58 protein-coding genes (1 of these 58 running past the window's edge) are annotated in these 56405 nt (G+C 62.8%); 37 read left to right on the top strand and 21 right to left on the bottom strand.

Going from position 1 to position 56405, the window contains the following annotated elements:
• The 16 genes from A3AY_RS35410 to nuoG form a co-directional block, all read left to right on the top strand.
• The coding region (locus A3AY_RS35410; protein ID WP_040668855.1) for an IS66 family transposase at window positions 1–431 on the top strand (431 nt) is incomplete at its 5' end.
• On the top strand, window positions 431–736 hold the full coding sequence (locus A3AY_RS40585; protein WP_018326619.1) for a hypothetical protein: 306 nt from the start codon (window positions 431–433) through the stop codon (window positions 734–736). The genes A3AY_RS35410 and A3AY_RS40585, both read left to right, overlap by 1 nt.
• Window positions 737–970: 234 nt before the next feature.
• Window positions 971–1471, top strand: coding sequence for an NADH-quinone oxidoreductase subunit J family protein (locus tag A3AY_RS0115775; protein ID WP_018326620.1), 501 nt, complete (start codon window positions 971–973; stop codon window positions 1469–1471).
• Window positions 1471–1773: an NADH-quinone oxidoreductase subunit NuoK gene (gene nuoK, locus A3AY_RS0115780; protein WP_018326621.1), complete on the top strand. Its 303-nt coding sequence runs from the start codon at window positions 1471–1473 to the stop codon at window positions 1771–1773. The genes A3AY_RS0115775 and nuoK overlap by 1 nt, the downstream gene beginning before the upstream one ends.
• Before the next feature lie 4 nt (window positions 1774–1777).
• On the top strand, window positions 1778–3271 hold the full coding sequence (locus A3AY_RS0115785; protein WP_018326622.1) for a monovalent cation/H+ antiporter subunit D family protein: 1494 nt from the start codon (window positions 1778–1780) through the stop codon (window positions 3269–3271).
• Window positions 3268–3522 (top strand): hypothetical protein, encoded by a 255-nt coding sequence (locus A3AY_RS0115790; RefSeq protein ID WP_018326623.1) that lies wholly within the window; start codon window positions 3268–3270, stop codon window positions 3520–3522. Before A3AY_RS0115785 ends, A3AY_RS0115790 begins: the two co-directional genes overlap by 4 nt.
• Entirely contained in the window at window positions 3515–5275 is a 1761-nt protein-coding gene (locus tag A3AY_RS0115795; protein ID WP_018326624.1) for a Na(+)/H(+) antiporter subunit D, read from the top strand. The genes A3AY_RS0115790 and A3AY_RS0115795 overlap by 8 nt, the downstream gene beginning before the upstream one ends.
• 8 nt (window positions 5276–5283) lie before the next feature.
• Entirely contained in the window at window positions 5284–6759 is a 1476-nt protein-coding gene (locus A3AY_RS0115800) for an NADH-quinone oxidoreductase subunit M (protein ID WP_018326625.1), read from the top strand.
• Window positions 6756–8195 (top strand): NADH-quinone oxidoreductase subunit N, encoded by a 1440-nt coding sequence (locus A3AY_RS0115805; protein ID WP_018326626.1) that lies wholly within the window; start codon window positions 6756–6758, stop codon window positions 8193–8195. Before A3AY_RS0115800 ends, A3AY_RS0115805 begins: the two co-directional genes overlap by 4 nt.
• Window positions 8196–8347: 152 nt before the next feature.
• A complete protein-coding gene (locus A3AY_RS0115810; RefSeq protein ID WP_018326627.1) occupies window positions 8348–8713 on the top strand; it encodes an NADH-quinone oxidoreductase subunit A in 366 nt (121 codons plus the stop codon).
• Window positions 8701–9204: a NuoB/complex I 20 kDa subunit family protein gene (locus A3AY_RS0115815; protein ID WP_018326628.1), complete on the top strand. Its 504-nt coding sequence runs from the start codon at window positions 8701–8703 to the stop codon at window positions 9202–9204. Before A3AY_RS0115810 ends, A3AY_RS0115815 begins: the two co-directional genes overlap by 13 nt.
• Window positions 9201–9764, top strand: a complete 564-nt coding sequence (locus A3AY_RS0115820) for an NADH-quinone oxidoreductase subunit C (protein WP_018326629.1) — start codon at window positions 9201–9203, stop codon at window positions 9762–9764. The genes A3AY_RS0115815 and A3AY_RS0115820 overlap by 4 nt, the downstream gene beginning before the upstream one ends.
• Window position 9765: 1 nt before the next feature.
• Window positions 9766–10980, top strand: coding sequence for an NADH dehydrogenase (quinone) subunit D (nuoD, locus tag A3AY_RS0115825; protein WP_018326630.1), 1215 nt, complete (start codon window positions 9766–9768; stop codon window positions 10978–10980).
• Between the two features lie 16 nt (window positions 10981–10996).
• Complete coding sequence (nuoE, locus tag A3AY_RS0115830; RefSeq protein ID WP_018326631.1) at window positions 10997–11509, top strand: NADH-quinone oxidoreductase subunit NuoE; 513 nt, start codon at window positions 10997–10999, stop codon at window positions 11507–11509.
• A 4-nt stretch (window positions 11510–11513) separates the two neighbouring features.
• Window positions 11514–12779 (top strand): NADH-quinone oxidoreductase subunit NuoF, encoded by a 1266-nt coding sequence (gene nuoF, locus A3AY_RS0115835; RefSeq protein WP_018326632.1) that lies wholly within the window; start codon window positions 11514–11516, stop codon window positions 12777–12779.
• A 27-nt stretch (window positions 12780–12806) separates the two neighbouring features.
• Window positions 12807–15383 carry an NADH-quinone oxidoreductase subunit NuoG gene (gene nuoG, locus A3AY_RS0115840; RefSeq protein ID WP_018326633.1) on the top strand — a complete coding sequence of 859 codons (2577 nt, stop codon included), beginning with the start codon at window positions 12807–12809 and terminating at the stop codon, window positions 15381–15383.
• Window positions 15384–15463: 80 nt separating this feature from the next.
• On the opposite strand, the gene A3AY_RS0115845 is transcribed toward nuoG, so the two are convergent.
• The 11 genes from A3AY_RS0115845 to A3AY_RS0115895 form a co-directional block, all read right to left on the bottom strand.
• The gene (locus A3AY_RS0115845) at window positions 15464–15904 is read right to left on the bottom strand and encodes a CBS domain-containing protein (protein WP_018326634.1); all 441 of its coding nucleotides are present in this window, start codon (window positions 15902–15904) and stop codon (window positions 15464–15466) included.
• Between the two features lie 44 nt (window positions 15905–15948).
• Window positions 15949–16515 carry an NADH-quinone oxidoreductase subunit I gene (locus tag A3AY_RS0115850; protein ID WP_018326635.1) on the bottom strand — a complete coding sequence of 189 codons (567 nt, stop codon included), beginning with the start codon at window positions 16513–16515 and terminating at the stop codon, window positions 15949–15951.
• Window positions 16516–16525: 10 nt separating this feature from the next.
• Window positions 16526–17527, bottom strand: a complete 1002-nt coding sequence (nuoH, locus tag A3AY_RS0115855) for an NADH-quinone oxidoreductase subunit NuoH (RefSeq protein ID WP_018326636.1) — start codon at window positions 17525–17527, stop codon at window positions 16526–16528.
• Between the two features lie 177 nt (window positions 17528–17704).
• A complete protein-coding gene (locus A3AY_RS0115860) occupies window positions 17705–18595 on the bottom strand; it encodes an alpha/beta hydrolase family protein (RefSeq protein WP_018326637.1) in 891 nt (296 codons plus the stop codon).
• Between the two features lie 27 nt (window positions 18596–18622).
• On the bottom strand, window positions 18623–18976 hold the full coding sequence (locus tag A3AY_RS0115865; protein WP_018326638.1) for a cytochrome C oxidase subunit IV family protein: 354 nt from the start codon (window positions 18974–18976) through the stop codon (window positions 18623–18625).
• Window positions 18977–18985: 9 nt separating this feature from the next.
• Entirely contained in the window at window positions 18986–19708 is a 723-nt protein-coding gene (locus A3AY_RS0115870) for a heme-copper oxidase subunit III family protein (RefSeq protein WP_018326639.1), read from the bottom strand.
• A 12-nt stretch (window positions 19709–19720) separates the two neighbouring features.
• On the bottom strand, window positions 19721–20425 hold the full coding sequence (locus tag A3AY_RS0115875) for a cytochrome c oxidase subunit 3 (protein ID WP_018326640.1): 705 nt from the start codon (window positions 20423–20425) through the stop codon (window positions 19721–19723).
• Window positions 20422–22200 carry a cytochrome c oxidase subunit I gene (gene ctaD, locus A3AY_RS0115880; protein WP_018326641.1) on the bottom strand — a complete coding sequence of 593 codons (1779 nt, stop codon included), beginning with the start codon at window positions 22198–22200 and terminating at the stop codon, window positions 20422–20424. The genes A3AY_RS0115875 and ctaD overlap by 4 nt, the downstream gene beginning before the upstream one ends.
• 33 nt (window positions 22201–22233) lie before the next feature.
• Window positions 22234–23073, bottom strand: coding sequence for a cytochrome c oxidase subunit II (locus A3AY_RS0115885; RefSeq protein ID WP_026203491.1), 840 nt, complete (start codon window positions 23071–23073; stop codon window positions 22234–22236).
• Window positions 23074–23216: 143 nt separating this feature from the next.
• Window positions 23217–23582 carry a c-type cytochrome gene (locus A3AY_RS0115890; protein WP_018326643.1) on the bottom strand — a complete coding sequence of 122 codons (366 nt, stop codon included), beginning with the start codon at window positions 23580–23582 and terminating at the stop codon, window positions 23217–23219.
• Between the two features lie 215 nt (window positions 23583–23797).
• Window positions 23798–24523 (bottom strand): GntR family transcriptional regulator, encoded by a 726-nt coding sequence (locus A3AY_RS0115895; protein WP_018326644.1) that lies wholly within the window; start codon window positions 24521–24523, stop codon window positions 23798–23800.
• A 101-nt stretch (window positions 24524–24624) separates the two neighbouring features.
• Between A3AY_RS0115895 and A3AY_RS0115900 the strand changes: the two genes are divergently transcribed.
• The 11 genes from A3AY_RS0115900 to A3AY_RS0115950 all read left to right on the top strand — a co-directional run bounded on the left by A3AY_RS0115900 (window position 24625) and on the right by A3AY_RS0115950 (window position 34520).
• On the top strand, window positions 24625–25227 hold the full coding sequence (locus A3AY_RS0115900; RefSeq protein WP_018326645.1) for an amino acid synthesis family protein: 603 nt from the start codon (window positions 24625–24627) through the stop codon (window positions 25225–25227).
• Between the two features lie 7 nt (window positions 25228–25234).
• A complete protein-coding gene (locus A3AY_RS0115905) occupies window positions 25235–26032 on the top strand; it encodes an alpha/beta fold hydrolase (RefSeq protein ID WP_018326646.1) in 798 nt (265 codons plus the stop codon).
• A complete protein-coding gene (locus tag A3AY_RS0115910; RefSeq protein ID WP_018326647.1) occupies window positions 26029–26955 on the top strand; it encodes a flavin reductase in 927 nt (308 codons plus the stop codon). Before A3AY_RS0115905 ends, A3AY_RS0115910 begins: the two co-directional genes overlap by 4 nt.
• A 5-nt stretch (window positions 26956–26960) precedes the next feature.
• Entirely contained in the window at window positions 26961–27998 is a 1038-nt protein-coding gene (locus A3AY_RS0115915; protein ID WP_018326648.1) for an LLM class flavin-dependent oxidoreductase, read from the top strand.
• A gap of 4 nt (window positions 27999–28002) precedes the next feature.
• Complete coding sequence (locus tag A3AY_RS0115920) at window positions 28003–29469, top strand: aldehyde dehydrogenase (RefSeq protein WP_018326649.1); 1467 nt, start codon at window positions 28003–28005, stop codon at window positions 29467–29469.
• Window positions 29470–29474: 5 nt separating this feature from the next.
• Entirely contained in the window at window positions 29475–29804 is a 330-nt protein-coding gene (locus tag A3AY_RS0115925) for an NIPSNAP family protein (RefSeq protein ID WP_018326650.1), read from the top strand.
• Between the two features lie 117 nt (window positions 29805–29921).
• Window positions 29922–30932, top strand: coding sequence for an ABC transporter substrate-binding protein (locus A3AY_RS0115930; RefSeq protein WP_018326651.1), 1011 nt, complete (start codon window positions 29922–29924; stop codon window positions 30930–30932).
• 115 nt (window positions 30933–31047) lie between these two features.
• Window positions 31048–31887, top strand: a complete 840-nt coding sequence (locus tag A3AY_RS0115935) for an ABC transporter permease (protein ID WP_051108361.1) — start codon at window positions 31048–31050, stop codon at window positions 31885–31887.
• A 1-nt stretch (window position 31888) separates the two neighbouring features.
• Window positions 31889–32689, top strand: a complete 801-nt coding sequence (locus A3AY_RS0115940; RefSeq protein WP_018326653.1) for an ABC transporter permease — start codon at window positions 31889–31891, stop codon at window positions 32687–32689.
• On the top strand, window positions 32686–33768 hold the full coding sequence (locus tag A3AY_RS0115945; RefSeq protein WP_018326654.1) for an ABC transporter ATP-binding protein: 1083 nt from the start codon (window positions 32686–32688) through the stop codon (window positions 33766–33768). Before A3AY_RS0115940 ends, A3AY_RS0115945 begins: the two co-directional genes overlap by 4 nt.
• 269 nt (window positions 33769–34037) lie before the next feature.
• Window positions 34038–34520 (top strand): anthrone oxygenase family protein, encoded by a 483-nt coding sequence (locus tag A3AY_RS0115950; protein ID WP_018326655.1) that lies wholly within the window; start codon window positions 34038–34040, stop codon window positions 34518–34520.
• Between the two features lie 21 nt (window positions 34521–34541).
• On the opposite strand, the gene A3AY_RS0115955 is transcribed toward A3AY_RS0115950, so the two are convergent.
• Window positions 34542–35453 carry an aldo/keto reductase gene (locus tag A3AY_RS0115955; RefSeq protein WP_040668859.1) on the bottom strand — a complete coding sequence of 304 codons (912 nt, stop codon included), beginning with the start codon at window positions 35451–35453 and terminating at the stop codon, window positions 34542–34544.
• A complete protein-coding gene (locus A3AY_RS0115960; protein WP_018326657.1) occupies window positions 35450–36691 on the bottom strand; it encodes an ROK family transcriptional regulator in 1242 nt (413 codons plus the stop codon). The genes A3AY_RS0115955 and A3AY_RS0115960 overlap by 4 nt, the downstream gene beginning before the upstream one ends.
• Window positions 36692–36925: 234 nt before the next feature.
• On the opposite strand from A3AY_RS0115960, the gene A3AY_RS0115965 reads away from it, so the two are divergent.
• The 8 genes from A3AY_RS0115965 (at window position 36926) to A3AY_RS0116000 (ending at window position 44969) form a co-directional block, all read left to right on the top strand.
• On the top strand, window positions 36926–38164 hold the full coding sequence (locus A3AY_RS0115965; protein ID WP_018326658.1) for an extracellular solute-binding protein: 1239 nt from the start codon (window positions 36926–36928) through the stop codon (window positions 38162–38164).
• 103 nt (window positions 38165–38267) lie between these two features.
• Window positions 38268–39152 (top strand): carbohydrate ABC transporter permease, encoded by an 885-nt coding sequence (locus A3AY_RS0115970; RefSeq protein ID WP_018326659.1) that lies wholly within the window; start codon window positions 38268–38270, stop codon window positions 39150–39152.
• Window positions 39152–39997 (top strand): carbohydrate ABC transporter permease, encoded by an 846-nt coding sequence (locus tag A3AY_RS0115975; protein WP_018326660.1) that lies wholly within the window; start codon window positions 39152–39154, stop codon window positions 39995–39997. Before A3AY_RS0115970 ends, A3AY_RS0115975 begins: the two co-directional genes overlap by 1 nt.
• 2 nt (window positions 39998–39999) lie before the next feature.
• A complete protein-coding gene (locus A3AY_RS0115980) occupies window positions 40000–41016 on the top strand; it encodes an SIS domain-containing protein (RefSeq protein WP_026203496.1) in 1017 nt (338 codons plus the stop codon).
• A gap of 1 nt (window position 41017) precedes the next feature.
• Window positions 41018–41953 (top strand): PfkB family carbohydrate kinase, encoded by a 936-nt coding sequence (locus tag A3AY_RS0115985; RefSeq protein ID WP_018326662.1) that lies wholly within the window; start codon window positions 41018–41020, stop codon window positions 41951–41953.
• Window positions 41950–43032 (top strand): ABC transporter ATP-binding protein, encoded by a 1083-nt coding sequence (locus A3AY_RS0115990; protein ID WP_018326663.1) that lies wholly within the window; start codon window positions 41950–41952, stop codon window positions 43030–43032. The genes A3AY_RS0115985 and A3AY_RS0115990 overlap by 4 nt, the downstream gene beginning before the upstream one ends.
• A gap of 97 nt (window positions 43033–43129) precedes the next feature.
• Complete coding sequence (locus tag A3AY_RS0115995; RefSeq protein WP_026203497.1) at window positions 43130–44224, top strand: glycosyltransferase family 4 protein; 1095 nt, start codon at window positions 43130–43132, stop codon at window positions 44222–44224.
• A gap of 1 nt (window position 44225) precedes the next feature.
• Window positions 44226–44969 (top strand): polysaccharide deacetylase family protein, encoded by a 744-nt coding sequence (locus A3AY_RS0116000; RefSeq protein ID WP_018326665.1) that lies wholly within the window; start codon window positions 44226–44228, stop codon window positions 44967–44969.
• 33 nt (window positions 44970–45002) lie between these two features.
• Here A3AY_RS0116000 and A3AY_RS0116005 read toward each other — a convergent pair whose 3' ends face one another.
• On the bottom strand, window positions 45003–45833 hold the full coding sequence (locus A3AY_RS0116005) for an MBL fold metallo-hydrolase (protein ID WP_026203498.1): 831 nt from the start codon (window positions 45831–45833) through the stop codon (window positions 45003–45005).
• Window positions 45834–46061: 228 nt separating this feature from the next.
• Here A3AY_RS0116005 and A3AY_RS35415 point away from each other — a divergent pair, with 228 nt between their 5' ends.
• Window positions 46062–47867 carry a metallophosphoesterase family protein gene (locus tag A3AY_RS35415; protein WP_018326667.1) on the top strand — a complete coding sequence of 602 codons (1806 nt, stop codon included), beginning with the start codon at window positions 46062–46064 and terminating at the stop codon, window positions 47865–47867.
• 31 nt (window positions 47868–47898) lie between these two features.
• On the opposite strand, the gene A3AY_RS0116015 is transcribed toward A3AY_RS35415, so the two are convergent.
• From A3AY_RS0116015 to A3AY_RS0116025, 3 genes are all read right to left on the bottom strand, one after another.
• Entirely contained in the window at window positions 47899–48360 is a 462-nt protein-coding gene (locus A3AY_RS0116015; RefSeq protein WP_026203499.1) for a cyclic nucleotide-binding domain-containing protein, read from the bottom strand.
• A 120-nt stretch (window positions 48361–48480) separates the two neighbouring features.
• The gene (locus A3AY_RS0116020; protein ID WP_018326669.1) at window positions 48481–51198 is read right to left on the bottom strand and encodes an ABC transporter transmembrane domain-containing protein; all 2718 of its coding nucleotides are present in this window, start codon (window positions 51196–51198) and stop codon (window positions 48481–48483) included.
• 8 nt (window positions 51199–51206) lie between these two features.
• Window positions 51207–51806: a hypothetical protein gene (locus A3AY_RS0116025; protein WP_018326670.1), complete on the bottom strand. Its 600-nt coding sequence runs from the start codon at window positions 51804–51806 to the stop codon at window positions 51207–51209.
• A gap of 38 nt (window positions 51807–51844) precedes the next feature.
• On the opposite strand from A3AY_RS0116025, the gene A3AY_RS0116030 reads away from it, so the two are divergent.
• Window positions 51845–52522, top strand: a complete 678-nt coding sequence (locus A3AY_RS0116030; protein ID WP_018326671.1) for a class I SAM-dependent methyltransferase — start codon at window positions 51845–51847, stop codon at window positions 52520–52522.
• Here A3AY_RS0116030 and A3AY_RS0116035 read toward each other — a convergent pair.
• The 4 genes in view from A3AY_RS0116035 to A3AY_RS0116050 are tightly spaced (at most 60 nt apart) and all read right to left on the bottom strand, a layout consistent with a single transcriptional unit that may run on beyond the window.
• Window positions 52500–53690 carry a glycosyltransferase family protein gene (locus tag A3AY_RS0116035; protein WP_018326672.1) on the bottom strand — a complete coding sequence of 397 codons (1191 nt, stop codon included), beginning with the start codon at window positions 53688–53690 and terminating at the stop codon, window positions 52500–52502. The two genes, A3AY_RS0116030 and A3AY_RS0116035, sit on opposite strands and share 23 nt — an antisense overlap.
• The gene (locus A3AY_RS0116040; RefSeq protein WP_018326673.1) at window positions 53672–54919 is read right to left on the bottom strand and encodes a glycosyltransferase; all 1248 of its coding nucleotides are present in this window, start codon (window positions 54917–54919) and stop codon (window positions 53672–53674) included. Before A3AY_RS0116040 ends, A3AY_RS0116035 begins: the two co-directional genes overlap by 19 nt.
• Window positions 54920–54926: 7 nt before the next feature.
• Window positions 54927–56135, bottom strand: a complete 1209-nt coding sequence (locus tag A3AY_RS0116045; RefSeq protein ID WP_018326674.1) for a glycosyltransferase family protein — start codon at window positions 56133–56135, stop codon at window positions 54927–54929.
• A 60-nt stretch (window positions 56136–56195) separates the two neighbouring features.
• Window positions 56196–56405, bottom strand: the final stretch of a protein-coding gene (locus A3AY_RS0116050; RefSeq protein WP_018326675.1) for an ABC transporter permease. The gene runs 966 nt beyond the window's last position; 210 of the gene's 1176 nt are visible here — the last part of the coding sequence; its start codon lies beyond the right edge, outside the window; it ends in the stop codon at window positions 56196–56198.

Here is a 56405-nt window from a genome sequence, read left to right on the forward strand (position 1 = left end):
GGCGAACACTCCGCCAGCAACACGCCAGACCCATTCTGGCGGACCTCAAGGCCTGGATTGAAACGACGCTTTCGACGCTGCCGCAGAAACAGAAGCTTGCAGAAGCGATGCGCTACGCTCTCTCGCGATGGGCAGCTTTGAGCGTCTACGTTGACGATGGCCGTGTCGAAATCGATAACAACATNGCTGAGCGCGCTATGAGGCCACTCGGAATTGGAAGAAAAAATTGGCTCTTCGCCGGCTCCGACAAGGGCGGCGAGCGCATCGCCAATATCCTGACCATCATCGAGACAGCTAAACTCCATGGCCACAATCCAGAGACCTATCTGACAGACGTCCTGACCAGGATCCAGAGCCATCCGAAGGATCGACTTGAGGAACTGCTCCCGTGGCAGTGGACTCCGGCAAAAGACCGGTACGAGGCTGCGTGATGGCGCGCTCAAGGATCATCTATACCCTCAAAGAGGTCGCTGAGATGATCGGCGAGAACCTCGAGTTGATCGAAGAGGTGACCGCCAACTCGGATAATATCAGCGAGGGCGAATTGCTTTATGTCCGCGACGGCAGCGAATACGGCACGAAGGGCCTGACCGAGAACGGCGTGGACGAGCTCCAAAATCTCATCGCCGACATAAGGACATGGGATGGTGGAATCCGCCAGTTTCTCGTCGATGAACAATGCGATCCGGATGTGGTCGAACGCGTTATGGCAGACGAGATGAAACGCGGCCTATAATATCGGCCTCTCAACCAAGCGAAAATGCCTTCGCCGGACGCTCACCCTTATGCAGCAGCCCGATTGTTCGAAAATCCTGGTAACCCGGCGCCGGCGTTTTGTTTGGCTGATGACAATAATCTTGTGAAAAATCCGATACTGGGGCACAATTTATAAACGCATCTGAAGTGCGGCGCACTTTCGATTCCGCCCGATCCGCGCCACGTGACAGTTCGCGTTGGAGGGTCGGCGTCGATGGATCAGGGGTTCTTTCTTCTGTTCGCTACGGTGTCTGTGATCACGGCCCTGACCGTGGTCCTGGCTCGAAATCCGGTTCACAGCGCACTGGCGCTGATGGCCTGTTTCCTACACATCTCCGCCATCTTCGTCCTGCTCGAGGCGCCGTTGCTCGCGGTCATCCAGATCTTCGTCTATGTCGGCGCGATCATGGTGCTGTTCCTGTTCGTGATCATGATGATCGACATGCGCGAAGCGGTGGTGCAGCGGTTCCTGCCGGGTGGCAACCTGCCGGCTCTGGCGCTCCTTGCCCTGCTCGGGGTCGAGATGCTCGTGCTGGTGCTCTGGAGCGACCGCTTTTCAGCCACCGAGCCCGTCGCGAGGCGCGGCGGCGACGAAATCAGGCAGCTCAGCACCACGCTTTTCGCCGACTATCTCCTGCCGTTTGAAGTCGCCTCCGTCATCCTGCTGGCAGCCCTGGTCGGCGCCATCGTGCTCGCACGCAAGGAGTGGGAGTGATGGTCCCGCTCTCATGGTCCATCCTGCTCGGCGTGGTCCTCTTCGTGATCGGGGCCGCCGGCGTGCTGCTCAGGCGCAATATTCTGGTCGTGTTGATGTCGCTGGAACTGCTGCTCAACTCGGTAAACATCAATTTCATCGCTTTCGGGCGTTATTACGCCGATTTCCGCGGGCAGATCTTCGCCATCTTCGTCATCGCCATCACCGCGGCGGAGGTTGCCGTCGCCCTTGGCATCCTGGTCGCCCTTGTGAGGAACAAATCCACCCTCAAGGTCGACGACGTGACCATGATGAAAGGATAGTGGCTTGGACCCGGTTCTATCGATCCGGCCGCTTCTTGCCGTCGCCGTCGCTGGCCTGGCGGCCGTCGCAGTTCTTCTCCTGAACAACCGCGAGAAACTTCGCGATATCGTCTCGCCACTGGCCGCGACCGCGATGTTCGTGATCGTCGCCTCCATGGCGCCCACCGTGCTGGCGGGCGGGACGGTCGATCTGCGCCTGTTTGCGATTCTGCCGGGGATCGACTTTGCATTCCGGGTCGATGCGCTCGGCATGGTGTTCGCCACCGTCTCGTCGCTGTTGTGGATCGTCGCGGCGATCTATTCCATCGGCTACATGCGGCACCTGAACGAACACGCGCAGACCCGGTTCTTCGCCTGTTTCGCCACCAGCCTTGCAGCCGCCGTCGGGGGCGCCTTCGCCGCCAATCTGTTCACGCTGGTGATCTTCTACGAGGTGCTGAGCCTCGTGACCTATCCGCTCGTCTACCACCACGAGGACGAGGAAGGATGGGCGGGCAGCCGCAAGTACCTCGTCTATCTGATGGGGGCTTCCAAAAGCGTGCTTCTCGCCGCGCTGGCCCTGACCTACCACATCGCCGGGTCGCTCGACTTCGTCGCCGGTGGCCTGCTGGCGGGGAGCAATGCTTCGGCGCCGCTGCTGACGGTCGTCTATTTCTGCTATCTCTTCGGCTTCGCCAAGGCGGCGGTGATGCCGATGCACGCCTGGCTGCCCGCCGCGATGGTGGCGCCGACACCGGTCAGCGCGCTCCTGCATGCGGTGGCCGTGGTCAAGATGGGCGTGTTCTGTGTGCTGCGGCTGGTGTTCCATGTCTTCGGCACGGGACTGGTGGACGGGCTGGGCCTCGGCATCGCCACGGCCTATCTGGTCTCGTTCACGATCCTGATGGCGTCGGTCTACGCGCTGACGCGGGATGACCTGAAGGCGCGGCTTGCCTATTCGACGGTCAGCCAGCTCTCCTACATCGTGCTGGGCGCGGTTCTCTTGTCTCCTGTCGCGATGGTCGGCGGCATCATCCACATCGCGGCGCATGCCTTCTCCAAGATCACGCTGTTTTTCTGCGCCGGTTCGATCTATTGCGCGTCCGGCAAAAGGAACATCAGCGACATGGCCGGTATCGGCCGCCGGCTGCCCTGGACAATGGGGGCATTCTTCGTCGCGTCGCTCAGCATGATCGGCGTGCCGCCAACCGCAGGCTTCGTCAGCAAATGGTATCTGGCGCTGGGATCGGTGGAGGCGGGGGAGATTGCGTTCCTGGTCGTCCTTTTGGCGAGCTCGATCCTCAATGCCGCCTATTTCCTGCCGGTGAGCTATGTCGCCTTTTTCGGGGCGGAGGTGCCGGAAAGTCCGGCGTCCGAAGGCCCGGTGGCCGGAAGCGCAGCGACCGTCCGCGAAATTCCGATGGTGACGATCCCGCTGGTCGCGACCGCTCTCCTGTCGGTGCTGATGGGCGTCTTCCCGGGCTATTTCCTCACTTTGGCGGAAGGAGTGGTCAAATGATCAGGAGCATCGTCGATTTCTTCGGCAACGAGGCCTATGCGACACGCCGCCGCCGGCTGTTGTATCTGGTGCTCGTGCTGGTCGTCGTCACCGACGTCCTGGTCTTGCGCGAACACGCCGAATATCTGTGGGAGCGCGTGCCGGGCTGGTCGGCCGTCTACGGGTTCTTGTCCTGCGTGCTCTTGATTTTCGTTTCGAAGTTCCTCGGCCACCAGGGCGGGCTGATGCGGCGCGAGGACTATTATGACTGACTTTGTCCATCCCGCCCTCCTGTTCATCCTGGGCGCCGTGCCGATCGCCTTCCTGAACGGATCGATCCGCAAGGCCTATCTCGTGCTGGTCCCGACGCTGGCGATCCTCGCCGTCGTCAGCTTGCAGCCGGGCAGCTACGGCGCGGCGCAGGTCATCGGGCAGGAAATCCTGGTCGCCAAGGTCGACAGGCTGAGCATCGTCTTCGCCACCGTTTTCACCATCATGGCGCTGATCGGTATGATCTATGCACTGCATCTGACGCGCCCCGGCCAGCATGTTGCGGCGTTCGTCTATGTCGGCTCGGCGCTCGGCGTGGTATTTGCCGGCGATTACCTGACGCTCTACCTGTTCTGGGAGGGCATGGCGTTTGCCTCTGCCTATCTGGTCTTCGCCCAGGGAGGCGGGCAGGCGATCCGCGCCGCGTTCCGCTACCTCATGGTCCATATTACCGGCGGCGTCGTCCTGCTCGGCGGCATCATTCTCCACGCGGTCGCCACCGATTCGCTGCTCTTCGGCCCGATCGAGGGGGGGATGGGCGCCGGCGCCTATCTGATCCTTGCCGGGTTCCTGCTCAACGCCGCCGTGCCGCCCCTCAATGCCTGGCTGACCGACGCCTATCCCGAGGCGACGGTCACCGGGGCGGTGTTCATGAGCGCGTTCACCACCAAGACCGCCGTCTATGTGCTGGCACGGGCGTTTCCGGGGACCGAGCTTCTGGTCTGGCTCGGCACCGCGATGGCGCTCTACGGCGTCATCTACGCGGTTCTGGAGAATGATTGCCGGCGGCTGCTCGCCTATCACATCGTCAGCCAGGTGGGTTACATGGTGGCGGGCATCGGCATCGGGACCGAGATGGCGGTGAACGGTGCCACCAGCCATGCCTTCGCGCACATCCTCTACAAGGCACTGCTGTTCATGGGTGCAGGGGCGGTGATCTACGTCACCGGGCGGCGCAAGCTCACCGAGCTTGGCGGTCTCTACAGGACCATGCCGCTGACCGTGGCGCTTTACATGGTCGGCGCCCTGGCGATCTCGGCATTTCCGTTCTTCTCCGGTTTCGTCACCAAGTCGATGGTGGTGGCCGCTGCCGGACAGGATCACCGCGCGCTGGTCGTGCTGGCGCTGACGATGGCGTCGTCGGGGACGTTCCTGCACACCGGGCTCAAGCTGCCGTATTACATGTTCTTCGGGACCGACCGCGGGCTGGCGGGGCGGGAGCCGCCGCGCAACATGCTGGTCGCGATGGGCATGGCGGCGGTGCTCTGCATTGCGATCGGGGTGTTCCCGCAGCAGCTTTATGCGCTTCTTCCCTATCCGGTAAACTTCGAGCCCTATACGGGCGTCCATGTCACCGAGAGTCTCGGCTTGCTGATGTTCACCGCCTTGGGTTTCGTGCTGTTCCTCCGGGCGCTCGACCCGGAGAACACAATCAGCATCGACACCGACTGGTTCTATCGCAAGGGCGCACGATACTTCATGTGGCTCGCCGAAAAACCGTTGGCTCGGTACGAAAAGGCGGTGAGCGACGTGTCCGAGACCGCGGCGCTGCCCCTGCTGCATGGGGCGGCCCGGGCCGGACTGCGGGTCGATCTCAACGGCGTGGATGCGGTGGTGAACGGCGTTGCCCGCTCGATCCTGCGCGGTGGCGGGGCGCTGCGGCGGCTCCAGACCGGCGTCGTGACACACTATGCGTTGGCGATGATCGCCGGTGTGATCGCAGCCACCGCCGTGTTCGCCGTCGTGTGGCAATAGGGGGTGCGATGACGTTCCCGCTGCTCAGCCTCATCGTGTTCCTGCCCGTCGCCGGGGCAGCGGTCCTGGTATTTCTGCGTAATGACGATGCGGTGCGGTGGACGGCGCTCAGTGTCACCGTCCTCGACCTTGTTCTCTGCATCGCCATGCTGGCCGGGTTCGACACCACGACCCACGAAATGCAGTTTACCGAGAGGCGCGCCTGGGTGCCGGCGCTCGGCATCACCTATGCGCTCGGCATTGACGGGATAAGCGCGCTCTTCGTGTTCCTGACCGCGTTGCTGGGCTTGATCTGCGTGCTCGCCTCGTGGGTCGCGATCGACCGAAAGGTGAAGGCGTTCATGGTCAGTCTGCTGGTCATGCAGGCCCTGATGCTCGGGGTGTTCTGTGCGCTCGACCTGTTCTTGTTCTACGTCTTCTGGGAGGCGATGCTGATCCCGATGTATCTGATCATCGGGGTCTGGGGTGGCGACGGCCGGGTCTATGCGGCGTTCAAGTTCTTCCTCTACACGCTGGCGGGCAGCCTCCTGTTCCTGATTGGTGTCATCGTGCTCTATTTCAACGGCGGGGAGACCTTCGATATCCTCGCGCTGACTGCGCAGGATCTGCCGTTCCGGGTACAGTCCTGGCTATTCTTTGCCTTCCTGGTCGCGTTTGCCGTCAAGGTGCCGATGGTCCCGGTCCATACCTGGCTGCCGGATGCTCATGTGCAAGCGCCGACGGCGGGCAGCATCATCCTCGCCGGCGTGCTCCTGAAGATGGGCGCCTACGGATTCCTGCGGTTCTCGCTGCCGATGCTGCCCGAGGCGTCGATGTATTATTCGACACTGATGCTGGCGCTGTCGGCGCTCGCCATCGTCTATGGCGGGTTGCTTGCGCTGGCGCAGGACGATCTGAAGAAGCTGGTAGCCTATTCCAGCATCAGCCACATGGGTTTCGTGACGCTGGGGATTTTTGCGCTCAATCTGCGCGGGCTCGAGGGCGGCATCCTGCAGATGTTCAATCATGGCGTAACGACGGGCGCCCTGTTCCTGTTCGTCGGCCTGATCTACGAGCGGACACATACGCGCAGCATCGCCGACTATGGCGGGTTGATGAAGGCGGCGCCGGTCTACACCGCGTTTCTGGCACTGTTCACCCTCTCGTCGATGGCGCTGCCGGGGACGAATTCGTTCATCGGCGAATTGCTGGTGTTGTCGGGCGGGTTTGCGGCCAGCCTGGCCGCCGGTTCGGCCGCTGTTTTCGGCGCATTGCTGGGCGCGGCCTATCTGCTCGGCATGTATGGAAAGGTCGCGCTCGGTCCGGCCAGCGTCGACGGTCGGTACAAGATACGCGACGTGAACGCCCGCGAGATGGCGGCGATCCTGCCGCTGGCCGTCTTGGTAATTTGGGTCGGCCTCTATCCCAAGCCCTTTCTCAACGTCATCGACGTCTCGGTGAAGCACTTGTTGGCGCATGTGCAAAGCAGGGGGAGCGGCCAATGACTGCCGCTGCGCTTTTCCAGTCGGCTCTTGCAAGCCTTCCCGAGATCGTGGTGATCTCCGGCGCCTGCATCCTTTTGATCCTGGGACAGCTTTTGCGAAAGGGGCAGCAGCATTTCCTTGTCTGGGCTTCTGTCGCGATCGTGCTGATTGCCGCCTTAGCGACACTCATGCTGGCGGGCGAGGTGCGGCCGGCCTATACGGGCATGTTCGTCGCCGACCGCTTCGCGGTCTTCTTCAAGTTCGTGTTCTACCTCGCCACCATTCTGACGTTCCTGCTTTCGCGGAAATATGCCGAGATCGAGGGGATCGGCAGCAGCGAATACTATGTCCTGCTGCTCTTTGCGCTGTCGGGAATGATGATCATGGCCTCGGCGACCGATCTCTTGTCGATCTATGTGGGGCTCGAGCTGATGGTGCTGTGCACATACGTCCTGACCGGCTTCCTGCGGCAGGAACGGCGGTCGAACGAAGCGGCGCTGAAATACGTGATCCTCGGCGCGGTATCGACCGGGATTTTCCTCTACGGCGTTTCGCTGGTCTACGGGCTCACCGGCACGACGCAACTGGACGCGATGGCCGCTGCAGTGACCGGCGATCCGCTCGATCCCGGATTGCTGCTGGCGGTGGTCTTCATCGTCGCGGGGCTGGTCTTCAAGGTCGGCGCGGTTCCGTTCCATATGTGGTTGCCGGACGTCTATGAAGGCGCGCCGACGACGATCACCGCGTTCATGTCGGTCGGCCCCAAGGCGGCGGGTTTCGCGGTCATCCTGCGCGTCTTCCTCAACCCTCTGGTCGCAGCCTCGGACGTCTGGATCATCGTCGCGGTCATCGCGGTGGTGACGATGGCGCTCGGCAGTTTCGTGGCGCTGGTGCAGGATAATTTCAAGCGCCTCCTGGCCTATTCCAGCATCGCCCATGCCGGCTTTGCGATTTTCGGCGTGGTGGCGGGTGGTGCAGACGGGATCGCCAGCGTCATGCTCTACCTGCTGATCTACTCTTTGATGACCCTCGGCATTTTCGGCATCGTCATCATGATGCGCAACGGCGATTTCTCGGGCGAGGTGATCGAAGACTACGCGGGCCTTTCCAAATCGCATCCCGGGCTCGCGCTTCTGATGCTGCTCTATCTGTTCTCGCTGGCCGGCATTCCGCCGACGGCCGGTTTCTTCGCCAAGTTCTACGTTCTCGTTGCGCTGGTCGAACGGGGTTTCGTCATGCTGGCGGTGATCGCCGTACTGCTGAGTGCCGTTGCCGCCTACTTTTACATCCGCATCGTCATGGTCATCTACATGCGCGAGCCGGAGAGGGTGTTCGATCCGGCGTTGACGCCGTCGGTCCGCGCCACGCTCGCCTTCACGGCGGTCGGTACCCTTGGCATCGGCCTGTTTCCGGCATGGTTTCTGAGGCTTGCCCAAAGTTCTGTGTTTGGCGGCTGACCGATTGAATTTGCAATGATCCGCCCGACGGAATAGACTGGCAGTTCAAGAAAGGATTGCCCACTTCGTTTCCTGGGGCGACCGCGTTGCTGGTCCCGAAAGGTGTCGGTCGCAGCCTGAGGAGCCCTCGGTGGGTGGCCGGTGCACGCGATATGGCTGCGATGGAATTCCTGCCGGTTCTTGTCATGGTTGCCGGAATTGTTCTGGTGACGGGGGCGACGCTTTTTGTCTCCTCGCTCCTGCGCCCGTCCAATCCCTATCCCGAAAAGAACATGCCTTATGAATGCGGTGTGGACCCGGCTGGCGAGGCCGCTGGCGGCCGCTTGAGGGTGCAGTTCTTTGTCCTTGCGATCCTGCTGGTCGTCTTCGATGTCGAGACGATGTTCCTCTTTCCCTGGGCCGTCGTGCTGAAAGAGATCGGGCTGGTCGGCTATATCGAGATGTTCGTCTTCATATTGCTGCTTCTCGTGGGTTTCGCCTACGCCTGGCTGAAGGGGGCGCTGGAATGGGAGGCGTAAACAACGCGATCCGCGACAGCGTGTTGTTCACGACGGCCGACAGCGTCATCAGCTGGAGCCGAAGATCGGCGTTGTGGCCAGAGACCTTCGGAATCGCCTGCTGCGCCATCGAGATGATTGCCGCGGGTTGTGCGCGATACGATCTCGACCGGTTCGGCGTGGTGTTCCGGCCATCGCCCCGCCAGTCCGACGTGATGATCATCGCCGGCACCATCACGCGGAAGTTCGCGCCGGTGGTGCGCCGGCTCTATGACCAGATGCCGGAGCCCCGCTGGGTCATCGCCATGGGCACCTGCGCCATCTCGGGCGGGGTCTACAACACCTATGCCGTGGTGCAGGGCGCGGAAACCTTCGTGCCGGTAGACGTGCATGTGCCCGGCTGCCCGCCGCGGCCCGAGGCGCTGATGCACGGCTTCCTTCTGCTTCAGGAGAAGATAAAAAACTCCCGGGCGCTGGCCGGGACTCCGCTCGACCGGATCGCGTTGCCATGAGCGCTGAGACGCCCCTCAACCGTGCCCCGATCATGGAGCGTTTCGGCGAGGCAATCGAGGATATCGGCTTCACCCATGGTGTTCATGCCTTTGTCGCTCCGCCAGACATCATCGTCGAGCTTTGTCGGTTCCTGAAGGAGCACCCGGCGCTGCAATTCAATTTCCTCTCCGACATTTGCGGGGTCGATCATTACCCTGAGGCGCCACGCTACGAGGTCGTTTACCACCTCTATTCGCTGCCGAACAAATGGCGCATTCGGATCAAGTGCCGCCTCGGCGATCCGCCGCGGGTCCCCTCGGTGACGGAGGTCTGGCGCACCGCCAACTGGCATGAGCGCGAGGCCTGGGACATGTACGGGATCAGGTTCGAGGGTCACCCGGACTTGCGCCGGATCTACATGTGGGAAGGGTTCGAGGGGTTTCCGCAGCGCAAGGACTTTCCGCTCCGGGGCTACCGGGACGAGTTGAACCCGTTTGGTGCGGAAGGCCCGCGGCCGACGCAGCCGGACCTAGCCACCAGGGACATTCCAACGGGAGGCCGTGTCACGCCGGAGACTTGAGATGACCGAAGTCACGGAACTGAGCAGGCCGGAAGGCGAAGCGCCCGGCACCAAGGAGGTGCTCCTCAACCTCGGCCCCCAGCATCCCAGTACACATGGGGTGTTGCGGCTCGTCCTCGAGCTGGACGGCGAATATGTCACGCGGGTCGACCCGCATATCGGCTACCTCCACCGCGGCACGGAAAAACTGGCCGAGAGCTTCACCTATACCCAGATCTTCCCGCTGACCGACCGGCTCGACTATGTCTGTCCGCCGTCGAACAACCTGGCTTTCGCGCTGGCGGTGGAGAAGCTTCTCGGCATCGAGGCGCCGATCCGCGCGCAATATATCCGCGTGCTGATGGCCGAACTGGCGCGGATCTCCGGCCATCTCCTGATCACCGGCGCGCTGCCGATGGATCTCGGCGCCATGACCGCGCTGCTCTACGCCATGCGCGAGCGCGAAATGATCATGGACCTGTTGGAGATGGTCACCGGAGCGCGGATGCATACCTCGTTCTGCCGGGTCGGCGGGGTGCGCGAGGACCTGCCCGAGGGGTTTCTCCCCAAGATCCGGGAGTTCTGCGACATCTTTCCCAACCGCATCCGCGACTATGAGCGGCTGCTCGAGGACAACCGGGTGTTCCTGAAGCGCACGCGGGGTGTCGGCGTGATCGCCCCCGAGGACGCCATCGATCTGGGCCTGAGCGGTCCGAACCTGCGCGCCTCGGGCGTCGATTGGGACATCCGCCGCGACGAGCCCTACGAGATTTACGATCGGCTCGACTTCAACGTCATCACCCGCAAGGAGGGCGACTGCTACGCGCGTTGGCGGTGCCGGGTCGAGGAAATGCGCGAGAGCCTCCGGATCATCGAGCAATGTCTCGACCAGATGCCCGAGGGGCCGTTCCAGATCGATATGCCGACGATCGCCTTCCCGGTGGACAAGGATCGGGTGCACTGCTCGATGGAGGCGCTGATCCAGCATTTCGATCTGTCGGCCTATGGTTTCAAGGTACCGAAGGGCGAGGTCTATTCGGCGATCGAAGCGCCAAAGGGAGAGCTCGGCTTCTACATCATCAGCGACGGGTCGCCAAAACCGTTCCGCATGAAGGTGCGGGCACCCTCGTTCGTCAACCTTCAGGCACTCTTCGGGGTCACCAACGCCCGCTATCTGGCGGATATGATCGCCGTGCTCGGCAGCCTCGATCCGGTGATGGCGGAGGTGGACAAGTAGCAGGGATTTGGACGCAATGACCATGCGCGAAAAGATCAAAGAGGCAGCGGCGCGGTACCCAGACCAGCGCTCGGCGATCATGCCGGCGCTGCTGATCGCGCAGAGGCAACATGGCTATCTGCCCGGCCCCGTGCTGGAGGAGGTTGCCGACATCCTCGGCGTCGAGCGGATCTGGGTCTATGAACTGGCGACCTTCTACACCCTCTTCCATACCGAGCCGGTGGGGATGTTCCACCTGCAGCTTTGCGACAACGTGTCCTGCATGCTGCGCCGATCGGAAGACCTGCTAAGGCATCTGGAGGAGGTCCTCGGGATCAGGAAGGGCGAAACCACCCCGGACCGGCTGTTCACGCTTTCGACCGTCGAATGCCTCGGCGCCTGCGAGATGGCTCCCGTGATGCAGGTCGGCGATGCCTATCACGGCGACCTCGACATCGCGCGGATCGACGCGCTTCTGGACAGGTTGCGGGCGGAGAAGGGGCACCCGGCGGGTGCCGGTCACGCCGCCGCGGCATCGCCGGGAGAATAGCGTCATGTTCGAACCGGTTCTCCTCAAGAATGTCGATGTTCGCGATGGCCATCTGCTCCCCACCTACGAGGCCGGCGGAGGCTACCAGGCTCTGGCAAAAGTGCTGCGCCAGGACACACCTGATGAGGTCATTGACCTCGTCAAGCAATCGAACCTGCGCGGTCGCGGCGGTGCCGGATTCCCGACGGGCATGAAATGGAGTTTCGTGCCGAAGCGGGTCGACAAGCCGAAATATCTCTGCTGCAACGCCGATGAGGGCGAGCCGGGCACCTTCAAGGACCGGATCATCATGGAGCGCGACCCGCATCAGCTGATCGAGGGACTGGCGGTAAGCGCCTACGCGATCGGAGCCGAAATCGCCTATGTCTATATCCGCGGAGAATATGTGACGGCCATTCGTCGCCTGGAGCAGGCGATCGCCGAGGCCAGCTCAAAAGGCTATCTGGGAACGCGGATCCTGGGCTCGGATTTCAATTTTACCGTTCACATCCACCGCGGCGCCGGCGCCTATATCTGCGGCGAGGAAACCGCAATGCTCGAATCTCTCGAGGGCAAGCGGGCGCAGCCGCGATTGAAACCGCCGTTTCCGGCCGTGGCCGGACTCTACGCCAGCCCGACCGTGATCAACAATGTCGAGACACTGGTCTGCGTGCCGCATATCGTGGTGCGGGGGGCGGACTGGTTCCGCGGCATCGGCCCGGACAGGAGCCCCGGCCCGAAGCTTTACTGCCTGAGCGGGCAGGTGCGCAAACCCGGCCTATACGAGTTGCCGATGGGCATATCGTTGCGCGAACTGGTCGAAGAGCATGCCGGCGGGCCGCTACCCGGGCACAAGATCAAGGCCGTGATCCCCGGCGGCGTCTCGGCGCCGGTCATTCCGGAGCGCGGAATGGACGTCGGGATGGACTTCGACTCGCTGGCGGCCGCCGGCTCGATGCTCGGCTCGGCCGGGGTGATCGTGATCGACGACGCGACCTGCATGGTCAAGGTGGCCACCCGGATCATCGAGTTTTTCCACCATGAGTCCTGCGGCAAGTGCACGCCATGCCGGGAAGGATTGAACTGGGTCGTGAAGGTCCTGCGCCGGATCGAGGCCGGGGAGGGTGCGCCCGGCGACCTGGAGCAGCTGGAGAAGCTCTGCAAGGGCATCTTCGGCAACACGTTTTGTGCGTTGGGCGACGGGGCGGCAATGGGGTTGCGGGCGGCACTCGTGCATTTCCGCGACGAGTTTTCGGCCCATATCGAGGAGCGGAGGTGCCCGTTTCACTGAAGGCTGGATCGGGGCAGTGAGGAAACCATGCTTAAAGTCACGATCGACGAGCAAATGCTGGAAGTCGAGCCAGGCTCGACAGTGCTGCAGGCCGCCCGGCGCTTGGGCATCGACATCCCGACCTTCTGCTATCTGAAGCGGCTGCCGCCGCTGGCTTCGTGCCGCATGTGCCTGGTGGAGGTCGAGGGCCTGCGGCGGCTGCAGCCGTCCTGTGCGACCGCGGTCACCGATAGCATGGTCGTGCGGACGAACACGACCCTGATCGACGAAACGCGCTCTTCCATGCTCGACATGCTGCTTGCCAATCATCCCCTCGACTGTCCGATCTGTGACAAGGGTGGCGAGTGCGAGCTTCAAGACATGGTCATGGCCTACGGCCCCCGCCGAAGCGAGTTCCGCGATCCCAAACGCGTGTTCCACTCCCGGGACATACGCCTCAGCCCGGTCATCATCATGAACGTCAACCGCTGCATCCAGTGCCAGCGCTGCGTGCGGATGTGCGAGGAGGTGGTTGGAGCCGTCGCCCTGGGCACCGTCGAAAAAGGCATGGATACGGCCGTCACCGGCTTCGAGGGCAGCCTCGCCAGTTGCGACCAGTGCGGCAACTGCATCGAAGTCTGCCCGGTCGGGGCGCTGATGAGCTTTCCCTATCGCTACAAGGCGCGTCCCTGGGATCTGGCCGAGACGGATACGGTATGCCCGCATTGCGGCACCGGCTGCCAGCTCACGGTTGGCGCGCGCAAGGGTGAGTTCATGCGGGTCCGCTCCAAGCAGGAACACGGGGTCAACCGCGAAACGCTTTGCGTGCGCGGACGCTTCGGCCTTGATTTTATCGAGAGCCGAGATCGGATCAAACGGCCGATGATCCGTCGCGACGGCGCCCTGGTTCCGGTGTCCTGGGATGAGGCGGGGGACTACCTGCGCCGGCGCCTGTCGGCCGTCGAGAACAAGGCCGCGGGCGGGCTTGCCTCCGCGCGGTTGCCGAACGAGGTGCTCTATCAATTCCAGAAGCTGATGCGGACGGTATTCCGGACCAACAACATCGATTGCTCGTCACGCTGGTCCGCGCCCTTCGATACGCTCGGCCCGCTCCTGGCAGCCTTCCACAGCCGCGCACCGCTGGACGACGTCATCGGCAACGACTGCGTACTCGTCGTCGGCGGCAACGTGACCGAAGAGAACCCGGTCACCGAATACCTGCTGCGGGACGCCGCGCGGCGGCGGCAGACCGGATTGCTGATGCTTTCGGCGCGGCCATCCCGCCTGGACGCCGATGCGCAGGTGGTGGTTCGCGTGCCGCCGGGTGGAGAAGCGGCGAGTATTGCTTCGATGGTAGCCGGACTTGCAGCGGCCGCCGGCCAGGCGTTGCCGGGCGATGTCCTTGCGACCATCGAAGCGACCATCGGCCGGCCGATGGCGGAAACCGGCGACGGGCCGGCTCGCCTGGCCACAGCGCTCAGGGAGGGCCGAAGCGTCACCGTGCTTGTCAGCGTCGACCTCCTGAGAGCGCCCGGAGCGCGCGCGACGCTGCAGCAGCTCAACAACCTGCTGCAGGTTCTGCGCCTGCTCGGCAAGGGTCTGGCGATGCAGTTCCTCTTTGACCGCGCCAACCAGATGGGCGCGTGGGACATGGGGGTACTGCCGGGGGCTCTGCCGGGGCTGCAGGCGGTTACCGACGAGGTGGCGCGCGCGACACTTGCAGCGGCCTGGGGCACCGAAATTCCGTCTGAGCCCGGCGCGGGTCTCGACGCCATGCTGGATCTCTGCGTTGGTGGACGTATGGGAGCGCTCTACATCGCCGGAACCGACCCCCTGATTGCCTATCCCGACCGGGATTTCGTGACGCGGGCGCTTGGTGCGACCGATCTGCTGATCGTACAGGACACCTTCCTTACCGATACGGCGGGCCTAGCCGACGTCGTCCTGCCCGCGGCGGGTTATGGCGAGGAGTCCGGCACGTTCACCAACAATGAGGGCCGCACGCAAAAGGTCCGCAAATTCCGCGAACCCGCCTTCGAGGCGCGCGGCAACCTTTCGATCTTCGATTTCGTTGCAGCGCTCCGCAGCCGGGCGCTGCAGCCATCGACGCAAGATGAAATTTTCGACGAGATTGCCCGGCTGGTGCCGGCCTATCGAGGGTTGACGCAGGACGGGCTTGGTGCCGACGGCACATTCACCACGGCGGTGCCGACGCCACCGACCGGAGAGTTCGTCGCGCCGTCGCCTGCCCCGACAGCAACGGACGCGCTCATGCTGATCACCGGCAACGGCCTGTTCCACAACGGCTATCTCACCGAACGCTCGGACATCCTGAACACGGTCGCCAATGACCCCTATGTCGCAATGAGCGCGCCGGATGCCGCACGGCTCGGCCTTTCGGACGGCGATCAGGTGGTCGTGCGTTCGGCCGGGGGTGAACTGACGGCGCAGCTCAAGGTAGACAGGCAGTTTCCCAGGGGCCTGGTGTTTGTTCCTGAAAACTACAGAGCCTTGCGTCTCAACAGCCTGATGCGACGGGGAGAATACCCGTGCCCGGTGGAGGTCCAGGGGGTGCATCGCACTCTCGAGGTCGACCGCACGAGCCGGATCTGGCGTGGGGTCTGAAGATTTTTTGGGGGCGAGGCACTGCAAGCCTCTACGGCAAGCTGCCGTTGACCCAGCGTCTGCACCACGATCCGCCGACGTCAGTGATACCTGGTCCCGCAGATGTAATCCTGCAGATCCTGCTCCGTGCGCTGCGCTTCGTCGAGCCTGTGTTTAACCACGTCGCCGATGCTGACCACGCCGACAATGTCGTCGCCGTCCCTGACCAGCACATGACGCGTCCGCCGCTGGGTCATGATCCCCATCGCGACGGGGAGCACATCCCGTGTCGAACAGGTCGCCACGTTGCGGTTCATGATGTCCGCGACCCGCATCATCGCCGCCTTGGCCCCGTATTCCGCCACCGCATTGCAGCAATCCCGCTCCGACAGCGTACCCAGATATTCGCTGTTCGACTGGCTGACGACGACGAAGCCGATATTGTTGTCGCGAAACAGCCTGAGGACTTCCACCATCGTCTGATCGGGCGCGACGGCGATGACACCGGCACCCTTGTTCTTCATGATTTCGCCGACAAACATCTGAGCCTCCTTCCAAGCGCTTCTGTTTGACAGCTGGCGCGGGTTCACGTTCTCCGGATATTCCGCCACCAGTTGTAGCCTTGCGTCTCCTTCGTCTCGACGCGTACGTCCTTCTTCGTATCCAGGCGCGCGGCAACCACGCCGCCGCCGGTTGCCGCCTTGCCAGGCTTGGCGAGCAGATCGTCGCGCCCGATCACCAGGTCGCGCGAGGAAAAACTCGAGAATTCATATTGCTGGCCAAGCGCGATCGCGTCCGCCGGGCAGGCGTCCTCGCACAGCCCGCAGAACAGGCACCGGGCCGTGTCGATCTCGAATTTCGCCGGGTGACGTTTGCCGTTCTCGTCCTCGTAGGGGACAACTTCGATGCAGTCGCAGGGACAGATCCGCGCGCAAAGCTCGCAGGCCACACATTTGATCTCGCCCTCTTCGTCGCGCTTCAGGAAGTGATGCCCGCGGTAGCGCGGGTAGGGCAGCCATTTTTCCTGGTCCGGATACTGCATGGTGACGGGCCTGGAGAACATGTAGCCGAAGGTCAAAGCCAAGCCGTTCGCCAGATCGGCGAAGAACCCCCAGCCGATCCATGTTCCAACTCTGTCCTTTGCGCGCGACATCGCCGCCTCGCTACGGAGCCCCTACGGCTCCTAAAAGTACACCGGTTATAATTATGTTCGCCATCGACAGAGGAAGCAAGACTTTCCATCCGATCGCCATCAGCTGGTCGTAACGGTAGCGCGGGAACGTGAAGCGGAACCAGATAAACAGATAGACGAAGAATGCGACCTTGAGCACAAACCAGAGGAGCGGTGGCAAGGGGACCAATACACCGTTCCAGCCGCCGAAGAACAGGATCACCACCAGGACCGACACCAGCAACACGATGGCATATTCGCTGACCATGAAGAACGCGAAGCGGATACCGCTGTATTCGGTATGGAACCCGGCTCCCAGATCGCCTTCCGCTTCCGCCAGGTCGAAAGGAATGCGCTGCGCCTCGGCGAGCCCGGCAACGAAGAACACGAAGAAGCCGACCGGCTGGTAGACGACATTCCAGACATCGGCTTGCGCCCGTACGATGTCGAGCAGGCTCATCGACTGCGCCAGCATCACCACGCCGATGACCGCGAACCCCATCGGGATCTCGTAGCTGATCATCTGCGCGCAGGTCCTGAGGCTCCCCAGCACGGCGTATTTGCTGTTGGCGGCCCAGCCGCCGAAAATGACGCCATAGACTTCGATGCCGATCACCGCGAAAACGAAAAGGAGCGCCACATTCATGTTGGAGACGTAGAGCGTGATCTCGGTGCCGAGGACCGAGATACTCTCGCCGAAGGGAACGGCGACGAACACCACGAAGGGCGGGGCGAGCGCCAGGATTGGCGCCAGCTTGAACAGGAAGCGGTCGGCTTCGGCCGGGATGTGGTCTTCCTTGGTCAGGAGCTTGATCCCGTCCGCCACCGGCTGCAGCAGCCCGTGCCAGCCGACGCGCATCGGCCCCATCCGCTGCTGCATGTGTCCGGCGACCTTGCGCTCCACCCAGGTTAGCGGCAAGGGCAGCAGCAGCAGGATCGCAATCAGAAACGCGACCTTGAAGACGATCAGGCCAAGGGCAACGGCAAGTTCCATGATCCGCGGCTACTTCTTCAATCGGTTGAAATGCGCGACCGGACGTTGGCTCCGGACTATACAGTACAGCACTTTGCGCGGCTCTCAAAGCGACAGTAAAAACAGCCAGATCTGCCAACAAAACTAACCTGCGCGCCAATATCCCGGCCCTCCCGGTGCAGCTGCTCGACTGGCGCTTCACAGATGGCGGCGGAAGAAATCAAGCACCGCGCGACGCATGGTTTCCGTTTCACGATGCCCGACACCCTCTTCTTCCAGCAGAGCGAGCATCGGCCGTTTGCCTGCAGCGTCGTAAGCGGCGGCGGTTGCGGTGAAGGCGCGGCGAATGGCCGGCGGCGGCGTCAGCGGATCATCGAGGCCAACGCAGATCAGCTGGGGACGCGGCGCGATGAGACCGGCGATCTCGCCGTTCGAGGTTTCCGACAGCAAACCGGGGATCGTCAGGTAATGGCCGTGCAGGTCGTGGGCGCCGGTCTCGATGAGAGTGGTGAAATCGGCATAGCTGCACAGATGTGCGACGGCAGCGATACGGGCATCGATGGCGGTGAGGAAATAGGAAAGGGTGGCACCCATCGAGATGCCGGTCATGCCGATGCGGCCCGTATCGACATCGCCGCGTGACGCAAGCCAGGTCAATGCGGCAGCCTGCTCACCGAGCATCTGGCCAAACAGCGTTCGCCCCTGCCAAAGAGCGGCCTTTGCCGCTGCACTCTCGGTCACCCCGGCCCTCTCGCCGAAGGTCGGCATCTCGATGCAAAGGGTGACATAGCCTTCCCGAGCCAGGACGGGTCCGGGAGCATCCAGCAGTGCGGGCCGTCCGTCCAGCAGTTCGCTGGCGCCGATATCATATTTGCCTCCATGGGCATGAGCGTAGAGAAGCGCTGGTCCTCGCCCGCGGCTTGCGATCGGCCGTGTAATGAAACCGCGGATTTCCGGTCCATCGGACAGGCGGAAGCGGAGGCGTTCGACGGCATGGTCGCCACGGTCCTCGGCAACGGACGCGACCAGATCCAGCGACGCATCCGTCACATGCAGAAGGTCCTTCAGCCGTTCGGCGGAAATGGGCATTGGTTGCTCCCGGGTAGCCGGGGCCGCTTATTGAGCGCCGCCGGAGACGGCCATGCGCGTGAAAATCGTGTAGTTGGATTCCGATACCATCATGGCGACGAAGACGAGGACCAAGAGCGGCGGCAGCAGGATGGCATAGACGAGTGCCAGCCGCTCCCAGGCCATATGCATGAACACGGCGACGATCAGCCCCGCCTTCAGGATCATGAAAAGCAGGATCAGGAACCACCGCAGGTATCCGTGCAGGCCGACATAGTCGACGAAATAGGAGCCGGCACTGAGGACGAACAGAAATCCCCAGACGACGAGATAGAGCCGGATCGGATGCTGCTGATGCTGCTCCTTCACCTGCGCTTGGGCATGCGCTGCAACTTGTTCCATCAGATCACCTCACCACAGATAGAAGAAAGCGAAGATGAAGACCCAGACCAGATCGACGAAGTGCCAGTAGAGGCCCATGATCTCGACGATCTCGTAATTGCCCTTGCGGCTGGTGAAAAAGCCTCGCCTTTCCGCGTCGAAATCGCCGCGCCAGACCTTGCGCGCGACTATCAGCAGAAACAGCACGCCGAACGAGACATGGGTGCCGTGAAACCCGGTGATCATGAAGAAGGACGAGCCGAATTGGGCAGCACCCCAGGGGTTTTCCCAGGGGCGAACGCCCTCCGCGATCAGTTTCGACCATTCGAAGGCCTGCATCCCGACGAAGGATGCCCCAAGAACAGCTGTCAGCAGCATCAGGGCAGCCGTCGTGCGCCGATCGCGGCGATAGCCGAAATTGACGGCCATCGCCATCGTGCCGCTGCTCGAGATCAGGATGAAGGTCATGATGGCAATCAGGATCAACGGAATTTCCTGGCCGCCGATCGTCAGCGCGAAGACCTCGCTGGGGTTCGGCCAGGGCACGGGTGTCGACATGCGGGCGGTCATGTAGGCGAGCAGGAAGCAGCCGAAGATGAAGGTGTCGCTGAGCAGGAAGATCCACATCATGGCCTTGCCCCAGGACACGTTCTTGAACGCGCGCTGGTCGGAGGAAAAGTCGGCGACGACTCCGCGCAGGCCGGGCGGGCGCCCATCAGTTTCGCCGGTATGCGTCTGTACGGACTGCGCCATCGTCACCACTCCCTATGTGAGCAATTGCCGGCAAAGATCGGCGAAATCATTTGCCCAGCCAGCGAAGAGTGCAAACAGGATCAGCCAGACGGCGAGCATGAAGTGCCAGTAGACGGCACAGAGATCGACGCTCAGCCGCAGGCTGCGGGATGCGGGGGCGCTCCAGGCTTTCACCGTCGTCCGGCCAAGCGCCACAAGGCCGCCGAGAATGTGGAGGCCGTGCATTCCCGTGATCACGTAGAAGAAGCTGTTGGCGGGATTGTCGGCGAGCACATAGCCTGCCTGCGTCAGTTCCCGCCAGGCGAAGACTTGCCCGGTCAGAAAGAGGATCGCGGTTGCCAGCGCGGCAAGCAGGGCGGTGCGCATGGGGTCGTCACGGCCGCGCTCCGCTTCCGTTTTCGCCCATTGCATCGCCGCACTGCTGACGATCAGCATGGCGGTGTTCAGCCAGAGCAGGCGGGGAATGGGCGTCGACCACCAGTCGGGCGTTCCGACCCGCATCAGATAGGCGCTGATGAAGAGGCTGAAGAGGGCGCCGACGACGGCGAGAAACACATAGAGGCCGATTTTTACCGCTGGGATCGGCGACCGTTCGCCGCCTCCCGGCTGTCCAAGGTGGCCCACTTCCAGCCATGGCCTGGAGGTCAGCCGCTGCTGGGCCATCCACCAGATGATGATGGCGGCGATGGCGGCGAGGAAGAGCAGCATGACGCTCATGATGCCGCCTCTCGCGTCGGGCCGCCGAGCCCCGGCTGGTTCTGGGGAATGAAGTCTTCGGCCGCACCCGGGACGCTGTAGTCATAGGCCCAGCGATAGACGATCGGCAGTTCCTTGCCCCAGTTGCCATGGGCGGGCGGGGTCTGCGGCGTCTGCCATTCGAGCGTTGTCGCCCGCCAGGGGTTGCCGCCGGCCTCTCTGCCCTTCTTCAGGCTCCAGACAAGGTTGAACAGGAACAGGATCTGGGCGGCGCCGACGGTGAGCGCCATCACGGAGATGAACGCGTTCAGCGTGTGGGCCGATTCCGGAATGAAGGCCGTTTCGCCCAGTTCGTGATAGCGGCGCGGAATGCCCAGCAGGCCGAGATAGTGCATCGGGAAGAAGATCAGATAGGCGCCGAGGAACGTGACCCAGAAATGGATCTGGCCCATCGCCTCGTTCAGCATCCGTCCGGTAACTTTCGGATACCAGTGATAGATCGCGCCGAAAATGACGAGGATCGGTGCGACGCCCATGACCATGTGGAAATGCGCGACGACGAACATCGTGTCGGACAGGGGCACGTCGACGACGACATTGCCGAGGAACAGACCGGTCAGCCCGCCATTGACGAAGGTGACGATGAAGGCAAGCGCAAACAGCATCGGCAGCGACAGGTGGATATCGCCGCGCCAGAGGGTCAGCACCCAGTTGTAGACCTTGATCGCGGTCGGAACCGCGATGATCAGCGTCGTGGTGGCGAAGAAGAAGCCGAATTTCGGGTTCATGCCGCTGACATACATGTGGTGCGCCCAGACGATGAAGGAGAGCGCGCCGATGATGACGATCGCCCAGACCATCATGCGATAGCCGAAGATGTTCTTTCTTGCATGGGTGCTGATCAGATCGGACACGATGCCGAAGGCGGGAAGGGCGACGATGTAGACTTCGGGATGGCCGAAGAACCAGAACAGGTGCTGGAAGAGGATCGGGCTGCCGCCGCCCTGTTGCAGCTGCTCGCCCATCTCGACGATTGCCGGCATGAAGAAACTGGTGCCGAGAAGCCTGTCGAACAGCATCATGACTGCGGCGACGAAGAGGGCGGGGAAGGCAAGCAGTGCCATGACCGTCGCCGTGAAGATGCCCCAGATGGTGAGCGGCATGCGCATCAGCGTCATGCCGCGGGCGCGGCCCTGCAGCACGGTGACGACGTAGTTCAGACCGCCCATGGTGAAGCCGATGATGAACAGGATGAGGGAAAACAGCATCAGCAGGATGCCCCAATCCTTGCCACCCGGCGTGCCGGAAAGAATGGCCTGCGGCGGATAGAGCGTCCAGCCGGCGCCCGTCGGTCCGCCGGGGGCAAAGAAGCCGGCGGCAAGGACAAGGACGGCGAGCAGATAGAGCCAGTAGCTCAGCATGTTGGCGTAGGGAAACACCATGTCCCGGGCGCCGACCATCAAGGGGATGAGATAATTGCCGAAACCGCCGAGAAACAGCGCGGTCAGGAGATAGATCACCATGATCATGCCGTGCATGGTGATGAACTGGTAATAGTGATCGGCGTCGATGAAATCGAACGTGCCGGGAAAGCCGAGTTGCAGGCGCATCAGCCAGGAGAGCACCAGCGCCACCATGCCTATGGCGGTCGCGGTCATCGAATACTGGATGGCGATGATCTTGGCGTCCTGGCTGAAGACATATTTGGTCCACCAGCTCTTCGGATGATAAAGCTCGACATCCTCCACTTCAGAAGGCGGGATGGCTTCGCTTGCGTCGGACCTGATATCGACCATCATTTCCCTCCCGGTTCGTCTTTGGCGCGCCTTCTACTTCGAGGAGGACGTGCTGGATGCAATCGTCGTCTGTTCCTGTCTTGCTGCGAGAAGCTGGGTGAACGTCTGCTGCTCCTGCAGCCACGTTTGATAGTCGGCCTCGTTGTCGACCACGACGGTGCCGCGCATCTGCGGGTGCCCGGTGCCGCAGAGTTCGGCGCACAGGACTTCGAACGTCCCGGTTCTGGTCGGCGTGAACCAGAAATAGGTCTCCATGCCCGGGATCATATCCATCTTCGCCCGGAATTCGGGGACGTAGAAATCATGCAGCACGTCGACCGAGCGCAGCAGCATCTTGACGGGCTTGCCGACCGGCAGGTGCAATTCGCCGCCCTCGATGATGAGGTCGTCGAGACCGTTTGCGTCATCGGGGTTTACGCCGAGTGCATTGCCGTCGCCGATGGCGCGGGTGTTGGAGGTGCCGAGCTTGCCGTCGGCGCCGGGCAGCCGGAAGCTCCAGAGCCACTGCTGGCCAACGACCTCGACCTCGGTGGTTCCGGGCGGCACGGTGACGAACTGGTGCCAGACGAAAAGCCCCGGCGCCAGCATGGCGGCGACGCCGATGCTTGTCACCGAGGCGAGCCATACTTCCAGCTTCTTGTTTTCCGGTTCGTAGGCGGCGCGGTTTCCCGGGCGGTGGCGGAAGCGAAAGACGCAATAGGCGACGAACAGCACCACCGCGACGAAGACGAAGCCGGTGATCCAGAACGTGATGATGATGGTATTGTCGATGTAGTTCCAGTTAGACGCAATCGGCGTCCACCACCAGGGGCTGAACAGATGGAACACCACGGATCCAACTGCCACGAAAACGAGAATAAGCACTACAGCCATTTCCTGTCCCCTCCCTGCCTCGGACGGCTGCGGACATGAATGCGTAACCTGTAGAAATATTGCAGAATCAGTATCGCACGAACAACAAATTCAGGCAATTAGCAGTGTGCATACGCCTAAAGAGTGGGCGCGCATGTTTGTTGTCAGGGGAATTGCTTGAGATAGGCGATCAGGTTGGTGATTTCGTCGTCCTTCTTCACCCCGGCGAAGGCCATTTTCGTTCCTTTTACTTTCGCCTTTGGATTGTGCAGGTAGTCGCGCAGCGATGTTTCGTCCCAGACCAGCCCGCCTTCGCCCGCCGCCTTCATCCCCGACGAGTAGCTGAAATCCGGGTGTGTTCCGGCCTTCCTGCCGAACAGGCCCTTCAGCGAGGGGCCGACCTTGTTCTTGTCGCTATCGACGACGTGACAGGTTGCGCATTTCTTGAAGACGGCGGCGCCCGCCTCGGCATCGCCTTCCTGGGCGAGGGCGCCGGGTGGACAGAGTACGGCTAGGGATAGCCCGATCATCAGAATTTGGTTTCGCACTGCAATCCTCCTCCAGGTTGCCCGAAACACCGGCCCGCGGATCGTGACGTGCCGCCGTGGTCGGAGCGCACCACTCGTAACCGTTGCCGGCGAAAGGCGGTTGCGCTCAGGAAAAGGTATGCCTCAGTCCTGATAAGTCAATCGGTTAGATTGGCCGAAGTTGTTGTGTTCGAAACGACGCGCAAAGGTAGGGGCGGTCAAAGCTTCGGCTGGTCGACCGGTACCAGCAGACTTTGCGCAATTCGGGCTGCTTCCTCGATATGCGCGCGGCAGGCGGCGGCCGCCGCATCGGGGTCGTTGCGTTCGATGGCGTTGAAAATCTCGCGCATCCTCGCCGGACCCGAGACGGTGCGGTTGGTGGTGGAAAGGGTCATGACCCGCAGGCGGGAAATGCGGCTGTTCAGCCGCTTGACGATATCCCAGGCGATCTCGTGGACGCCCGACAGGAAGATCGTCTCGTAGAAATCGGTGGTCGCGGTAAGGATCGTCAAGGCATCGTTCTTGCGCGAATTGCGGTCGAGATCCTGCAGGATCGCCTTCAGCTTTTCCTTCGTCTTCGAATCTGCGTTGCGGGCGCAATCGGCGACCGCCGTCGTTTCGAGCGCAATGCGGACGTCGTAGATCTGCCGCGCCTGGCGCCAATCGATCCGGGCGACGATCGGCCCCTGTTTCGGCGCCGTCTCGACAAGACCTTCCGTTTCGAGATGGCGCAGCACTTCGCGGATGACGGAGCGGGAGACGCCGAGCTGGTCGCAGAGCGTGCGCTCGACGAGTCGCTGTCCGGGGTTGAAAAGGCCGGCAATGATCGCATCGCGCAGCCGGTCGAGCGCCATTTCCCGAAGGGTCACAGGCGGCGTTTCGATCCGGAGCGATGCCAGATCTCGGGCGGGTTCGGCGGTCTGGGCGAAAAGCTTGTTGTTCATGGTTCCATTCATAGACGCTGAAATGATTCAAAACAAGGCTTGACACGTCGTATTATGGTATACCATCATAAGGCATATCGACACATCGAAGGAATACGGCCTTGGCTATCGAAATCCGCAAGACACTTCTTCAGGTGGAAACCACGCTGGTCGAGGGCGGCAGGGCCGCCCAGACGCCGCTGAAGCTTTATGCCGCGATCGCGGTGGTGAAGAATCCGTGGGCCGGGCAGGGCTTCGTCGAAGACCTCAAGCCGGAGATCCATGCTGCGGCACCGGTGCTCGGCGAACTCCTCACCCGCATGATCATCGAAGCTGTAGGCTCGGGCGAAAAGGTCGAGGCCTATGGCAAAGCCGCAATCGTCGGGCTCGACGGCGAGATAGAGCATGCCTCTGCGCTGATCCATACGCTTCGCTTCGGCAATCATTATCGTACCGCGGTCGGTGCAAAGTCCTATCTTGCCTTTTGCAACACGCGGGGGCCTGCCAATGCGCCTCTGATGATCCCGCTGATGGACAAGAACGACGAGGGGCGCCGCTCGCACTACCTCACCATCCAGACGTCGGTTGCCGACGCGCCGGCTGCCAATGAGATCGTTGTCGCGCTTGGCGCTTCGGTCGGCGGCCGTCCGCATCATCGCATCGGCGATCGCTACCAGGACCTCAAGGATCTTGGCAACGACGCGAACAATCCGGCAGCGGTCTGAGGCCGACATGAAAGCGGTCCGGCGGTCACACACCAAGAACGGCACGGCCTATGCGGAGCAGGGCGCCGGCGAGCCGCTGGTGCTCGTCCATGGCGTCGGCATGCGGCTGGAGGCGTGGGCGCCGCAGATGGCGGCGCTCGGTGACAGTCATCGGGTGATCGCCGTCGACATGCCGGGGCATGGCGAGAGCCGGGCCTTGCCCGAGGGGGCAAGTCTCGAGGCCTTCGTTGAGTGGCTCGGCCGTTTTTTCGATGATCTCGATCTCGAGCGCGTCAATGTGGCCGGACACTCCATGGGCGCCCTGATTGCCGGCGGCGCTGCCGCCACGTTCGGTGCACGAATTGCGCGGGTGGCGCTGCTGAACGGCGTCTATCGTCGCGATGCGGCCGCAAGTGCGGCGGTCATCGACCGGGCGCGGGAAATCCGTGCCGGGCAGATCGATGTCGACGGTCCGCTGCTGCGCTGGTTCGGGACGGACAGCCAGGAAAGCGATGTCTACCGCCTGACCCATCGGTGGCTGTCTTCGGTCGATCGCGGGGGGTATGCTACGGCCTATGCCGCCTTTGCCGCCGGTGACAGCACCTATGCCGATTGCTGGCCGAATGTCGGATGTCCGGCACTGTTTCTGACCGGAACCGACGATCCCAATTCGACCCCCGCCATGGCGCAGGCCATGGCGGATGCGGCGCCTGCCGGTTACGCGGTGCTGATCGACGGGCACCGGCATATGGTCAACCTGACGGCGCCCGATGAGGTGAACGCGATCCTCTCGGACTGGCTGGCGAAACCGGAGGAAATGAAATGAACGAAGCGAGTTTCGATGCGCGCGCCCTGCGCGATGCGTTCGGCGCCTTTCCGACCGGCGTGACGGTGGTAACGACCCATGATCCGTCCGGCCAGCCGATCGGCTTTACCGCCAATTCCTTCACCTCGGTGTCGCTCGATCCGCCGCTGCTGTTGATCTGCCTGGCGAAGACCTCGCGAAATTTTGCGGCCATGACCGGGTCCGGCAGGTTCGCGGTGAATATCCTGTCGGAGACCCAGAAAGATGTCTCCAACACGTTTGCCCGGCCGGTCGAGGACCGTTTCGCCGCCGTCGAATGGAAGAGGGGACCGGAAGGTTCGCCGATCTTTGCCGATGTCGCGGCCTGGTTCGACTGCGCCACCGAACAGGTGCTGGATGCGGGCGACCATGTCATCATGACCGGCCGGGTGAAGGCCTTTGCCAACAGCGGCCTGAATGGCCTGGGTTATGCCAGGGGCAGCTATTTCACGCCGGCACTGGCGGGCAAGGCGGTTTCGGCGGCGGCCGAAGGCGAGGCCCAGTTGAGCGCCGTGATCGAGCGCGACGGCTCCGTCCTTCTGCTTGGAGACGATGTCCTCAGCCTTCCGACCTGCGCCATGGAAGGCGGCGAGCCGACGCAGATGCTGCGGGATTACCTGGAGACGCTGACCGGACTGAGCGTGTCGATCGGCTTCCTTTATTCCGTCTATGAAAGCCGCGCCGACAACCGGCAACATATCGTCTACCGCGCAACCGCGGCAACGGGCGAGCCGGCCGCCGGACGGTTCCTGCCGCCTGGCGAGGCGCTCAAGCACACATTCGATGCCGCCGCGACTGCCGACATCGTCCGGCGTTTCGATCTGGAAAACTCCATCGGCAATTTCGGCGTTTATTTCGGCAACGAGACGGCCGGCAAAGTACACCCGGTTTCAAGGAAGGCCTGATCGCGATGAAATTTTCCCTCTTCGTCCACATGGAGCGGCTCGATGCCGGTCAGGATCACAAGCGCCTGTACGAGGAATTCGTGGCGCTCTGCGAAATTGCCGACAAGGGCGGCATGCACGCCATCTGGACCGGCGAACATCACGGCATGGACTTTACCATCGCCCCCAATCCGTTCGTGACCATCGCCGATCTGGCGCGACGCACCACCAATGTCCGGCTCGGCACCGGCACGGTGATCGCGCCGTTCTGGCATCCGATCAAGCTTGCCGGCGAAGCGGCGATGACGGATCTCATCTGCGACGGCCGGCTGGATATCGGCATCGCGCGCGGCGCCTATTCCTTCGAATATGAACGCCTGCTGCCGGGCCTCGATGCCTGGGGGGCCGGCCAGCGCATGCGCGAACTCATTCCCGCAGTGAAGAAATTGTGGGAAGGCGACTACGCCCATGACGGCGAGTTCTACAAATTCCCGTCGACCACCTCCGCACCGAAGCCGATCCAGCAGCACCCGCCGATCTGGGTGGCGGCGCGCGATCCCAACTCCCATGAATTCGCGGTCGCCAATGGCTGCAATGTCCAGGTGACGCCGCTCTGGCAGGGCGACGACGAAGTTGCGACGCTGATGGGGCGCTTCAACGAGGCCTGCGCCAAGAACGCCGCCGTCGAGCGGCCGAAGATCATGCTTCTGCGACACACCTATGTGGGCACCGATGAAGCCGACATCGCCCAGGCCGCCAACGAGATGAGCGTCTACTACAATTACTTCTTCGCCTGGTTCAAGAACGAGAAGCCGATCCATCAGGGCCTGATCGAGCGGATTCCGCCCGAGGATATCGCCGCCAATGCCATGCTGTCGGCCGACGTCATGCGGGCCAACAACGTGGTCGGCAGTGCCGAAGCGGTGATCGGCCGGCTGAAAGCCTACGAGGCGATGGGCTACGACGAATATTCCTTCTGGATCGACACCGGCATGAGCTTCGAGCGCAAGAAGGCCTCGCTCGAACGCTTCATCGCCGAGGTCATGCCGGCATTCGGGGAGTAAGGCGATGCAGCAGTTCCAATGTTACATCGACGGACGTTTCAGCAATGGCGAGGCGCGGTTCCCAAGCGTCGATCCGGCAACCGGCACTGCCTGGGCGGAGATGCCCGAGAGCCGCGAGGCCGATGTCGACCGCGCGGTCGAGGCGGCCCACCAGGCGCTGCACGGCGGCGGCCGCTGGGCGCGGATGACGGCGACCCAGCGCGGCAAGCTGCTCTACCGGCTCGCCGATCTCATCGCGGCGGGCGTGCCGCGGCTGGCCGAGCTCGAAACCCGCGATACCGGCAAGATCATCCGCGAAACGTCCTCGCAGATCGCCTATGTCGCCGACTATTATCGCTACTATGCCGGGCTCGCCGACAAGATCGAAGGCGCCTTCCTGCCGATCGACAAGCCGGACATGGACGTCTGGCTGCGCCGCGAGCCCGTTGGTGTCGTCGCAGCGATCGTGCCCTGGAACAGCCAGCTCTTCCTCGCCGCCGTCAAGATCGGCCCGGCGCTTGCGGCCGGCTGCACGATCGTCGTCAAGGCGTCGGAAGACGGACCGGCGCCGCTGCTCGAATTTGCCCGGCTCGTCGATGAGGCCGGTTTCCCGCCGGGTGTCGTCAATGTCATCACCGGCTTTGGGGCCACCTGCGGCGCTGCGCTCACCGCGCATCCGAAGGTCGCCCATATTGCCTTTACCGGCGGGGCCGAGACCGCCCGTCATATCGTGCGCAGTTCGGCGGAGAACCTCGCCTCGACCTCGCTCGAACTCGGTGGCAAGTCGCCGCTCATCGTCTTCGCCGATGCCGATCTCGAAAGTGCCGCGAATGCGCAGGTCGCCGGCATTTTTGCCGCCACCGGCCAGAGCTGCGTCGCCGCCTCGCGGCTGATCGTCGAGCGCAGCGTCAAGGACCGCTTCCTCGAAATCCTCGCCGCCAAGGCCGAGGCGATCCGCATCGGCTCGCCGCTCTCGATGGAGACCGAGGTGGGACCGCTGGCAACGGAACGGCAGCGCCGGCATATCGAAACGCTGGTCGCCGCCTCGCTCGATGCGGGTGCCAAGGTCGTGACCGGGGGCTCGGCACCGGCCGGGGAGGGCTATTTCTATCGCCCGACCATCCTTGATTGCGATGGCACCAGCGCGCCGTCGCTGGACAAGGAATTCTTCGGCCCGGTTCTCTCCGTCATCTCCTTCGAGACGGAGGCCGAAGCGATCGAGCTTGCCAACAGCACGCCCTACGGGCTCGCCTCGGGTATCTTCACACAGAACCTGACGCGGGCGCACCGGCTGATGAAAGCGATCCGCGCCGGCATCGTCTGGGTCAACACGTACCGCGCAGTGTCGCCGATCGCGCCCTTCGGCGGGTCGGGCCTTTCCGGCGACGGGCGGGAAGGCGGGCTCGCCGCAGCGCTCGGCTACACCCGTACCAAGACCGTGTGGCTGCGGACGTCCGATGATCCGATCCCCGATCCCTTCGTGATGCGGTGACGGCGATGTTCTACGAAATCCGCACCTACCGGCTGAAGAACGGTGCCATCCCGGCCTATCTCAAGGTCGTGGAAGAGGAAGGCATCGCCATCCAGAAAAAGCATCTCGGCGCCCTGATCGGCTATTTCTTCTCGGAGATCGGCCCGATCAACGAGATCGTCCATATCTGGGGCTTTTCCAGTCTCGATGATCGCGAGTCGCGCCGCGGCCGCCTGATGGCCGATCCGGACTGGCAGGGCTTTCTGCCGAAGATCCGCGACCTGATCGAGGTCGCCGAAAACAAGATCATGAAACCGGCAGCCTTTTCGCCCACGGGAGGATCGCGGCCGGCGTGAGCACAGAAGGCCTGCATGCCGGAGTAGGAAAAAATCCGGCGTCAACAGGTCCGCAATCAGCGGCGCAGATCGCTGCAAACCATCACAAAACAGTCAACGATAACGGAGCAAGGGAACATGACAAAGACATTCATCATCGCGGCCATGGCCGCTACACTCGGGCTTTCCACCGCGGCTGCGGCCGCCGATCTGGTGTTCACCAGCTGGGGCGGAACCACCCAGGATGCACAGAAGACGGCCTGGGCTGATCCGTTCACGGCGCAAAGCGGCATCAACGTGCTGCAGGACGGACCGACCGACTACGGCAAGCTCAAGGCCATGGTCGAAGCCGGCAGCGTCACCTGGGACGTGGTCGACGTCGAGGGCGACTATGCGGTCCAGGCTGGCAAGGCCGGCCTGCTCGAAAAGCTGGATTTCTCGGTCATCGACAAGTCGAAGCTCGATCCACGCTTCCTGACCGACTACTCCGTCGGCAGCTTCTATTATTCCTTCGTCATCGGCTGCAACAAGGATGCCGTTTCGGCTTGCCCGAAGACATGGGCGGACCTGTTTGACACCGCGAAGTTCCCCGGAAAGCGGACGTTCTACAAGTGGTCGGCGCCCGGCGTGATCGAAGCTGCCTTGCTGGCAGACGGTGTCGCGCCCGAGAAGCTCTATCCGCTCGACCTCGATCGTGCCTTCAAGAAGCTCGATACCATCAAGGCCGACATCATCTGGTGGACCGGCGGGGCCCAATCCCAGCAGCTGCTGGCTTCCGCCGAAGCGCCCTTCGGCTCGTTCTGGAACGGTCGCCTGACGGCGCTTGCCGAAACCGGCGTCACCGTCGAAACGTCATGGGAGCAGAACATCACGGCGGCAGACGCCCTTGTCGTGCCGAAAGGCACGAAGAACAAGGAAGCGGCGATGAAGTTCATTGCGGCCGCGACCAGCGCCGACGCCCAGGCGAACATGGCGATCAGTACCGGCTACGCTCCGATCAACCTCGATTCCAGCGCCATCATGGATGAAAAGATCCGCATGACGCTGCCGGACATGCAGTCGGCGAGCCAGATCAATGCCGACATGGACTACTGGGCGGCAAACCGCGATGCGATCGGCGAACGCTGGTACGCGTGGCAAGCCAAGTAAGACGTCATCGGCGGGGCGCGACCGGTTCGTGCTCCGCCTTCCGTACTCGACGGAACCGTTCTGATAAAGGGTTTTCGGCATGGCCTTGCTGACCGAGCGAGACAACACAACAGTGATGGGCAAGATCCGTCCAGTCCGGTCGAGGAATTTCGCCCTGACCGTTCCGGCACTGCTGCTGCTGGTGGTGTTCTTCATCCTGCCGGTGCTGTCGCTGCTGCTGCGCAGCGTGCTGGAGCCGGAGCCGGGCCTTGGCAACTACCAGGCACTGCTTGGATCGACCACCTACCTCAAGATATTCCTGAACACCTTCAGCGTGTCCGCACTGGTCACGGTGGTGACGCTTGCCATCGGCTTTCCGGTCGCCTGGGCGCTGGCCATCATGCCTTCGCGGCTGTCCTCGATCGTCTTCGCCATCCTGCTTCTGTCGATGTGGACCAATCTTTTGACGCGCACTTATGCCTGGATGGTGCTGTTGCAGCGCACCGGCGTCATCAACAAGACGCTGATGGGGCTCGGGCTGATCAGCGAACCCCTGCCGCTCGTCAACAACCTTGTCGGCGTCACCATCGGCATGACCTATATCATGCTACCGTTCATCATCCTGCCGCTCTATGGCGTCATCCGCAAGATCGATCCGGCTATCCTGCAGGCGGCGGCGCTGTGCGGGGCGACGCGGTGGCAGGCGCTGACGCGCGTCCTCATTCCGCTTGCGACACCCGGCATGGTCTCCGGTGCCCTGATGGTCTTCGTCATGTCGCTCGGCTATTTCGTCACCCCCGCGCTGCTGGGCGGCACGGCGAACATGATGCTGGCCGAGCTCATCGCGCAATTCGTCCAGTCGCTGGTCAACTGGGGCATGGGCGGCGCAGCGGCGCTCGTGCTGCTCGTCGTCACCCTGGCACTCTATGCCATCCAGCTCAGGCTGTTCGGCACCGCCCGCATGGAGGGACGCTGAGATGCTGCTCAATTTCGATCGTCTCGGCGGCTGGAAATGGATACTGGTTGGGATCACCGGGCTGACGGCAGCCTTCCTTGTCCTTCCCATTGTCTTCATTGCCGCGCTCTCCTTCGGTTCGTCGCAATGGCTGATCTTTCCGCCGCCGGCCTGGACGCTGAAATGGTACGAGGCCTTCTTCGCCGACCCGCGCTGGCTTGAAGCCGCCGGCACGAGCTTCTACATCGCCGCCATCGTCACGGTTCTGTCGGTCCTCATTGGTCTCGTCGCCTCCTTCGGTCTCGTGCGGGGCCGCTTCATCGGCAAGGAAGGCCTGAGAGCCCTGTTCCTGACGCCGATGATCCTGCCGGTGGTGGTGCTTGCCGTCGCGCTTTATGCCTTCTTCCTCAGAATAGGCCTCAACGGCACGGTGACCGGCTTCGTCATCGCCCATCTCGTGGTGGCGCTGCCGTTCTCGATCCTTTCCATCACCAATGCGCTGGAAGGTTTCGACAAGTCGATCGAGGATGCGGCGGTGCTCTGTGGCGCAAGCCCGCTGGAGGCGAAGCTGCGGATTACCCTGCCGTCGATCAGCCATGGGCTGTTTTCGGCAGCCGTCTTCTCGTTTCTGACGTCATGGGACGAGGTCGTGCTGGCGATCTTCATGGCGAGCCCGACGCTGCAGACGCTTCCCGTCAAGATCTGGGCGACACTGCGGCAGGACCTGACGCCGGTGATCGCCGCCGCTTCCACCCTTCTGATCGTGATTACCATTGCCCTGATGCTTCTGGTCGCGCTGTTGCGCAAAGGACTGAAATCATGACCGCACCCTTCCTGCAAATCCGCACCTTGAGAAAAGACTACGGCATCGTCACGGCCATCCGGGATGTCAACCTCACGGTCGAGCGCGGCGAGTTCATGACCTTCCTCGGGCCCTCCGGATCGGGCAAGAGCACGACGCTCTACATTCTCGCCGGCTTCGAAAACCCGACGGCGGGCGACATCCTGCTGAACGGCCAGAGCCTGATTGCGACGCCCTCGCACAAGCGCAATATCGGCATGGTGTTCCAGCGCTATACGCTGTTTCCGCATCTGTCGGTCGGCGAGAACATCGCGTTTCCGTTGAAGGTCCGGCGCCTTCCCAAGACCGAAGTCGATGCCAAGGTGGCGAAGATGCTGAAGCTCGTCCGGCTCGAAGGGTTCGAGGACCGGAAGCCGGCGCAGATGTCGGGTGGCCAGCAGCAGCGCGTGGCGCTGGCGCGGGCGCTCGCCTATGATCCACCCGTGCTGCTGATGGACGAGCCGCTATCGGCGCTCGACAAGAAGCTGCGGGAGGAGATCCAGCACGAGATCCGCCGTATCCATCAGGAAACCGAGGTGACCATCCTCTATGTGACGCACGACCAAGAGGAGGCGCTGCGGCTGTCGGATCGCATCGCAGTGTTCTCCAAGGGGGTGATCGACCAGATCGGCACCGGGCCGGAGCTCTACGCCAATCCCTCGACCCGCTTTGTCGCGGAGTTCATCGGTGACAGCGACTTCGTCACCTGCCGCGTCCTGTCAGCGCGGGACGGGCGGGCGGAACTCGCGGTGGGCAAGGACATGACGATCAGCGGCGTTCCCATCCATGGCAGTGCTGCGGCCGGCAGCAACGCCGCCTTGATGCTGCGCCCCGAACGCCTCTCCCTCAAGCGTGGACAGACCGGCGGCAACGGGCTGTCGGCCACCGTCACGGACATCACCTTCCTCGGCAGCAACATCCATGTTGCCGCAACGGTCCCGTCCGGTGAAGCGCTGTCGGTGCGATTGCCCTTCGGACACGAGGCAACCGCCGGCCTGGCGCGGGGTGACACGGTGTCGCTCGGTTTCGACCCGGCCAGCGCGCACGTCTTCTGCGCTTAGTCGGCGCCGCCGCGGCGGCAATCGCTCATATCGTGCGAACTTGCGCTTGAGCGGCGTCAGGCGCGGCGATACGGTCTCGATCGGGACATCGCGTATTGCGACGTCGGCAGTCGAGGGAGTGGCGGGCGTGAGCAGGCGTGGGACTGCCGTTGATGCGGGCAGCTATGATTTCATCATCGTCGGTTGGGATTCCGCCGGCTGCGTGCTGGCAAACCGGTCGTCGGCGGATCCGGGTCGACTGCAACCGTTATGCGGGAGGACCTGACAGGATGGCTGGCGTTTTTCCCTTATTGATCTTTTCCGCAGCAATCGGCGCCGGCGTCAATGCCGGCCTGTTCTTCATCTTCTCCGTCTGCATCATGGGCGCGCTTGGCCGCCTGCCGGCCGCTCAAGGCGTCGCCGCCATGCAGTCGATCAATGTCGTCATCCTCAATCCATGGTTCATGCTGGCCTTTTTGGGAACGGCCCTGTTGTCGCTCGTGCTTGTCGCCATCGCGGTCTTCACCGGCAGCCCGGCGAGGCTCTATGTGATCGCTGGCGGTCTTCTCTTCCTTGCCGGCACGATCCTCGTGACGATGGTCGTCAACGTGCCTATGAACAATCAGCTTGAAGCGCTGCTGCCGCAAAGCGAGGAGGCCGCCCGGCTGTGGTCATCGACCTATCTCGTCGATTGGGTGAGGTGGAACCATGTGCGGACGCTCTCCTCCCTCGGTGCACTCGGCTGCTTCGTCATGGCTTTTCGGGCTGCCTGACCCGGCCTGTCCGGAACCCAGCTAAGGCACTGGTCGCCCGGTTGCCGTTTCCAGCACCCGGAACCAATCTTGAAGCTCGAGTTCGATTTCGCCGGCGCGCGTTAGCGTCTGCAGCCGTTGGGGGTCGGTCGAACCGATGATCGGCAGTGGTTTGGAGGGCAAGCGCAGCAGCCATGCAAGCGCGACGGCAGCCGGACCACCCGCATTGTAGCGGGCCGAGAGATCGGTCAGTAGCTCGACAAGTCTCGGATTGCCCTTCTCCGGGTCAAACAACCGGCCACCGGCAAGCGGAGACCAGGCCATCGGGAGCACACCGAGGCGCTGGCAGTCGTCGAGCGTCCCGTCATGAAGCGGTGCCGTGTGGCTGACGGACAACTCGATCTGGTTTGCCACGAGCGGAATGCTGAGCTTCGATTGCAGCAGCGCGAATTGCGACGGCGTGTAGTTCGAGACGCCGACGGCGCGTGTCTTGCCCTCCGCGACCAAGGCTTCCAGCACGCCGGCAACCTCTGCGCCGTCCAGCAGAGGATCTGGCCGATGCAAAAGCAACAGATCGATGTGATCGACCTTCAGATTGCGCAGTGAGTTTTCGAGCGACTGCCGAATATGCTCGGGCGTGCTGTTATAGTGTTTAATGTGATGATCCGGCCGGGCCGGGCTGACCAGCGCGATGCCGCATTTCGTCACCAGTTCGATCCTGTTGCGCAGATCGGGGCGGCTTGCCAGCATCTCGCCGAACAGCGCTTCGACGCGATAGCCGCCATAGATATCCGCGTGATCGATCGTCGTGATCCCCGCGTCGAGACAGGTGTCGACCATGCGGGCGATGTGAGCGATCTCTCGTCTCTCCGGATCGTTGGTGATGCGATATGCCCCCCAGACCAATCTTGAAAATGCAGGGCCGTCGCTATGAAGCTGGATACGGGATATCATGGTTGCACATTCCAGCCGCCGGCGCTCGCCCGCGTCTTCAGGATTGCGGAAAAGCGCGGGTCGAAGGCGCGGCTGATCGGTTCGGCGGCGGCGCCGAGCGCGACCGACCAGGGATCGGTCATGCCGAGTTGCAGGCGCGGCAGGGCGCGCCCGCGGCGGTTTGCGATGGATGGCAGCAGGGGGTGGATGGCGTCGAAAATCCGCCGTGTCAGTGCTTCCGGTGCGCTGGAGCACAGGATGACGGTCTGCGGATCGAAGATCGTCTCGATCAGTTGCACCCCCCAGCGCAATTCCTCGGCGGCGGCGTCGACCCATGAGGCGACCGCCGGATCGTCCTTGCTGACCAATGTGTTCAACCGGTCATGAAGTTTCGGATCGGCCGGATCGGCATTCAGATGCTGGTAGAGCGAGGCAAGCGATGCGCGGTGTTCGAGCGGTGATCGTTCCGGGCGCCCGGCGGTGGGCGGCAGCAGCGCCATGCCGATTTCGCCGGCATTGCCGTTGCCACCGGCATAGAGTTCGCCATTGAGGATGAGGCCGGCGCCGATGCCGTAGCCGACATAGAGGCAGACGGCGTGGTCAACGCCGTGCGCGGCGCCGACCATGCGCTCGGCGGTGGCGCAGGCGGCGGCGTCGTTCTGCAGGGCGACTTCCAGCCCTGTGCCGGCGGCGAGCGTTTCAAGCAGCGGAAAACTCTGCCAGGCCGCCATCATCCATTGATCGTCATTGTCGGAGGCAAGCCCGAATGGCCCCGGCATGGCGACACAGAGGCCGACAAGGCGCTCCTCTAAATGTTCCGCGATACCGGCGAGTTCTTTCCTCACCTGCTGGACGAGATCGAGGATCACTCTCACGCCGTTCGCAGGTCCGCCCGGTGGCAGGTTGGTCTCGGCGCGCACCAGCACGGTGCCGAGAAGGTTCACGGCGATCACCCGGGTCATATAGCGGTCGATTTGCAGGCCGATCGCGAATGCACCCTCCGGCACCAGCCGATACGGCGTCGACGGCTGGCCGCGGCCTTTGCGCACCGCCGCCAGCGACACGACCAGCCCGTCCTGCTCCAGATCGTCGATAATATTGGAGACCGCCTGTTTGGTGAGACCGGACGCCCGGGCGAGGTCGGCGCGGGACAATTTGCCGTTCAGCCGCAGTGCGTCGATCATGACGCGGCGGTTGTGGGCGCTCGTTCCCTCCTGGTTGGTGCCGCTCTTGCCTCGTATCACCCGCATCTCATTCACTCGCAAATTCCTCTTGACACTATTAGGTTATTGAACAAGAAATAAGTCAAATCAATTGACTTAATGAAGAGAGCCGAAGAGCTTTCATGGGAACGAAACGGCGTGCGGAACTCTCCCATGGCCGTGCGACACTTCGACAAGACATGCCGGATGCCGCCGAAAGGCAGCTTTCCGGAGTGATGCGCGCAGTCGCGCGCCGGCGAAACGATTGTTGTCAATCACTGGAGGCAAGACATGTTGAAATCCAAGCGCAACGCGCTTATCGGCGCGACACTGATCGGTGCATTCCTTGCGACCAACGCCTATGCCGAAACCACGCTCAATGCGTTGTTCATGGCGCAGGCGGCCTATAGCGAGGCGGATGTCCGCGCCATGACGGAGGCCTTCAGCAAGGCCAATCCCGACGTCAAGGTCAATCTCGAATTCGTGCCCTACGAGGGACTGCACGACAAGACGGTGCTGGCGCAGGGCTCCGGCGGCGGCTACGACGTCGTCTTGTTCGACGTGATCTGGCCGGCCGAATATGCGAGCAACAAGGTTCTGGTCGACGTGTCCTCGCGCATCACCGACGACATGAAGAAGGGCGTGCTGCCGGGTGCCTGGACGACGGTCCAGTATGACGGCGCCTATTACGGCATGCCCTGGATCCTCGATACGAAGTACCTGTTCTACAACAAGGAAATCCTGGAGAAGGCCGGCATCAAGGCGCCGCCGAAGACCTGGGACGAGCTTGCCGAACAGGCGAAGACCATCAAGGACAAGGGCCTGCTCGCGACGCCGATCACCTGGAGCTGGTCGCAGGCGGAAGCGGCGATCTGCGACTACACGACACTGGTCAGCGCCTATGGCGGCAAGTTCCTCGATGGCGGCAAGCCGGCATTCCAGACGGGTGGCGGTCTCGATGCGCTGAAATACATGGTGTCCAGCTATACCTCCGGCATCTCCAACCCGAACTCCAAGGAATTCCTCGAGGAAGACGTCCGCAAGGTCTTCGAAAACGGTGAAGCCGCTTTCGCGCTGAACTGGACCTACATGTACAACCTGGCCAATGCAGGCAAGGACAGCAAGGTTGCCGGCAAGGTCGGCGTCGTGCCGGCACCGGGCGTCGCCGGCAAGAGCGAGGTTTCCGCCGTGAACGGCTCCATGGGCCTCGGCATCACCTCGACCAGCAAGCATCCGGACGAAGCGTGGAAGTACATCACCTTCATGACCTCGCAGGAGGTGCAGAACAAGTACGCCAAGCTCAGCCTGCCGATCTGGGCATCGTCCTATGAGGATCCGGCGGTAACCAAGGGCCAGGAAGAACTGATCGCGGCCGCCAAGCTGGGGCTCGCGGCCATGTATCCGCGGCCGACGACGCCGAAATATCAGGAGCTCTCGACAGCCCTGCAGCAGGCCATCCAGGAAGCGCTGCTTGGCCAGACCAGTCCGGAGGATGCGCTGAAGACCGCCGCCGAAAACAGCGGTCTCTAAAGGCGCAGGGGTCCGCCCCTTCGCTCGCATTCGCCATCTCCGGGCGGCATCCTCCCTGCCGCCCGGCCCCTTGCGCCAGATGATTTCAGGAAAAGCAGCCCCAATGTCCGGGACCTCGATGACCACACGTGCATGGCTTCTGATGCTGCCGCTGCTCGCTGTCATGGTTGCCGTCATCGGCTGGCCGCTCGTCGATACCGTCGGGCTCTCCTTCACCGATGCCAAGCTCGTCGGCACCGCCGGAAATTTTGTCGGCATCGACAATTACGTGAAGACGATCTCGGGCTCCAATTTCCAGCGCAGCCTGATCACCACGGCGGAATTCGCGATCATTTCAGTCTTTGCCGAGATGGTTCTCGGTGTGCTTGCCGCGCTTCTCCTCAATCAGCAATTCTATGGCCGCACCGTGCTGCGCGGGCTGATGATCCTGCCCTGGGCGCTGCCAACGGTCGTCAACGCGACGCTGTGGCGGCTAATCTACAATCCGGAATATGGCGCGCTGAACGCGGCACTGACGCAGATCGGTTTGCTCGATGCCTACCGCTCCTGGCTCGGCGAACCCGGAACGGCGCTCGCCTCGCTGATCGTCGCCGACTGCTGGAAGAATTTTCCGCTGGTGGCATTGATCGCGCTTGCCGCGCTGCAAGCCGTGCCGCGCGACATCACCGCCGCCTCGCTGGTCGACGGCGCGGGTCCCTTTGCCCGCTTCCGCTTTGTCATCCTGCCTTATCTGGCCGGGCCGCTGATGGTGGCGCTGGTGCTTCGCACCATCGAGGCGTTCAAGGTGTTCGACATCATCTGGGTGATGACCCGCGGCGGACCGGCGAATAGCACGCGCACCCTGTCGATCCTCGTCTATCAGGAGGCGTTCTCCTTCCAGCGCGCCGGATCCGGCGCCTCGCTCGCTCTGATCGTCACCTTGCTGGTGGCGGTGCTGGCTGCGGCCTATGCTGCGCTTGTGCGAAAGACCGCCGGGAGCAACGCCTGATGGAGCGCAAGAGTGTCCTGTTTTCCCTGTTCGTCCATGCCTGCGCGCTGCTGCTTGCCGCCGTCATCCTCGCGCCGCTCGTCTGGCTCTTTGTCATGAGCATATCGCCGGCCGCCGATCTCACAGCAAAACCATTGCGCTGGTGGCCGCAGGCTGTCGATTTTTCGCGGTACGGCATATTGCTCTCCAGCATCGAAAACAGCGCCGGTGCCGCCTTCGTCGCCTCTCTCATCAACAGCATCGTCGTCGCTGGCATGGCGACGATCGCGGCGCTGGCGCTTGCCATTCCGGCCGCCTGGGCCGTATCGCGCACGCCTGCCGTCGGCTGGTCGCTCTATATGGTGATCGCCACCTATATGCTGCCGCCCGTGGCGCTGGCGGTGCCGCTCTATTTCGGGCTGTCGCATCTTGGCCTGCTCAACAATGTCTTCGGGCTGGCACTGGTCTATCTCACCATCCTTGCGCCCTTCACCACCTGGCTGATGAAGTCCGGTTTCGATGCGATCCCGAGGGAGATCGAGGCGGCGGCGATGATGGATGGCGCCGGGCTGTTGGCCACGCTGCGCATCATCACCCTGCCGCTTGCCGCGCCGGTGATGGCCACTTCGGCGCTGTTTGCCTTCCTGCTCGCCTGGGACGAATTCTTCTACGCGTTGCTGTTCACCTCCGACCTGCGCGCCAAGACGCTCACTGTCGCCATCGCCGATCTCGCCGGTGGCCGTGTTTCCGATTATGGACTGATCGCAACTGCGGGCGTGCTTGCCGCCCTGCCGCCCGTGGCGATCGGCCTTGTTATGCAACGAGCCCTGATCTCCGGGCTCACCAGCGGTGGCGTCAAGGGGTAACGATGACTTCTATCGGCAATCGCCCGGCAGGGCTCCAGGCTATCGATCGCGAAATGGCGCGGCAGAGTGCCGATGCCATCGCCTCCTACGAGGACAATGCCGAACAGGCGAAAACCGTCGTTGCCTCGATCAGGAGGACAGGCCGTTTGCTGCTGCTCGGCATGGGCGGCTCGCACGCCGTCAATCGCGCCGTCGAGGCGCTGTATCGCGCCCACGGCATCGAGGCGATTGCGGTCACCCTTTCCGAACAGCTCGGCATGCCGCTGCCGCTCGAGGAACGAACGGTGCTCATCACGTCGCAATCCGGAGAAAGCGCCGAGGTGCTGCGCTGGTTTGCGGAGACCGGCGGCACCCGGGATACGTTCGGACTGACCCTGGAGGGCACATCCTTTCTTGCGCGGTCGGCTCCGTCTTTGGTCGGCGCCGGCGGCAGCGAACTGGCCTTTGCCGCGACGCGCAGCCTGACGGTGAGTTTCGCCCTGCATCTTGCGATCCTTGCGGCTCTCGGCACTGACCCCGCACCTGTACTGGCCACGCTCAGGGCACCGGCCGAAGTCGATATCGAGCCGGCACTTTCTGCTTTCGGCGACGTCTCACTCGTTGTGACCTCGGGCCGGCGGCTGCAGGGGCTGGCGGAGGCACTGGCGCTGGGGTTGACCGAGCTCTCCCGCCGCCCGTGTTTCTCGCTGGAGGGAGGACAGCTTCGGCATGGGCCGATGGAAATGCTTGGCGCCGAGGTCGGCGTTGTCCTGTTTCGAGGCCGGGATGCCACCCTCGATCTCGTCACTGCCATGGCGGTTTCCGCGGTCGAAACCGGTGCGCCGGTCGTGGTCTTCGACTGCTCCGGCAAGCCGCCGGTCGAGGGCGCGACGACGCTGAGCTTTGCGCCGGCGGACGGTCTTGCCGCTATCCTGGCTATGCTGCCAGTTGCGCAGCGCTTCATGATCGCCTTTGCCGCAGCACGCGTCGAGAATGCCGGTACGCCGGTGCGCTCGACCAAGATCACCCGGAGTGAATGACATGCGTCCGCTTGCCGTCATCGGAAACGTCAATGTCGACCTCATCCTGGGGCCCGCGGAGCCTTGGCCGAAGCCGGGGACCGAGATCATCGTCGATCATGACGAGTTGCGTGTCGGCGGTTCGGCCGGCAACGCAGCACTTGCCCTGGAAGCGCTCGGCGTCGATTTCGACATCAGTGCCAACACCGGCACCGACGAGTTCGGTCGCTGGCTGCGCGAAACCTTCGGCAGCCGCGCTGAAAAATGGCCGATCCGGCCGGAAGGCACCACGCTTTCGGTCGGCATCACCCATCCCGACGGCGAGCGGACCTTCTTCACCACGCGCGGCCACCTGCCACGCTTCTCGCTCACGGACGTGCTTGCCGCGCTCGATGGTTCGCGGCTGTCGGGTGGCTATGCGCTGCTCTGCGGTTCCTTCCTCACCGACGACTTGACCGGCGATTATCCTGCCCTGTTCGACTGGGCCGACAGCCATGGCGTCACGCTGGCGCTCGATACCGGCTGGCCGCTCGACGGCTGGACCGAGGCGAACCGGCAGGCCACCCGCGACTGGCTTTCCCGTTGCGGCTGCGCCCTCCTGAACGAGGTGGAAGCGACCACGCTTTCCGCCCTCTCCGACGCGGTCGAGGCTGCGGGAGAGATCAAGCGCCATATGCCGGAGGGCGCGATCGTCGTCGTCAAGCGCGGTCCCGAAGGCGCCATTGCCATCGATGCCGATGGCACGTTCGCTTCCGTCGCGGCCCCCAGTGTCCAGGTCGTCGACACGATCGGTGCCGGCGATGTCTTCAATGCGGCTTTCCTCGCCGCGCTGGCGGATGGCCTGCCGCTCTCCGATTGCCTGGCAGCCGGCACCCGCGTCGCCTCGCGCGCCATTTCCACGCTTCCCCGCAGCTATGGCAGCCCGCTGTCTGCCGCGTCCGCGGGGGCCGCGTCATGAGCGCGCTCGAGATCGACAACATCCGCAAGACCTACGGCGCGATCGAAACGCTGAAGGGCATCGACATCTCGCTCGAGAGCGGCGAATTCCTGGTGCTTCTCGGGTCATCCGGCTGCGGCAAGTCGACCCTGCTCAACATCATTGCCGGGCTTGCCGAGGCATCCGGCGGCGATGTCAGGATCGGCGGGCGGTCGGTTCTGGGCGTGCATCCCAAGGATCGCGACATCGCGATGGTCTTCCAGTCCTATGCGCTCTATCCGAACTTGTCCGTTCGCCGCAACATCGGTTTTGGCCTGGAGATGCGCGGCGTTCCAGCTGCCGAGCGGGAAAAGGCCGTTCTGGATACGGCAAAGCTGCTGCAGATCGAGAACCTGCTGGATCGCAAGCCCGGCCAGCTTTCCGGCGGTCAGCGCCAGCGCGTCGCGATCGGTCGGGCGCTGGTCCGCAAGCCGCAGGTCTTTCTCTTCGACGAACCGCTGTCCAATCTCGACGCCAAGCTGCGCATGGAGATGCGCACCGAGCTGAAGCGATTGCACCAGATGCTGGGCACGACGATCGTCTACGTCACCCATGACCAGATCGAGGCGATGACGCTGGCAACCCGGATTGCGGTGATGCGCAATGGCCGGATCGAGCAGTTGGGAACGCCGGAGGAGGTGTACGACCATCCCGCCACGCTCTATGTCGCCGGTTTCGTCGGCTCACCGCCGATGAACGTCCTGGACGGCGTGGTGACGGGCGAAAGCCTCCGGCTTGACGGGTCGGACGGCCTCATCGCGCTGCCTGTCCGTTTCAAAAATGCCGTCCCTCCCGGCAGGCGCGTCAAGGTCGGCATTCGCCCGGAAGCGCTGCGGCTGACCGAGGACGGCGAAGGGCAGTCTGCGCTGAAGGTCGCGGTCGAGGTTGTCGAACTGACGGGGCCGGAACTGGTGGTCACCGGCCGCGTCAGCGGGCAGCGGGTCACCGCCTGCCTGCCGCCGCGCACAAAGCTGGCAGTGGGCACCACGCAGGCTTTCGCCTTCGACGACGATGCGCTGCATCTCTTCGATGCCGAAACCGAACTAGCGTTCGGGCGGTAGAATTTCCCGGCGTCTGCCGTTCTGGTGAATGCACAAGTGCGCGATGATTCCGAAAACCGCTTACACTTTTCGGCATCATGCTCTAAACCGCCTTCTGATGAAGATTGCCTTCTATTGCCCGCTGAAATCGCCCAACCATCCGGTTCCCTCCGGCGACCGGCTGATGGCGCGTCTTCTGATGGCGGCGCTGGAACGCGCGGGGCATCAGGTGGAGATCGCTTCGGAACTGCGCGCCTTCATGCCCGAGGCATCGAGCGCGGCGGTCGGGGCTTTGGCAGCCGCGGCGGAAGCGGAGAGGGGGCGGCTTTCGGCGCGCTGGCGAGAAGGCGGTCGACCGGACGCCTGGTTCTGTTACCACCCCTACTACAAGGCGCCCGATCTAATTGGCCCGGCGCTTGCCCGCGATTTCGGCCTGGATTATGTCACGGCGGAAGCGTCCTATTCCGCGCGACGCAACACCGGCCTGTGGGCGGAAATGCAAGCGAATGTGCTGGAGGCGGTGAAGCTCGCTTCGGTAAACATTTGCCTGACGAGACGCGACCGCGATGGGCTTGCGGCAGTCGCTCCGGATGCGCGGCTCGCCCTGCTGCCGCCCTTCATCGATTCGGGCCTGCTGCTCGACAGGCAACCTGCGCCTCAGCCCGGACAACTGATCACCGTGGCGATGATGCGCTCCGGCGACAAGATGCAAAGCTATGTCATGCTCGCGGAGGCCCTTGCACGACTGGCTCATCTGCCCTGGCAACTGTCCATCGTTGGTGATGGACCGCGTGCGGACGAGGTGAGGGCGCTTTTTGCCGGCTTCGACGAAGGACGCGTTGTCTGGCACGGAGAGAAGACGGCTGGCGAGATCGCCGATCTCCTGTCGAAGAGCGCGCTCTATGTCTGGCCCGGCTGCGGCGAGGCCTATGGTCTCGCCTATCTCGAAGCGCAGGCGGCCGGCCTGCCGGTCGTGGCACAGGAGATCGCCGGGGTGCCGGAAGTCGTGGCGCACGGACATAGCGGCCTGCTGACGCCGCCGGGCGATATCGACGCCTATGCGAAAGCGATCGAACGGCTGCTGATGCGGGACGGGGAGCGCAGCGCGCTTGCCGCAGCGGCACGGATTTTTGCCGGCGAGGAGCGCTCGCTCGATCGGGCCGCCGTGCGGTTGGGCGCTATCCTTGATCAGCATCTCAAGCGGGCGGAATGAAATGGACGATTTTGCCAGGATCATCACCGAGGAACTGGACCGGTGGCAGCAGGCGCGCAAGGTCGCGCCCTTCTGGCTGAGGGACGATGATGCGGTCGAGCCGAGCGAGCCGCTCGAGCGGCTGCTCGAGATAACCGGGGCATTTTCCGTACCGCTGACGCTCGCCGTCATTCCGGCCCATACCGGTGATGCGCTCGCTCGCAGACTGGAGCGCGAGCCGTCATGCGCCGTTGCGGTGCACGGCTGGTCGCATGTGAACCATGCGGGCGCCGACGAAAAGAAGCAGGAGCTTGGCCGCCATCGCCCGGCTTCGGACGTGCTCGGCGAGTTGCAACGGGGGTTCAGTCATCTAGCCGACCTGCACCCGAACCGTTTCGTCCCTATCCTCGTGCCGCCGTGGAACCGGATCGATGCAGCGCTCGTGCCGCAGCTTGCCGGCATCGGCTTTGAGGCGCTGTCGGTCTACGGCCCGGAAAAACCGTCCGCCCTGCCGGTGGTGAATACGCATGTCGATGTCATGGACTGGCACGGCACGCGCGGCGGACGCGACCGGATGGCGCTTGCCGCGGAGATCGTCGCGCGTCTCGGGCAGATGTTCGATCAGGGCGGATCGCTGGGGCTCTTGACGCATCATCTCGTTCATGACGAGGTCGTCTGGGATTTCATGAACGCTCTTTTCAAGAGCACCGCGCGCCACCCTGCCTGCCGCTGGTGCCGGGTCACGGATATTCTGCGAGATCAATAGGAGCGGGGTGTCAGGCCTTGACGCCCGACTTGTTCAGAGATCGATCGCCTGGCCGTCACGTGCCATGAAGGCGCCCTTGAATTCCTGCACGGCGAGCCGTTGGATGGCGTCGAGTTCGCGGTCGGTGCGCAGCGGTGAGTGGTGGATGAAGGCAACCCGTTTGGCGCGGGCGGCCTTGGCGAGGCGGATGGCCTGCTGCCAGGAGGAATGGCCGTAGCCGACATGGCGCGGCATCTCCTCGTCGGTATACATGCAGTCGTAGAGGAAGAGATCGGCGCCATCGATGAGATCGAGGACGGCCGGATCGAGCGTTCCCGGCCGATGCTCCGTATCCGTGACGAGCGCCACCGCGCGGCCTCCCCATTCCACCCGGTAGCCGATCGCACCACCGGGATGGTTGAGACTGCCGGTCTTGATCGCCACGTCCTCATAGGGAGCCAGCACGTCGCCGGAGCGGAAATCGCGGCAATTGATGGCGGCGCGGCAGATGTCAGGTTCAACCGGAAACCAGGGCGGCCGCATGAATTCACCGATCATCTGGCGGGTCGACATGCGCCCGGCCAGATGTCCCGACCACAGCGTCACCGAAGCATGCGGATCGAACAGTGCCGGCAGATAGGGCAGGCCGATGATATGGTCGTAGTGACAGTGGGTGAAGAACAGATTGAAATCGGCAACGCCGGCGGCTTTGAGCGCCTGGCCGGCCGGCATCAGCCCGGAGCCGGCATCGAACAGCAATCTATGCGGTCCGCATTGCATTTCGATGCAGATGGTGTTGCCGCCATAGTGTTGAAATTCGGCTCCCGAGACCGGGAGACTGCCGCGCACTCCCCATAACCTCACCCGAAACACGTTTTCGTTCACTCTCTCGCCTCAGTCACGGCTGCCCGTATCGGCTGTCCGTCTGCACCTGTTCCACTTGGTTCTTAACGTCGTCTTTTTATGGCAGGCTTGATTAAAAAAGCCTAATTTCAATCATGTTAGCCAAACTGCCCGGGTTAAGCGAGACACCAATTCGCTTTTTCTTTCCATATCTGGCAGATACGAAAGTAAACGAATCCCGTTTGAACGCGCTGACGGAACCTTGACAGTATGCCGCCCTCCCAGCATCCGCGCATCGCCGTCATCGCCGATGCGCATTTTCATGATCCTTACGCAGATTTTGGTTTTCCCGGGATAATGCAGGGCGGCCGGCGGCTGACCTTCAGGCTGCTCTCCGATACCGCCCGGTCGACACGCGTCTTTAACGAGAGCTACTTTGCGCTTCACCACGCGCTTGATGGGATCGCAGCGGGCGGTATTCACCACGTGGTGTTGCTCGGTGACTATTCCGACGACGGGCAGGTGGAAACCGTCCAGGGCGTCAAGAAGGTGCTTGATAGCTATGCGGCGCGTTACGGCATGCGCTTCTATGCCACCGTCGGCAATCACGACATCTTCGGCGCGTCCGGCCGGCACCGCGCCAAGCGGTTCATGAACGAAGATGGCAGCTACAGCGTTGTCAGCAGCGATCCGCACATGCGCGACCGGGGCGCCCGGTCGGTCGTCGCCAGCGAAGCCATGTATTGCCAGGGCTATCCGGACGGTCTCGACGCCGTGGCGGATTTTGGCTTTTTTCCGCGTTCCGGCGACCTCCATTGGGAAACGCCGTTCGGCAGCGACGGTGATCCTGCGGCCCGGCTTTACGAGGTGCGTTCGCCGGATGGGAAAACGACGCGCTCGCTGATGGATGCGTCTTATCTCATCGAGCCCTTTCCCGGCGTCTGGCTGTTGATGATCGATGCCAATGTCTTCGTCCCGGTCGATGGCGCCGTGCCGGGTGAGGCAGGCGATCTGGCCGACAGCACCAGCGCCGGCTGGAACGCCATGCTGACGCATAAGCGGTTCGTCATTGACTGGATGAAAGACGTCTCGGCGCGCGCGCGCCGGTTGGGCAAAACTCTTCTGGCTTTCTCCCACTACCCCGTGCTCGATCCTCTCGACGGGACAGCGGACGAAGAAGTTTCCCTGCTTGGCCGGACGGGCATGTCGGCGCGCATTCCGGTTGCGGCTGTAGCCGAAGCCCTGATCGGGGCCGGCATCGACGTGCATTTCAGCGGGCATCTGCATGTCAACGACACGGCGCAGTATCGCAATGGCGACCGCTTTCTGGTCAATGTCGCGGTGCCGGCGCTCGTTGCCTTTCCCGGTGCATATAAGGTGATCACCATCGGCGAGCGCCGGCTCGACATCGAGACCGTCGGGATCGATGACATGCCATTGAACCCGCAATTGCGGCAGACCTACGACCGGGAGATTGTGCCCTCCGGGCTGGATGCGGGCGGCATGCTGGATGTCGGCGACTATGGCGGCTTCCTGTTCGAGCATCTCGGCCATCTGGTCGGGCGGCGGTTTCTCAAGCGGGAATGGCCGCAGGACTTGGCAGCGCTCATCCGCGTCCTCGATCTTGCCGATCTGGCGGCACTGGCGCTGATGGAGCCGGTTGCGGCGGATGACGCGGTCGGCGCGACTGCGGCTGCCCGCGCCGACCGGGTGCTGCAAGGCCGCCTTGCGGCGCGGTTGAAAGCCGCCGGCGCAAGAGCCGAGCTGCTGCGCGAGGTTTCCGCGATAAGTTTCCTCGCCGACTGGTATCGGCTGCGGATGGGCAGTGATCTAGCTCTCGAATGGATCGCCGACGGGCGTATGGCACTTTATCAGGCGGTTGGCCGACTTTATGCCGAGGGTGATTGGGACGGTGTGAATGCGGCGCAGGCGCGCTTCGCCCTCATCTTCAGGATGTTCGAGAAATCCATCTCCGGTCTGCCGTCAGGCAATTTCCGTATCGACCGGACGACCGGAGCCATCGCCTCGAGAGCTTCGCCGGCGAATGCGCCACTGGAGAGGCTCGGGACCAACTGAGGCTCGCCCGGGAGCGAAAGCCGAGGCTTACTTACTCGGCCTTGCGCGCGCGGCTTCTCGCCTCGGACAATTCGCTGGTCGTGTGGCTCAAACGGTCGGCCAGCACGCGCATGATCTCGATGGTGATTTCGGGGAAATCGGTCAGGAGCTTGAGGAAGTGTTCCTTGCGAATACGCAGGGCTTCCACCGCTGTCGTCGTCTGCACTGTGGCGGTTCGCGAGACATCGCAGAGGATGGCAATCTCGCCGACGATGGAATTGGTTTCGACCTCGGCGATCTTGATCGGGCCTGTCGAGGAGTCGACCAGGATGTCCGCCTTGCCGGCGAGCACGACATAGGCCGCATCGCCGGTGTCGCCCTGGTGGAAGATGGCCTCGCCGGCATCGTAGCTGACACGGTCCGATGTGAAGGCGAGAAGCTTCAGCTTTCCCGGCTCGACATTCGAAAAGAGCGGCACGCGCCGCAGCATTTGAACTTCATCCTTTAGAAGCATTTCCGTGCCCATTCCCCATTTTCCTCCCCCCGGATTTGCCGATGATACGCACCAGCGCCGCCATCTGGAAGAATGCCCCTGCCTGCGCCCCTGCCGCACGCATGCACTTTGCCTTTGATATTATGATGACACAAGTTCCTTAAAGATACCGTTATTCTCGACAAGTGCCGCATGTGTCCCGTCCTCCACCAGCATGCCTCGGTCGAAGACCAGGACACGATCGAAAAGGCTCGACAGAGCGGTATTCGAAAGTACCCAGACGACCGCCGGATCGCGTCCGTCGCGGCGCACCAGCTTCAGCACGTCGCGGACGATTTCATCCTGAAGGCGATGGTCGAGACCGGGTAACGGACGGTTAAAGATATAATAATCCGAACGGCGCACCAGTGCACGCGCCAGATTGAGCTTCTGCCGCTGCACGGCGGTCAAGCGCTTGCCGCCGGCACCGAGATTGAAGTCCAGACCGATATCAATCACGTTTTCCAAGAGGCCGAGCGAGTTCAACAGCGAGCTGACGATCGAGCGAATGCGCTTCGAACCGTCGGAATGCTTGTGACTGATGCGGCCGAACAGAATGTTGTCCATCAGGCTTGCGGAGGCCAGGTAGTGTTCCGGGTCATAGCGCTCAATGTCGCCGCGCATGCTCTCAGGCAGGCCGTCATGGAACTGGCGGCGGACATCGACGATCTTCGCCATCAGTTCGGGAGTCAGGAGACCGAAACGATGCCGCGGCTCGATGTAGCGGAAGCTCAGGCGAATGATGGCGCCTTTTTCATCCTCGGAGGCCGCATCGAAGCCCTTGCCCTTGAGTTTCTGCAGCAGCAGTTGGTACTCCGGAATGTCGTCCGCCGTCATGAAGGTAAGCTGCTGGAAGAACGGGTGATCCGGCGGCAGGTCGGCAAACAGTTCCACCGCGTTTTCAGCGATGCTGTAACCCATATCGAACATGATGCGGTCGAGGCCGGTGCGGCCGATCACGGAGCGGAAATAGGCGTTCTTGGCGATCGCCTTGCCGATGAACGCCGCACCGGTTGCCGTGCCGAACAGAAGGTTTTCGCCGACGGTCGCCTCGGTATTGTAGGCTCCCGGCTCGAAGGAAACGATGAGGCTGCTGAGGCCCGCTTCCTCAAGCTCCTCGCGAAGGGCATGGCGCATCTCGACGATGCCTTCGGCAAGGCCGGGATGGTCGTTGGGAGACACGGTGCTGCGCAACGCGAGGTCGAGAATGTCCTTGGATAGCTGCACGGTATCCAGCACCGACAGGACCGGGGTAAACAGGTCTTCCCGATCCGTCGCATCGGCGGCCCGGTAATCGATCCAGTCGCCGTTGACGTCGTAGTCCGGGTTTCCGGCCATTCGCGCTTCGTTGATCTCCCATTTGCGATGGGCAGCACCGCTACCTTCATAGGCGGCATCTTTCAAAGGCGCGTGTTTGAGGCCGTAGAGCAGGTTGTCGCGCAGGGTGCCGTAAAAGAAGTAGGTGTCGGCCGAGACATAGGAAATGCAGCGTCCGGCGATGGATTCCGGCAGTTCCAGCAGATCGTCGCCGCCGGCAGTGATCTTGCCGCTCTCGGGCCAGGTGAGGCGGGCAAAGGCTTCGGCCAGCATGTCGCCGCCACCCGCCGCACCGCCGACGATCGCCACCGTCTCGCCGGGGTGGATCTGCACGGAGACACGCTCCAGGAGCTTGGCGCCGCTATCGTCGGCGAGCGACAGGTTGACCGCGGCCAGCGGGTGTTTCATCGGGCCGGGGTCCTGGATGGCGACGGCCTGAATGGATGGATCGATGGTCCGTTCGACGCTGAACTGCTCGACGACCTGAACGTATTTCACCTGCACGTCCTGGCGGGTCTGATCCCAGTCGATCAGGTCCTTCAGCGGACCGGGCAGGTCCTTGTAGGCGCTGATCACCGCGATCAGCTGGCCGATGTCGAGGCGGCCCTGCAGCGCCAGGTAGCCGCCGATGCAGTAGAACAGGAAGGGTGTCAGCTGGGCGAGGAAATTGTTGATGAACTTGACCAGGAATTTCCACTGGTAGAGGTCATAGCGGATCTTGAAGATGCGGCCGAGGCGAGAGGCGATGTCGGCGCGCTCGTAGTTTGTGGTATCATAGGCGTGGATCGTGCCGATGCCGTCGACGATTTCGCTGACGCGGCCGGCAAGCTCGCGCGCGGTGATCTGGCGTTCGCGACCGAGCACCAGCAAGCGCCGTCGCATGCGCGGAATGATCACCGCCTGGACGCCGACCATGACGGCGGCAATCAGCCCGAGCCAGGCATTCTGCATGAAGATGAAGAACAATGCCGTCAGCGCTTGTCCGCCGAGCAGCGCCGGCTGCACGAAGGCGTCGCCGGTGAAGCCGCCGAGCGGTTCGACCTCGTCCTTCACCATGCTGGCGACCTCCGCCCCCTTCATGCGTTTGAACTGGCTGGGCGGAAAACGCAGGATGCGGTCGATGAGCTCGAAGCGAATTCGGCGCAGCAGCCGCTCGCCGAGGCGCCCCTTGTAGGTGTTGATGTAGAATTTGAAGAGCCCGTTGACGATCACGAGCGCGAGGAACACGAGACTGAGCGCAAACAGCATCTGCATGCGCGTCAGGTCGATGCCGTCAAACAGCGTGACCGGCCCGAGCCAGGGCAGGTCGAAGCTGATGTTCATGAAAGTCTGGGTCGCGCCCGGCTGATCGAAGCCCTGGCCCTGGATGGGTCCGTTGACGATCTGCTTGGGCAGGTCGAATGAAAGGAAATAGGGAACCATCGAGATCGCGACGACCAGCAGAATCCAGAGCTGCTGACCGCGCGTATGGGTCCAGATATATCGGGCAAGACGTTTTTCCATGGGCAGGTTCAACTAACTGAATAGCGGGTGTCGAGGACGTAGAAACGCCGGGCGGCATAGGGCGTGTCGGCGATTTCCGGGTCGTGGAGACGAAGGTCGAACTGTCCCCTGATCGTGACGGTCGGGCGGCTGACGATGTGCGGCACCTGCGATGCAGCGCGTTCGAGTTCGGGCGCATATTCGATGACGACAGTCCTGGCATTGTCGATCAGCGAAAACAGCAGAGCACCGAGCGGGTCCTTGTGACCAAACGGCTTCAGCGAGTAACCGAGAAGGACCAAGCCATAACTGCCGGGTTGGTAGTGGTAGTCGATTTGCTGGAACTTGGCTTGAATATGCCGCACGTGGCACTGTTTGCCGTTCAGTTCATGCGCCTCATACGCTTCGGTCTTCGGATCGAGCGAAGTCACGGACAGCGGGTGATGGGTAAGGTATGGCGTGATGGGCCGGATGTGGCCACCGATTTCCAGGACGTGCGGGCAATCGCGCAGGAAGTGGGCGGCAAAGACTTGCCGCATGGTTGCACCAAGTCCTGCCAGATGCGGTATGTCCTTTCCCGCTCCGGGAGCTTCGGAAACGGCAGCGGCATCCTTCAGGTTGACTTGCATTCCTTGCACTCCAGAAAAGCACAGACTACAACACGCGCATGATGAAAACCACCCGAACAAACGAAGCAAACACAACAGATTGGCACGAAAGTGCCTTCGATATTATCCGCGGTCTGGCCGCCTATACGGGAAGCTCTCTGGTCGAAGGTCTTGCGGAAGTCGTGGCCAGATATCCGGACGCGGACCTGGGTACGGCCTTCAACCACAAGCAGGTTGGATGCAAGATATGGGCGCGCGACAGCCTGTTTGAAAGCCTCGGCGGAAATTTTAATCACATCGTCGTCCTCGGCGGCTGGTACGGCGTGCTGCCGGCGATGTTTTTCGACGACAACCGCTTCAACATAGGGATGATCGAGAGCGTCGATATCGATCCGGAGGTTGCCAAGGTGGCCGAGACGCTGAATGCCGGGGCGGGCGAGCGTTTTCGTGCAGTCGCCCAGGATATGTACGGGCTCGATTACAAGACTTCCCGACCCGATCTGGTGATCAACACCAGTTGCGAACACATTGCCGATCTTCCGGCGTGGCTGTCCTTGCTGCCGCGGGGTACGCAGGTCCTGTTGCAGTCCAATGATTATTTCAGCGAGCCTACGCACATCAATTGCGTGCCGACGCTTGAGGCCTTCAAGGAGCAGACGGCACTCCGCCACATTGCCTTTGCCGGCGCGCTGGCGATGAAGAAATACACCCGCTTCATGGTGATTGGCACCGTCTGATCGCCGGTCGGAGGAGACCGCGCAGAATTTCTGCCGTGCGCTGCGCGCCGTCGAGGTCGAGCCTGTGCGGCGGACGGCCGGAGACTGCGAGCGCCGATTCGATCCCTTGCACCATGGTCTGGGGCGACAGCGTTTCCTCGGGCAGGACATGGGCGAGGCCCAGCCTTTCGAGGCGCTCGGCTCTGACCGTCTGCTCGGTTTCGCCGCCGGCGGTGAAGGGGATGAGCAAGGGATGGCATCCGGCCCGCAGAATGTCGCAAACCGTGTTGTAGCCCGCTTGTGACACAGACAGTCTGGCGCCCTTGAGAAGGCTCGCAAAATCCGGGCGGAAGCGATAGACGCTGACATGCGCCGGCGCAGCCGAAGAAATGGCATCGAAATCGGACTGCGGCAGGTTGGGACCGGTGATCAGGGCCCAGGACAGGCGCCTGTCGATCGATCTTGCCGCTTCAAGCGCTGCACGGATCAAGGCGTTGCCGACGGCGCCGCCGCCGGCCGATACGATGATGTCGAAACGCTTTGCCGGTTCTGCGGGAGGTGGTGCCGCAACGAGGCCGGTATAGATGACCTTGTCGGCGATCTCGGCGGCGGGGGGAAATGTATCTTCCAGCCGAGCGAAGGCCGGGTCCCCGTGAACCAGAACCCGGTCGAAATACTGTTTCAAGACCGCCACGGTTTCCTCGTCGCGCCCGGGTTTGGAGCGCTCCTGCAGGATATCGCGCAGCGACGTCATCACCATCGGCCGGTTGTCCATGGCGGCGATCTCGTCGAGCAGCGGCAGAAGTTCGAAGCGGACCTGGCGACGGCCGAAGGGAAAGGCTTCGATGATGACGACGTCAGGCTGGTTTTCGCGGAACGCCGCCAGCAAGAGGTCGCGGCGACTGTCCTTGAAGGCATCATCGACCGGCTTGCCGTCGATGTCGGCAAGCCCGGAAAAGCCGGCGTCGCCGGCTGTGATCGTCGGCAAGGCGATATGGCGCACATGCGGTCCGGGAAAGCCGGCCACCGGCGTGCCGCCGGTCACCACCGTCACGTCGAAACCGTCCTTAGCAAGCGCCCCGGCAATACGGCTGGCGCGTGCCAGATGACCGATGCCGAGCAGGTGCTGGACATAGAAAAAGACGCGCGGCGACGCGGCCTGGCCATTGGTCATTGCGCTGCCTGCCATTCCGTCTCGAAGAGCGTCTTCAGTTGGTGGATGCTGGTCTGGTGGTCGAACTCGCGCCGCACGGTCCTTTCCGCGGCTGCGCCCAGCCGCTGGCGCAGGGACGGATCGCGGATGGCCCTTTCCAAGGCATTGGCAAGAGCCTGGGGATCCTCGGGCGGGACAACAAGCCCGTTTTCGCCGTCGACGAGCAATTCCGGGACGCCCGAAATGTTCGTCGAGACGCAGAACAGCGCCTGGCTCGATGCTTCGACCAATACGTTCGGCAGCCCGTCGCGATCCCCGTCGGCGGTGATGCGGCAGGCGAGGGCGAAGATATCGGCGCTACGATAGTGATGCAAAACCTCCGTCTGCGACAGCGGTCCGTGCCAGGTCACCTTGTTCGCGATGCCGAGCTCGGCCGCCAGCGCCTGAAGCTCCTTCAGCCGTTCGCCGCCGCCAATGTGCTCGAACCTCCAATGAAGATCGTTCGGAAGCAGGCTGAGTGCGCTGAGCAGAATGTCGAAGCCCTTCTTCTCGACGGCACGGCCGACGCTGATGATCGTCACGGGCGTTTCCGGCCGCGATCCGTCGAACGACGACCGCACGCCTTCAAAGACGCCGAAGCGGCTGAGATCGAGCCCGTGATAGCTCAGATGCACGTGCGGCCTGCCCCCGGCAAGATGGCGCAAATGCTCAAATCCGGTCTGCGTGCAGGTCACGGTCCAGCGCGTGCTGGCGAGCTTGCCGGCAAGTTCCCATGCCGGCGACGTCCAGATGTCCTTGGCGTGAGCCGAGCAGGTCCAGGCGATGCCGGTGATGGTACTGGTGTAGCGGGTAACGGAAGCCGGCGTGTGGATGAAGTGGGCGTGCAGCCAGTCGCCGCCCTTCGGCCATTCGGCCGAGAGAACCATCGCCTGGCCGAAGCGCCGAACCCGGTTGCGCGTCCGGTCGCGCCAGAGATCGGCCATGAATGCCGGAAGACTGCGCCAGAAGCCGGGTTTCGCAAGGCAGTGTGCGAAGGCGCGGGCAACCCGCAAAGGCTCCTCGTGCAGATATTCCGGCAGGTAGTGAACCGGCGCGCGGATTTCGTCATGCACCGGGTGGCGCTTCTTGTCCGTCGGGCGGCGTAGCGCCACCAGCGCCAGTTCGAAGCCGGCCCGTTCCAATCCAAGCAGTTCCTGGGCGATGAAGGTTTCCGAAAGGCGCGGATATCCCTTCAGCACCACGACGATCTTGCGGCGTTTCGTCAAAGTGAAATCACCCCTTAACGACGGTCAGGTGCTCATGCTCGCGGCGGCCAAGCCATTCGCCAACCGTCTGCGATATGTTTACCAGTCCTTCGAGCGTCATGCCGGCCGCGCTTTTCGATGGCGGAGCGCGGTCGGGAAGGGCCTTGAGGGCGGCGGCAAAGCGCATCGGGTCGCGTGCTTCCTCGGGCCGGAGCATGTCGATCAATCCAAGCTCGGCGGCGCGGCTTGCGCGGATCAGCTGCTCCTCGCGCGGCGTCACGCGCGGCACGATCAGCGCCGGCTTGTCGAAGGACAGTATTTCGCAATAGGTGTTGTAGCCGCCCATGGCCACCACGGCCTTGGCGCCGGCGATCAGCTCTTCCATGCGATTGTCGAATTCGATCACCTCGAGGGAGGGGATCTTCGCGCATTTCGTCAAAAGCTTGTGGCGCTGCTTGGCCGGCATATACGGACCAAGAACGATCAATGACTTGTGCGTCAGGGTCGGATCTTCCTGATAGGCGTCGACCACGTCGTGGATCAGATCGGAACCGTCGCCGCCGCCGCCGGTGGTGACCAGGATGTACTCGCCTTTCGGCTTGTGCTCGGACTCGACGTCCTGCGAGACGCTTCGCTGCAGGAAACCGACGAAATCCATCTTCGCCCGGACATGCGGCGGGACATCGAGACCGACGAGCGGATCGTAGAATTCCGGCGGGCCATAGACCCAGATGTTGTCGTAGAACTGGCCGATCTTGCGCATCACGTCGTTGGCCTTCCACTCCGCATCGAGCAGATGCGGGGCGTCCATGACTTCACGAAGGCCAAGAACAAGGGTCGCTCCCTGCATCTTCAGATAGGCGAGCGTCTCCTCGACTTCGCCCTGCAGGCCAAGCGGCTCCTTGTCGACGATGAAGATGTCCGGCTGGAAGGTCTCCGCCGTGTGGCGGATGATCGACTTGCGCATCTTCAGCGTCTCGTGCAGATCGATATGCCGGTCCATTGAGGTATATTCGCCGTTGCGCAGCTTGATGACGCTCGGAATCTTCACGAAATCGACGCGGGCCCGATAGTCGAAGGCACCGGCGATCGTGGCGCCCGAGATGATCAGGATGTTGAGACCGCGATAGTCTTCGACCAGCGAATGCGCGATCGTGCGACAGCGCCGGAGATGACCGAGGCCGAACGTGTCGTGGCTGTACATCAGGATCCGGGCGTCCTCAATCCGACGGGTCATGAGCGGAGCCCCTTGTCTCCTCTCGCGCTGCCCTTCTTCCTAAGCATATCAGGTTCCACTTCACTTATAGGGGTCGGCAGCATCACGAAGACCGTCGCCCAGGAAATTGAACGCCAGAATCACGAGAATGACCGGAATGGTTGGAAACAACAGCCAGGGATAAAATGCAATGACGCTGACGCTGCGGGCCTCCGTCAAAAGAATACCCCAACTGGTGATCGGCGGGCGCAGACCCAGGCCCAGGAAGCTCAGCGCGGTTTCGCCGAGGAT

This window comes from Rhizobium giardinii bv. giardinii H152, assembly GCF_000379605.1.
Taxonomy (GTDB): Bacteria; Pseudomonadota; Alphaproteobacteria; order Rhizobiales; family Rhizobiaceae; genus Pararhizobium; species Pararhizobium giardinii.

Coding starts and splice junctions, on each gene's coding strand:
- A3AY_RS40585 (WP_018326619.1), top strand. CDS start 431: ATGGCGCGCTCAAGGATCATCTATACCCTCAAAGAGGTCGCTGAGATG.
- A3AY_RS0115775 (WP_018326620.1), top strand. CDS start 971: ATGGATCAGGGGTTCTTTCTTCTGTTCGCTACGGTGTCTGTGATCACG.
- nuoK (WP_018326621.1), top strand. CDS start 1,471: ATGGTCCCGCTCTCATGGTCCATCCTGCTCGGCGTGGTCCTCTTCGTG.
- A3AY_RS0115790 (WP_018326623.1), top strand. CDS start 3,268: ATGATCAGGAGCATCGTCGATTTCTTCGGCAACGAGGCCTATGCGACA.
- A3AY_RS0115795 (WP_018326624.1), top strand. CDS start 3,515: ATGACTGACTTTGTCCATCCCGCCCTCCTGTTCATCCTGGGCGCCGTG.
- A3AY_RS0115800 (WP_018326625.1), top strand. CDS start 5,284: ATGACGTTCCCGCTGCTCAGCCTCATCGTGTTCCTGCCCGTCGCCGGG.
- A3AY_RS0115805 (WP_018326626.1), top strand. CDS start 6,756: ATGACTGCCGCTGCGCTTTTCCAGTCGGCTCTTGCAAGCCTTCCCGAG.
- A3AY_RS0115810 (WP_018326627.1), top strand. CDS start 8,348: ATGGCTGCGATGGAATTCCTGCCGGTTCTTGTCATGGTTGCCGGAATT.
- A3AY_RS0115815 (WP_018326628.1), top strand. CDS start 8,701: ATGGGAGGCGTAAACAACGCGATCCGCGACAGCGTGTTGTTCACGACG.
- A3AY_RS0115820 (WP_018326629.1), top strand. CDS start 9,201: ATGAGCGCTGAGACGCCCCTCAACCGTGCCCCGATCATGGAGCGTTTC.
- nuoD (WP_018326630.1), top strand. CDS start 9,766: ATGACCGAAGTCACGGAACTGAGCAGGCCGGAAGGCGAAGCGCCCGGC.
- nuoE (WP_018326631.1), top strand. CDS start 10,997: ATGACCATGCGCGAAAAGATCAAAGAGGCAGCGGCGCGGTACCCAGAC.
- nuoF (WP_018326632.1), top strand. CDS start 11,514: ATGTTCGAACCGGTTCTCCTCAAGAATGTCGATGTTCGCGATGGCCAT.
- nuoG (WP_018326633.1), top strand. CDS start 12,807: ATGCTTAAAGTCACGATCGACGAGCAAATGCTGGAAGTCGAGCCAGGC.
- A3AY_RS0115845 (WP_018326634.1), bottom strand. CDS start 15,904: ATGTTTGTCGGCGAAATCATGAAGAACAAGGGTGCCGGTGTCATCGCC.
- A3AY_RS0115850 (WP_018326635.1), bottom strand. CDS start 16,515: ATGTCGCGCGCAAAGGACAGAGTTGGAACATGGATCGGCTGGGGGTTC.
- nuoH (WP_018326636.1), bottom strand. CDS start 17,527: ATGGAACTTGCCGTTGCCCTTGGCCTGATCGTCTTCAAGGTCGCGTTT.
- A3AY_RS0115860 (WP_018326637.1), bottom strand. CDS start 18,595: ATGCCCATTTCCGCCGAACGGCTGAAGGACCTTCTGCATGTGACGGAT.
- A3AY_RS0115865 (WP_018326638.1), bottom strand. CDS start 18,976: ATGGAACAAGTTGCAGCGCATGCCCAAGCGCAGGTGAAGGAGCAGCAT.
- A3AY_RS0115870 (WP_018326639.1), bottom strand. CDS start 19,708: ATGGCGCAGTCCGTACAGACGCATACCGGCGAAACTGATGGGCGCCCG.
- A3AY_RS0115875 (WP_018326640.1), bottom strand. CDS start 20,425: ATGAGCGTCATGCTGCTCTTCCTCGCCGCCATCGCCGCCATCATCATC.
- ctaD (WP_018326641.1), bottom strand. CDS start 22,200: ATGGTCGATATCAGGTCCGACGCAAGCGAAGCCATCCCGCCTTCTGAA.
- A3AY_RS0115885 (WP_026203491.1), bottom strand. CDS start 23,073: ATGGCTGTAGTGCTTATTCTCGTTTTCGTGGCAGTTGGATCCGTGGTG.
- A3AY_RS0115890 (WP_018326643.1), bottom strand. CDS start 23,582: ATGATCGGGCTATCCCTAGCCGTACTCTGTCCACCCGGCGCCCTCGCC.
- A3AY_RS0115895 (WP_018326644.1), bottom strand. CDS start 24,523: ATGAACAACAAGCTTTTCGCCCAGACCGCCGAACCCGCCCGAGATCTG.
- A3AY_RS0115905 (WP_018326646.1), top strand. CDS start 25,235: ATGAAAGCGGTCCGGCGGTCACACACCAAGAACGGCACGGCCTATGCG.
- A3AY_RS0115910 (WP_018326647.1), top strand. CDS start 26,029: ATGAACGAAGCGAGTTTCGATGCGCGCGCCCTGCGCGATGCGTTCGGC.
- A3AY_RS0115915 (WP_018326648.1), top strand. CDS start 26,961: ATGAAATTTTCCCTCTTCGTCCACATGGAGCGGCTCGATGCCGGTCAG.
- A3AY_RS0115920 (WP_018326649.1), top strand. CDS start 28,003: ATGCAGCAGTTCCAATGTTACATCGACGGACGTTTCAGCAATGGCGAG.
- A3AY_RS0115925 (WP_018326650.1), top strand. CDS start 29,475: ATGTTCTACGAAATCCGCACCTACCGGCTGAAGAACGGTGCCATCCCG.
- A3AY_RS0115930 (WP_018326651.1), top strand. CDS start 29,922: ATGACAAAGACATTCATCATCGCGGCCATGGCCGCTACACTCGGGCTT.
- A3AY_RS0115935 (WP_051108361.1), top strand. CDS start 31,048: ATGGGCAAGATCCGTCCAGTCCGGTCGAGGAATTTCGCCCTGACCGTT.
- A3AY_RS0115940 (WP_018326653.1), top strand. CDS start 31,889: ATGCTGCTCAATTTCGATCGTCTCGGCGGCTGGAAATGGATACTGGTT.
- A3AY_RS0115945 (WP_018326654.1), top strand. CDS start 32,686: ATGACCGCACCCTTCCTGCAAATCCGCACCTTGAGAAAAGACTACGGC.
- A3AY_RS0115950 (WP_018326655.1), top strand. CDS start 34,038: ATGGCTGGCGTTTTTCCCTTATTGATCTTTTCCGCAGCAATCGGCGCC.
- A3AY_RS0115955 (WP_040668859.1), bottom strand. CDS start 35,453: ATGATATCCCGTATCCAGCTTCATAGCGACGGCCCTGCATTTTCAAGA.
- A3AY_RS0115965 (WP_018326658.1), top strand. CDS start 36,926: ATGTTGAAATCCAAGCGCAACGCGCTTATCGGCGCGACACTGATCGGT.
- A3AY_RS0115970 (WP_018326659.1), top strand. CDS start 38,268: ATGTCCGGGACCTCGATGACCACACGTGCATGGCTTCTGATGCTGCCG.
- A3AY_RS0115975 (WP_018326660.1), top strand. CDS start 39,152: ATGGAGCGCAAGAGTGTCCTGTTTTCCCTGTTCGTCCATGCCTGCGCG.
- A3AY_RS0115980 (WP_026203496.1), top strand. CDS start 40,000: ATGACTTCTATCGGCAATCGCCCGGCAGGGCTCCAGGCTATCGATCGC.
- A3AY_RS0115985 (WP_018326662.1), top strand. CDS start 41,018: ATGCGTCCGCTTGCCGTCATCGGAAACGTCAATGTCGACCTCATCCTG.
- A3AY_RS0115990 (WP_018326663.1), top strand. CDS start 41,950: ATGAGCGCGCTCGAGATCGACAACATCCGCAAGACCTACGGCGCGATC.
- A3AY_RS0115995 (WP_026203497.1), top strand. CDS start 43,130: ATGAAGATTGCCTTCTATTGCCCGCTGAAATCGCCCAACCATCCGGTT.
- A3AY_RS0116000 (WP_018326665.1), top strand. CDS start 44,226: ATGGACGATTTTGCCAGGATCATCACCGAGGAACTGGACCGGTGGCAG.
- A3AY_RS35415 (WP_018326667.1), top strand. CDS start 46,062: ATGCCGCCCTCCCAGCATCCGCGCATCGCCGTCATCGCCGATGCGCAT.
- A3AY_RS0116015 (WP_026203499.1), bottom strand. CDS start 48,360: ATGCTTCTAAAGGATGAAGTTCAAATGCTGCGGCGCGTGCCGCTCTTT.
- A3AY_RS0116020 (WP_018326669.1), bottom strand. CDS start 51,198: ATGGAAAAACGTCTTGCCCGATATATCTGGACCCATACGCGCGGTCAG.
- A3AY_RS0116025 (WP_018326670.1), bottom strand. CDS start 51,806: ATGCAAGTCAACCTGAAGGATGCCGCTGCCGTTTCCGAAGCTCCCGGA.
- A3AY_RS0116030 (WP_018326671.1), top strand. CDS start 51,845: ATGATGAAAACCACCCGAACAAACGAAGCAAACACAACAGATTGGCAC.
- A3AY_RS0116035 (WP_018326672.1), bottom strand. CDS start 53,690: ATGGCAGGCAGCGCAATGACCAATGGCCAGGCCGCGTCGCCGCGCGTC.
- A3AY_RS0116045 (WP_018326674.1), bottom strand. CDS start 56,135: ATGACCCGTCGGATTGAGGACGCCCGGATCCTGATGTACAGCCACGAC.